We start from the raw sequence: 57,671 nt of genomic DNA on the forward strand, positions 1-57,671 counted from the left end.
ATGCCAGCAACAATAAATTTGAAGTAGTCTTTGAATGTGGAGATGGCTACTCAGTAATTGATAGGTTAAAAGATAGTCAATCCATTCCCGATGTCATGTTGGTGGATATTTCCTTACCAGCCAGACCCGACAAAAAAGAATTTAGCGGTTTGGATGTCACCAATGTCCTGTTAACGACTTTCCCCAATGTACGAATTTTGATACTGTCTGTTCATGAAGATGAAAACTTTATAACAGACCTAATCGAACATGGAGCCCACGGCTATTTGGTAAAAGATAGCGACCCTCAAGAAGTATTCGATGCTATCCAATCAGTTTATAGCAAAGGCTCTTATATTAACGAACGCACTTTGAAGGCAATTCAAAGTAGAATGGGCAAAAAAGTAAAGAGCAAGAAAATGAATATTGCCATCACCAAAAGAGAAGAAGAAATCCTACAACTTGTTTGCCAACAATATACTGCCGAAGAAATTGCAGAAAAACTTTATATCAGCGTAAAAACTGTAAATGGACATAGAAATAATTTACTTCAAAAAACAGGTTCTAGAAATGTTACTGGTTTAGTATTATATGCCATTAAAAACAGTATTTTCTCTTTGATTTGAGATAAATAGCAGGCTCTATCTTGCGACTCTGATGAAATTTTCTTTACGGTTTTTGTCAGTTTTATACGGGAAATTGCGTGGAAAAAACCGCAAAAAAGACAGATTGAGCTATCTCAGAGATAGCTCAATCTATGAAAAAGATAGGCTATCATATCTCTGAGATGGGTTGGTGCTTCTTTTAAATAGATTGGGCTGTGAGAAAGATGAATTGGCTTAGCGGGAAAATTGCTATTGGTTTCTGAGAGCTAATACTAGTCGTAGATTATACTCAATGTCGTCAATTGCCGAAAGCCTACGACCAGTGTTAACCTCCAATATTGACCAATTATTTATTACTTCATAAAGCTCCGTTTTTTACTCTTATCAATTTGCCGTTTAATTCATCAGAAAGTATATATAATTTACCCATAGGACTTTGTATCACTTTCCTTATTCTTAGTCGGTCGTTGACAAATAGTTCTTCTGTACTTTTTATCGTTTCGTTTTCAATAGTTAACCGCCATAAACTACCCTTTGATAATCCGCCAATTAGTAAATTATGGTTCCAAGCAGCAAATTCCTGACCCAAATAAATGTGCAGACCTGTGGGGGCTACTGTTTGTAACCATGACCAAACTGGCTCTGTGTAAGTATTCCCGAGAATGGGTTTTGGTGCAAATTCTGCAAAACGATATTTACCTGTTGTTTTCATAGGCCAACCATAATTGGCTCCTGCCTTTAGCACATTTATTTCATCTCCTTGATGTGTACCATGTTCGCTAAACCATATTTTATTGGTGTTGCTTTCAAGTGTCAAGCCTTGAGCTGCTCTTATACCTATAGCGTATAATCCGTGAATGGCTTTATCTCCAAAATAAGGATTATCCTTTGGTATTGTTCCATCAGAATTTATTCGGTAGATTTTACCTCTTTTATCTTCAATATTTTGAGCGATTGGTATAGCAGGTTCATCTTTTTCGGTAAATAGTCGTTCGCCAATGGTAAAATATAGTTTACCATCATTACCAAAAAGCATCCCACCACCATAATGTACCCGCTCATAGGTATATGGTTCTGCTACAAAAAGTACCTTAATCTGTTGTAATGATTCATTTTCGAGTACTGCCCTTATAATTTTGGCAGTTCTTCCTTTTGTTGCAGCTTTGGCTGCATAAGACAGGTAAATAAATTTATTTGTCTTAAAATCAGGGTCGAGCAACACTTCAAATTTGCCAGTGTTATCTCCAAAACCACCAAGACTATCTTCTAAGTCTGTAGGAAAGCCTTGAATTTTGGTCTTTTCTTTATTTAATAAATTTACTTTTATCAAATCACCTTCTTTCTCTGAAATCAAAACTTCATCTTCTGATATAAAAGCGATGCTCCAAGGTCGTTTAAGTCCTTCTAAAATTGTTTCTTTTTCTAACCGAATGGCATTTACGTCAAAGGTTTTATGGGGTGTTCGGGTAGATACTTTATCGGCAATAAACCATCCCTCATTAGTTTTCATGAGGTTGAAATAGTCGGTGAACAAATCTTTTGCAGTGCTAATTTCAATTTTTGCACTGCCCATATTATTGGTAATATCTATGCTAACTATACGGGTGCTTAGGTTTGCTGGTCTTGCATGAGGTTTGAATAAACCGAGGTATTGATTTTTTGTAAATTCGGTAAATTTTCCATTACTATAATTTTTCAGATGACACGAAGTGTGCATTGCTTTACTCACTTTAGTGGTATCGCCTGTTGCCCATCCATCAAAATATTGTTGTATCGTATTTTCTATCAATTGCCTTTCGGTGGGGCTGTTTTGGGAAAATGCTGAAAAAAAACTGGCAGTTAAACAGATAAATAAGACTACTTTTTCCATCTTTAAAAGGATTTTTTGATTAACAAAATGAAACCATTTCATTTCGGTTCTCAAAAATGCAATAGACTTTTAAGATGATGGTATGATAGTCTAAATTCAGTAGTACGGTTTTATAAATCTGGAGTATTCGACTGTTGATAAGCACTGGGAGTCATCCCTTTAATTTTTTTGAAAGTAGCGAAAAAAGTTGATTTAGCGTTAAATCCTACTTCATCGCCAATAGCATCTATCGTTAAATTTGTATTTTCTGATAATATCTTACAGGCTTCGTTGATTCGATATTCATTCACAAAAAGGGTGAAATTCTTCTCAATATTATCATTTAAAAGTTGAGATAATTGATGACCCGAAATATTGATTTCCTTGGCAAGGTCATTAATTTTTAGATTTGGATTTTTAAAGAGTTCCTTCTCTGTCATCACTTTTCTTAGGTTGCTTATTATTAGCTGAGCATCCTCATTATTTAGTTTTTTATCAGCATATTTTTGTGAAGAGAAAGACGACAGGTCGTTTGTTTTTTTGCGGTAAAGTAATGTAAATACTACAAAATAAATGATAATTGAAAAATACACAGCCCCATTAATATAACTGCCTTTAGTAATGTTTAAAATTGCCCAAACGTAAGATATAAAAAGTATTATTACCGCTGTACAAATGGTCAGTATCCATTTTTCAAAAGGCTTTAAACTTTCTTTTCGAGTGATTTTTTTCAGAAGTGGGATTAATAAAAAGACAGAAAAAGCAATGTAAATACCCCATTGTAGATATATAATAGGAACAATGTAGTGTCCCCATAGCTTAGGAAAACCTTGATATGGGTAAACAGCACCTATTACTATAATTATGCAAAACCAAGAGATTATTTGCCATAGCCAAGATTTTGGTAAATTTTTAATTTGGCTGATTTCTGATTTTATGAAGAAGTATAAAAATGGACCTATGAAAAAACAGGCAGTCAATCCAAACTGTAGATATATTTTAGGTAAACTGTAATCAAAGAAATACGCAACCGATTTTCCTATCCTGATGCTCAATACCATTAACAAAGCACCCAAAAAATAATTAGACAAATATTTTTTGGATGAAAAAAATATATAATAAATACCTATAATGAGCCCATTAAATGCTCCCAAGGTACTAAAAAAGAATAAAACTTTATCACCAAAACTCATTGTTCGTTTTTTGTTTTATAAGGCAAAAATTATCTTTCAGGATGGTTGATTTGCTTTAATAAAAGCTAAAAGCAAAGAGTTATTTTAGACGTTTACCTTCTTAATTGCTAATTCCCAAGCTTTTCAAGAACTCTAATCTGTAATTTCCGCCGATGGGGATTTCTGTTTTACCAATAAATACTCTATTTCCTTCAACATGGCTTATTTTGGACTTGTTTATCACAAATGACCGATGAAGTCTTAGGAAATTTTGATTAGACAATAATGCTAAAAAATCACTAAACGTCATGACTGGGAAAATAGTCTGGTTTTCGGAAACAATTAGTACATTATTTCCTTTGGCCTCAGCATAAAGCAAAGTGCCAAAATCCACTTTGTGTATTTTTCCATCAGCTTTGATAAAAGTAAAATCTTCTACGGTTTCTTCTATCAATTTTACAGAGGGCTGTTTTAATAGCGCTAATTTTTCTTTGACTTTATCAACTGCAATAATAAATCTGTCTAAAGAAAAAGGTTTGAGTAAATAATCTATTGCTGAAAGGTCAAAAGCATCAAGTGCGAATTCCTTATAAGCCGTGGTAAATATTACAGACGGCGGATTTTTGAGTGTTTTTAAAAATGCTATCCCATCCAAAACTGGCATATTAATATCCAAAAAAAGTAAATCTACCGTTTGACTTTCTAATACTTTCTTAGCCACAAAAACATTTTCACAACTCGCCAATAACTCAATTTCAGGCAAATGGGAGCAGTATTTTTCTATAATTTGTCTGGCTATAGGTTCATCATCTACAATGAGACAGGTTATTTTATTTTCCATTTATCCTGAGTTTTACTTCGTAATTAGTTGTAGTCTCATTGATTTCCAAATCATACTCACCTTTATATATTAAATCCAACCTTTTTCTTACATTGTCTAGTCCAAATCCACTATGTTTTTGTTTGTCATTGTACAAATTATTATGAGAGTTTACTACCGAAAATAGTATTGAATTCCCCCATATTTTTAGGCTTATTTCTATATTTATCACATTATCCAGACTGTTTTTGGAGTGTTTGAAAGCATTTTCTACAAAAACAATCAAAAGCATAGGTGCTATTTTGAAAGATTTTTGAGGGTTGATATTTTCAAAATCTGTTTTCAAGTTGAGGCGTTCTCCTAAACGTATTTTTTCAAAATCAATGTAGTTCTTTATATAGTTAATTTCTTCTGGTAGTGGCACCAAAATATCTTTGGCATCGTATACTGAATACCTCAACAAATCGGATAGTTTCAACAACAAATCAGGTATTTTTTGATGGTCAATTAATGATAAACCATACAGGTTATTCAAGGTATTAAACAAAAAATGTGGACTTAGTTGAGACTGAAGAAGCTGTAATTCGGATTGACTATGCAAAACTGTTGAGTTTGCGAGGTATAATGTATATTCAGTACGCATACGTATCAGTTTTATGAGTATGCCAATCAATACACTTATAACAAAATAGATAACCAATGCTATAGCGACAACTAAGAATTCTTGATGAGTGATAAGGGTGTCTATAATGGGCATTAAAGATACTATCAGGGCGAAAGTCAATCCAATCAGTACAATAAACACCAAATTGCTAATATGCTTTCTTTGCCATAAACTAGCCAAAAAACGGCCTACAAATACACCTATCAACAACAAAATAGTTGATATTAAAGCTATCTCGTCGTCATTATTCTTGAAAAAAATATCCGCAAATGCCATAAAGGTCGTAAACAGAAGTATAGCAGCTATACAAGAAAGCCCTAAATAATTACCGATTTTAACGGCTTCTTTGCCAAATACTTTTTCTAAAATGCTCATTTTATTTTTTTCTGCAAAATTGAATAGCCTCAATTATAATAAAAACTATTGATTTCACACCCCATTATTTGACTGACGAAATCGCATTTAAATATGTTAAAACCTTTGTCAGTCCTTTTCCCGTGTTTGTCACTTCAAAATTGATTTCTGTCAGACTTGTTTTCAGGGCTATCTAAGGAAAACAAACTTTGTCAAAAAAACAATTATGAAAAAACTATTTCTGTTACTAATCCTATCAGGTCAAATATTGGCCCAAAATAAAAGTATAGTCGGGAGTGTCAAAGATACTCAAAATGAATCGGTGATTGGTGCTAGTGTCAAACTTATGAACAGTATCGACTCAAGTTTTGTGAAAGGAGAAATTACTGATATAAATGGGAATTTCCTTTTTCAAAATCTATCCAATGGCAGTTATTTTTTAGAAATCACTTCAATGAGTTTTTTAAAATATACAAGTGTAAAGAAAACATTGAACGAACAACAAACCAAAGTCGAGTTGCCCGTTATCATCCTTTTGCCTGCCAAGAGTACCACCTTAAACGAGGTAGTAGTTAGTGCTAAAAAACCGCTAATTGAGCAGGAAATCGACAAAACGATTGTAAATGTAGGAACGATGATATCGGCAGCGTCCAGTAATACCCTTGAAGTTTTGGAAAAAACACCTGGTATATCAGTGGACGCTCAGGGAAATATTAACCTGTATGGGAAAAGTGGAGCTATGGTTTTGATTGATGGCCGCAGTACTTACATGAGCGGGACAGACTTGATAGCTTATCTTAAATCTTTACCAGGCGGTTTATTAGATAAACTCGAACTGATGGATAATCCACCTGCAAAATATGATGCCGGAGGGTCTTCTATCATCAATATTATTTTAAAGAAGAACAAAGCAAGAGGTTTGACTGGTAACCTATCTTCGGGCATGTCGATGGGGCAAAAACTGAGAGTCAACAACAGTGTAAATTTTAATCTTAATCGCCAGAAAATCAATTGGTTTTGGGGAATAGACCAGAGCTTAGACCAAGATTACACACAAGAAACTTCACAAAGGACCATTTTTAATGATGAAAAAATAAGCATTGCCAATATTCAATCGAAAAACTATAGCGATTATAAATCTAATACCCTCAGTGGAAGATTTGGAGCTGATTTTACTTTGAGTGAAAAAACTATTTTGGGCATGCAGTTTTTTTTACAAAATAGACCCCGTTCAGATGATGCAAGCTATATCAATACGACAGCCACTCAAGCATTCAAAGGCAATAATAGTGGTACTAATAATTGGAACTCAAAGTCTGCCAATGTAAACTTTAACCATAAATTCAATAGTAAAGGACATGAGTTATCTGGGGATTTGAACATATTAAACTATCAATCTGGAGGCTTACGAAACTTTAATAGAGTAACTGAAAATGTACTTTTTGACAATAAATTATCCAGCAATATTAATATCTATAATTTCAAAACAGACTATTCACTGCCATTGGGCAAAGGAGCTAATTTGGAAAGTGGACTAAAAGCGAGTTTTGTAAAAAATGATAATGATGCACTTTTTCGGGATGAGTTCTCCGCAATTATTTACAGCAGGAGTAACCACTTTATATATCATGAAAATATAAATGCAGGTTATATAAATATCAGAAAATCAATCAATAAAAAGTTGAGTTTACAGCTTGGCTTTAGAGCAGAAAATACCAATATCTTGGGAGAATTGTTAGCAAATGAAAGCATTCAATATCAGAAATTTAATCAAAATTTCACCAACCTATTTCCCAGTGTATTTTTAAGTTATAGCTTAGACAGTTTAAAAAATCATAACCTTAGTTTTAATTTCACAAGGAGAGTAAATAGGCCTAATTATCAGCAATTTAATCCATTTCTAAACTATGTTGATGCCTACAATTATACTCAAGGTAATCCAGATTTACAGCCCTTTTATTTGAATTTGGTGCGTTTTAAGTATCAATATAAATCTATTTACACACTAGGTTTTGGCTACGATGGTGCGGATGGAATTCTTGGTGAAGTTACTATCAGAGAAGGTGAAACATTTATCCGAAAGCCATTTAATACGGGCATTGGCAACAGAATATTTATTAATCACAATTTAACACTACAACCTACCAAATGGCTAAGTTCAACATTGTATTTTCAAGTGGCTCGATTCGACATTAAAAGCAACATTAACGGAGAAACCAATCATACAGTATTTTTTACTGGAAGAGTATCTACCAACCAACAAATTAGTTTTGGGAAGGGCTGGTCAAGTGAACTTACTGCTCAGTACAAAACCGAAGAAAGAATCTATCCTACGATAGTATTAGATCGGGTATCTGTTTACTATTCGATGCAAAAAAAGATTTTGAAAGACAAAGGAGCGATAAAATTGAATATCAACGATATTTTTCATTCAGATACTTATCGAGAAAGAGTAGAAAACTTTCAGAATATTTATCAAAATAGGGTCAATATAAACGATACTCAGCGAATTGGCTTGGCATTCAGCTATAGATTTGGCAACGAAAAATATGCCCATAAACGCCGAAATAGAGATAATTCTGCAACCGAAGAGACAGAGAGAGTACAATAAGTTGTGAGGAATTCAGTTCCCCACTTTGATACTGATGGTAGGAGAGCCTAAGACCACTATTGGCTTTTTTTTTAATTAAAGAGATTCAATCCATATATATTCTTTATTATCTGTCATATCTATATATTCCTTTATTGCAGGGTATTTTTTTTTAATGTGAAGTCGCCAGTTGTTTTCTCGGATTAATACTTTTTCTTTTAATACTTTCATTACTCTTCCATCAAGCATATCAAAAACAAAATATTTGTCATCCTCAATAATTGAAATAATCAGTTTTGCTAGTTCTCTATTTGTTCGTAAGTCTCCATAAATACTTAAAATAGTCATTATAAAGGGGAATAATATTATTAATATGCTGTTCAAAAGTTCATCATCTTGATATCTCCAAAAAAAGAAAATAATCCAAGCTAAATAAAATAGAGGTCCCAAATAAAACCAGATAATATTTTGTTTCCTTAAATTTTTTAATACTTTAAGTATCTCAATTTGAAGTTCTTTTTTTTGCATCTTTTCGGTATAATATTCTGAATGATCTCGCATTATCTACGCTATTCGATTTGTTCTGTAAGGGCAAATCAAATGACTGATAAAAACGTTCTATGAACGTTTAGTGAATTAAATAAAATCTTTTTATCAAAACTTCCACTTGTCTTTCAGAACAAGTGGAATAGCATTAATAGCAAAAGACACAAGAATAAAGATTTTGTTCTTGTGTCTTTAGTCTTACATCTCTACTACAAATTCTCCTCTAAAACCGCCGTCTTAACATTATCATCCGAATGCCTATCTATCAGCTTATTAATTGGGTCAATTCCAGCTTTTTTAGGTTTTTCTTTTACGATGATTTTGAAGGTATTGTCTTTCTTAGATACTTTGTATTTTTGAATATAAAGCAATTTGTCTTTACCATCCTTGTCTTCACCATATACACCAACGTCAATCCAATCGTTTAGGGTAATAGGTTTTTCGTTACCAGAACTATCAGCTCTGAATTTCTCAGAAATAGCTTTAATACTTACTTCATACGTTTTGTTTGGCAATGCTTTGTATGATACTTTATCTGTTTTGTTTTCATACAAGGTTATTGTTTCAAACATATCATGAATGATGTATTTTAATGAATCTGGTGTTTCAGCTTTGAAAAACTTTAACAAATCCTGACTAGTAGGGTAGCGTTTGTATTTTCCATCCGAACTTGGATATTTCCAATCAGCCAAGAAATCGTGCAAAGCTTTGTTTACTTTATCTTCACCGATATAATCTTGCAAAGCAAACATTGCCAATGAACCTTTGTTGTAATGAATATATCCCTGACTTTCTACCAACGCTAAAGGTTGTTCTTTTTTACTTTCTCTTGCACGACCAGTCAGATATTTATCCAGTTCATACTTTAAGAATTTTTGCATTAATTCGGGTTTAATGGCGTGTTTCATTACCATCAAAGCAGAGTATTGTGCTTGTGTTTCCGAAAGCATGGCATTACCTTTTACTCTGGCTTCTGCTACTTGGTGTCCCCACCATTGATGTCCCAATTCATGAGCCGTAACATAAAATGGCATATCTAAATCTTTCTCTGGGTCGTTGATTTTCTGGATAAACCCTATTCCTTCTGAAAATGGAACGGTATTGGCAAACGACTGCGCAAAAGAAGCATAGCGTGGAAATTCCATGATTCTCATTTGGCGGTATTGATAAGGAGCGAAGTTTTTATCAAAATAATCAAACGACGATTTCATGGAGGAAATCATCTTTTCGAGGTTATACTCATGTCCTTTATTATAGTAAATTTCCAAGTTTACATTCTTCCATTTATCACGTTTAATTTCGTATTTAGCCGAAATGATTGAATAGAAATTGACCATCGGAACATCCATTTTATAATGGAAATATTTACGATTTTGCTTTTCCCAAGTTTTCTGTAAATAACCAGGAGCAATGGCGGTTTGGTCTTTACTCGTACCAATTACCATCTCAAAACGAATATAATCTGAATCATCACCAAACAAACTTTGTGATAGCCCGATTGGATTATTCTGTTCCATCATTCTTTCTTTTTCAGGCAATTTGTACTTTTTACGAGTATCGTCATCACCAATTTCAAAGTCTTCGCTATAACCTAAAGAAGGGAAATAATTATTGTTGAAGAACGTACCGTTATATACTACATTTGTGTTTGAGCCGTTTGCTACAAAACCTTTGGTTTCAAATTTAGTTTTGAAACTCATCTTCACAGAATCGCCGATGGCTAAAGGTTTACTTAATTGATAAATCGTAAAACCGAATTTATCATAAGCTTTTTTTACTTTAGCACCGCCTTCAAATTTCAGATATTCAAGCTTCATATTATGCAAAATGTCATTCTGAATAAGAATGTCATTTAATACCTTTTTCGTTTTATTCTTTAACCAAAAATAACCTTCGGCAGTAAAATCACGTTCTTCTGGATATACTTCTACTTTCAGGTTTACATCTACAATTCTTGGTTGTGGAGCATTATCGAATTGCTTTTTTAAGGTTTTTTCGTAATCGACTTGTAGTTTTTCTTCATCTTCTTTGGTGGTGTATCTATTCAGTTTATTCGTATTATAATACACATAAAAACCAGTAGAAATAAAGACGACTAAAGTACTGATTGCCAAAGTAAGAATCGGTTTACTTAAACGAAGTTGACCGATTTTTAACCTAGTTTTCATTAAAGATTCTGTTCCTCTTACACTCAATAAAACCGATGAAATAAAAAGAATGCCTACAAAAGCCAGCCAATAGAGTTTCATCCAAGAAAACGACGATACGAAATGTCCATATTTGTTCATGTCAGAATAACTGCCCAAGCTACCGCTGTTGAAAGAGAACAATGGATGTTCGATACCAGCGCCACTCATGAACATATTAATGATAAAGAACACGAACATCAAAGCAAAACCCACTAATTTGTTGTTAGCGATGGTCTGAATGAAAAATGAGAGTAATGTAAATGCTACTAAAAAGATAAGTTCATCGGTAAAAAGTGTTTCGAAATAAAGTGGTAATTCAAAGTTGAAATAACCATGCGCTATTTGAACGGATACTCCAAAGAAAATCAAACCTAACAATAAAGCAACATAAATAAAGATTAATCCTATGAATTTGGAGAGTAATCCAACCCAATCAGGTACTGGCAAAGCATCTATGATAAGATTGATATTGACCGTTCTTTCTCGCCAAATTAATTCACCAGAGTAAAATACAACGATGATTAAAAAGAACAAATCAAATTCCGACAAAAAGCCTAAAACATTGGCTGTGATAGGATAGGAGCTTGTTCCATACATTTCTCCGAAATAGAAAGAATTGATGGTTAAATCTGCAAAACCTACAAAAACAATGGCAATAAATGGAATCTCTTTAACAACCATTTTGGCATAAAAAACTGATTGTTGCCAAAGCTGAGTAAGATTTGCCGAGAAATTGGTGAATTGATGTACAAGTGGAATCGCTACATTTTCTGGCTTGATTCCAGAAGATTCTTCTTTCACAATTTTCTTTTTCTTGAACCATGAAGAAGTAACCACGTTGAAACTAAAAGCATAATAAGTAATGGCTAAAATAACAAAGCCGACCCCACACCAAAGTACACGATTCCAGAGCATCATACCTTCAAGTGGAATCAATAGATTATTTTTCTGTGCTGGTGTCCAGTACTGAGTATAGATTTGGAAGGTTCTGATAGCGAAAGGGTCAACTAAGGATGCAAGGTCTTTATTTTCTAAATCTTGCGTAATTGTCCCAGTGATTTCGTACAAAACAAATAAAATAATCCCTTGTGTGTAAATCAATAAAGGTTTTCTACTGAGTGTTCCAGCCGCAAAGTAAATAGTGGCTTGGATAAAAAGATTGGTAATACCATAGAAAATAAATGGCTGAAAATAATGCCAAGCATCAAAAGCGTGCATTGTTTTTTCTTTCCAAGATGGATCCCAAGGGAGGAATTTACCAAGAGAAAATCCAAGCATAAAAGCTATCCAAATAGAAGAGTAAATCAATACCATGACAAAAAAAGAACCCCAGAAACGCCCCATCAAATAATCGAATTTCGACATGGTGGTGGTAAACATCAAGGATTCTGTTTTATGTTCAAAGTCTCGCAAAACGGCTACGCCCATCACTGCTGAACTAATGAAAGTTACGGCAAAAGTCATGATGATAGTCATGAAAGAAAGCGAGTACGGAGAATTAGCTTGTAACTGTCCACCACCCGAACCGCCGATGGTAACGTATTTTGAGGTTGCTGCCGCAAAACAAAGGATAAATAAAATCAGAAAATATAGATAAGTAGCTGCTCTGTTCTTTCGATAGCTAAATTCAAAACGTAAAATTTCTAAAAACATAGTCGTGTTGGTTTAGGCATTAGCGAAAATTTTTGCAAAATAAACATCTTCTAAATCTCCATTGACGGCATTAAAAGTACCATCAGGATTACTGTCTGCCAACACATGAATGACTGGTGAACCGCCGATGAGTTTATCAGAAATCAGCGTGAAGTTTTTCTTATAATCTTCTAATTCTGCTTTATGAATACGTTTTCGCCAGATTTTTCCTTCAATTTCTTGAATAGCATCAAAAGGATTGCCTTTGTAAAGTACTTGTCCTTTATTAAAAACTGCCATATCTTGGCACAACTCTTTTACGTCTTCCACGATATGGGTAGAAAGTATCACAATGGTGTTTTCGCCTAATTCCGACAATAAATTCAAAAAACGATTGCGCTCAGCAGGGTCTAAACCAGCAGTGGGTTCGTCAACGATGATTAATTTAGGACTTGCTAAAAGCGCTTGAGCAATGCCAAAACGTTGTTTCATTCCACCAGAATATCCCCCTAAATTCTTTTTACGAGCATCCCAAAGATTGGTTTTTTGAAGTAACGATTCTACCAATTCTTTACGTTCTTTGGCATTGGTAATTCCTTTCAAAACTGCCAAATGATTCAATAAAGTAACCGCATCAACCTTTGGATACACACCAAATTCTTGTGGTAAATAACCAAGTGTTTTGCGTACTTCTTCTTTTTGAGTAAGCACATTAATATCGCCTAAAGTAATTGTGCCAGTATCAGCTTCTTGGAGTGTTGCGATGGTGCGCATTAAGGAAGATTTCCCTGCGCCGTTTGGTCCTAATAAACCAAACATTCCTTGATTGATAGTTAGATTAACGTTCTGAAGTGCTTGAACGCCATTGGAATAGGTTTTGTTCAGGTTTGTAATAGTAAGTTGCATAAAGTTTGGAGTTTGAATTTTATACAAATTACAATTTAACCTTTATTAATTGTTCTGTTTATGATGAATATGTTGATAATTAGATAAATGGCAAAAAAACAGGCAAAGCACAGAAAATATATTCCGAATACTTTGCCTATTTAACTTATGTTTTATAAAACTATTTTGAGAACTAAACACCAATAACTAATTTCTAATCACTTCTTAGGTTTGAAAAAATACATTCCCAGAAAAAGGATAAAAGCGAAAGTACAAATCCAAAGTCCGCAAGCTTCACGAGCTAATTCTTGATTGATGGTTTTCATGGATAATCCACCACCTTCCGAGAAAAAACCTTCCCAAGAAGTCATCTGTAGCCAAGTATTTAACCCTGCAACAAAAGACATAATGGTAACAACCACTAATAATTCTGGATTACTCTTTTCTTGGTAAGCTTTTATCGAACAATATGCCGCCACCAAATAAATCGGAATCCAAAGTACTGGGTCTGGGTCATTGTATTGCCAACCTGCAAAAAGTAAGAAAATCATGGTAAAAACTATTCCGAGGTATTTCATATTTATGAGTTGTGAGTTAAGAATTGTGAGTGGTGAGTTTTTTGAGTTTCGAGTGATGAGTTTTAAATATCATTACTTAATATAGGTATTCTAAACCTACAAGTAATTAAAGCTTACTGCTCAAAGCTTGTAGCTGACTTATTTACAAAAAGAATCTATCGCCAATTTAGCATCTGTATAACCCAAACGATTTGCCATTTTGAAACTTAAACAACTATCGTCCGACTGTCCTCTTTTTTGTTGAACAATCCCCAAACCGTAATATGCTTTAGCAAATTTGTTATCTGCTTTCACCGCCGCAGTAAAATCGGCTAAAGATTTATCAAAGTCACCAAATTGAAAGTAAATATTGCCACGATTATACAAAGCATTTACTTCTTTGGGATTTAATTGAATTGCTTTGTCGAAATCTACAATTGCTTCCTCAGATTTTTGCAAAGCAGCTAAGATAATTCCTCTTTTTACATACAATTCTGCTGTGTCTGGTTGGATAGTAATTGCTTTGGAGCAATCTTGAAAAGCACCTTCCCAATCCGATTTTTCCATTTTTACCGAAGCCCTGTTGAAGTAAGGTTGGTAATTGTTTGGGTCTAATTTAATGGCTTGTTCATAATCTAATAAGGCCGTTGTGAAATCTTTCAATTCAAAATTGGCTGCGCCACGCATATTGAAAGCTTTGGCATTATTGGGGTCTTTATCGATGGCTTGATTCAAGTATTCGATGGCTTCTCTGGCTTTCCCTTGCTTCAATTGTTCTTTTGCTTTTTCTAAAAAAGCATCAGAAGAACCCGTACAATTCACTAAAAGAATAGAAAAAGATGCTAAATAAAGCGAAAATGAAATTTTTTTTAAAATATTTTTGAATGTCATAATAGTATGTTAATTAACTGTAAATCAAAAGGTCATCGTATAAATCAGCCGAAATAGACTATATTTTATCAGAAAACTTTCCTCAAAGTTGCGGTGAAGGTTTTGAAAAAACAACAAAACCTGCCATCTTTGTGACGGCAAATTACCAGCTCCCTCCGAATCCCCCAGGTCTTGACCGAAGCAAGGGTAGGCAGGTTGTAGCGGTGAATTTGCCTTTTTTTGTTTTATGACCATTCCATTACTTCATCAAGCTTCAAAAAATTAACTTAAATTTATTTTTAGATTAATAGGAAAAATAACTGTTCTATACTGTTATAATTTTTTGAAAAAATGTCTGCTTTCTCAAATGCTTTTCCTAATTTTGTAAACAGTATTTACAAAGAATCAATATCAAGCTTTATTCCTTGAATTTACTTTCGTTTTTAATTAGCGTTTAACTAATATATTTCTCAAAAAACAAATCATCATGAAATTTTTTATTGACACAGCCAATCTCAAAGAAATCCAAGAAGCACAGGATTTAGGTGTATTAGACGGTGTAACAACCAATCCATCGTTAATGGCTAAAGAAGGTATTAGCGGTAAAAACAACGTTCTTAAACATTACAAAGCAATTTGTGATATCGTTGAGGGAGATGTTTCTGCGGAAGTAATTGCTACTGATTTTGAAGGAATGATTCGTGAAGGAGAAGAATTAGCAGAATTAGATGAGAAAATTGTTGTTAAAATTCCGATGATTAAAGACGGAGTGAAAGCATTGAAGTATTTCTCAGAAAAAGGAATTAAAACTAACTGTACGTTGATTTTCTCTGCTGGTCAAGCTTTATTGGCGGCAAAAGCGGGAGCTTCTTACGTTTCTCCATTCATTGGTCGTTTAGATGATATTTCATTCGACGGTATCCAATTAATCGAGCAAATTCGTACTATTTATGATAATTATGGTTTTGATACTGAAATTTTAGCAGCTTCAGTACGTAACCCAATTCATATTATTAGATGTGCTGAAATCGGTGCAGACGTTATGACGGGTCCACTTTCAGCAATGTTGGCATTATTGAACCATCCTTTGACGGATAGCGGTTTGGCTAAATTCTTAGCTGACCACGCTAAAACGAATGCTTAGTTAGCTTTCGGCTTTCGGAAGTCGGATTTCAGCTTTCTGAATCAATAAAAAAGCTCTTCAAACTTTGGTGTTTGAAGAGCTTTTTTATTGACTTTCGGATGTCTGCTTTCGGTCTTCGGACTTGTGAGCAAAATCTTTAAAATCTTAAAAACGAAACCAGAGCTCCAAAAGCCCAAGAACGAAAACAACATCTGAATTCTTTCCGAATGCCGAAATCCGACGACCGAAATCCAAAAGCAGAAATCCGATGACCGACCTCAGAAAGCACATTGCTCGCAGCTAAAAACTAATTAATCGGTACAAGTACCTTCACACTGATATTTCTTCCCATGTTATAAACACCTTGTCTGCCTGTTGTCTGATTCACATCCAAATACTTCAATCTACTTTGGTGGCTTTGATAAGTATTATCTAATAAATTATTGACGTTCAGGTAAATAGAAAATAAAGCTTTCTTTTTTAAATTAGTAATCGTAGCACCAGTTCCAACATTTACTAATGAATAAGCTGGTGTTTTTGTTTCTGTATTATAAGCTAAAAGTGCATTGTTTTGTTGTTGATTATGCTCTAATTCTACAGAGAAATAAGTGTTTCTCAGATGCTTTCCCAAAGTATTTTTTGTCAGTTTTACGTTACTCAACCATCTTGGCGGAGGCATAAATGGCAGGTACTTCGCAGAATCATTTTTAGCAGAAATATTTACCCCATTTACAGAAGAATAACTTTGTGTAAAACTAAACCAACGTGCCGAAGCAGGATTATAAGTAACTACAGCTTCTAATCCCAAAAGTCTGGCATTTCCTTGTTGATAACGAAAAACGGGTACTCCATTGATGATAGAATCTTTTCCAGAAATATTCTGTACACGTTCTGAAAAAGTATAATGATTGATACGATTACTGAACAAATTTAGATCAATGTAGAGCGAACTATTTTCAAAAGTAAGCCCTAAATCATTTTGTAATGACACTTCAGATTGTTGATTAATATTCCCGATTTCGTAACGGAAAGTACCTGCATGTTCACCATTCGATGAAATTTCTGGTACCGATGGCGCTCTAAAACCTCTGGCAACGTTCGTTTTTACAGAAAGTAAATGATTGATTTTATAAACTGCACCAAAACTTCCTGTAGCATTTTGAAATGTTTTGTTGAAACCAGCGAAACGTTCGCTAGTGTTGGCAGATGGTTTGGTTTGAAATTTTCCTTCAGAATCAATGTATAATTTATGAATATCTAATTGACGAATGTCAAATCTTAATCCGCCACTTATGATTAACTTATTGAATTTCTTTTTTGAAAATACAAATACGCCATTATCGAATAAATTGAAATTAGGGTACAAGGTTTCATTACCACGATTGTTCATCGTTTGTGCCATGCCATTTGTTCCGATTGTAACTTCAAAATTATTTTTTTCTGGGAAGTTAAATCTTGCATCATAATAAAGTGTTTGCAAATAGAAGTACAAATCGGCTTCAAAAGGCTTTAAAACATTGCCGTATTCTCTTCTGTGATTTTGTGAATAAGCTACATTCAAACTCAAAGAACTTTTTCCTAACATTAAATAATTGTTCCACGAGACTTTATAATTACTTAAAGATTGTGAATTGGAAGGATTGATTGAAGGATTTTTTAATTCTTCTTCTGATACTCTAACGGTCTTACTTTGCCCATTTATCACTATTTGTTTTGAAAAAAATCCTTCAGCGTCTCTTGTTCCATCTATGATATTAATATCTTGTCCAAATTTTGAAAAATAGATTCTTGAAAAGCCCCATTTTTTGTTTAAACCAATCATTCCAGAATAGTTAAGTTCTTGAAATTTAGAACCATTCACTAAACCATCGAAAGCATTTTGATAATTTCCAGCGTTTTTATTGCTCAATCTACTTGTCCAAACAAAACCATTTTTATTACCACCCAGATTTACCGAAAATCCGTGTAAACCATTGTTGGTCTGATAATTATACAAAACATTTCCATTGATTTTGTCAGATTCTGTCGGTGTTGGTGAAATCACAGAAATTACTCCACCCAAGCCATCAGAACCATACATTAATGAACCCGCACCACGAATAATTTCATAACGTTCTATTGAAAACTCATCAATATGTAAACTATGTTCTTCGCCCCATTGATTATCTTCTTGGCGAACGCCATCATGAACAGTAATTACTCTATTGAAGCCCAATCCACGAATAATCGGTTTTGAAAGTGTTGGTCCAGTCATGATTTGCGAAACACCAGGCAATTTCACAATCGCATCTACTAAATTGGTTGAAGTACTTTGTAACCACTGTGCTCTTGAAAGTGCTGCAATTGGCACTGGACTTTCTTTTACTAACGTTTTAATGCCTGCGCCAGTTATTACTACTTCTTCTAAGGAAGTAGCAGAATTTTCCATTTCAAAATCTTGCTTTGTTGCGTTTTTTACGTTTACTTTTTTTGTGATAGTTTTTAAAGAAACATAGCTTACTTGTAGCGTAAATTCACCTTTTGGCAAGTTTTTGATTTGATAAAAACCATTCACATCTGTACTTGTTCCAGTTCGTAACTCAGGAATATAAACGTTCGCTCCGATAATCACTTCGTTGGTTTCATTCAGCAATACTTTACCTGAAATGATATTTTGCCCAAAGGATTCACTCAAACTAAAGCAACAAATAATGAAATAAAGTATTGGTTTGAAAAAGTTTCTCATTTTGTGATTCTAATTAATAGTTTAGATTAGTCTAAAAATTATTCAAATGTAAGTCATAAAAATTAATTAGCTATCATAAAATATAAGTTTTTTTTATTTTTCCTGATGAATGATAAGATGAATGGCTTTGTAAATCAGATGATTAATGAATTTGGAACTGCCTCAAGAAGAAAGTTGGCGAACATCTTGCTTAGATGAATATTGTCAGTAAAGTATTCTGAAATATTTTTCAAGAAAATTTTCAGCAGGAATTTAGACGATAATCTACCGTGTTCTTTAGGGGAAATTAGCGGACTAAACACAAAAAGTATTTATTGTTATCATTTTGTCAGTATATTTGAAAAAATAACATATCAAGCAAAAAATGTTTACATCAGAACCCGTAGTTGTCATTCAGAGTGCATTTATATATCAAAACGAGCGAATTGTTTTAAACGACGTTAACTTTAGTATTAACAAAGGAGAATTTGTTTTTTTAATAGGAAGAACAGGAAGTGGCAAAAGTTCGTTACTAAAAACATTATATGCTGATCTTTGGCTTCAACAAGGAAAAGCAAAAGTGGCGGGGTTTACTATCGAAACAATGAAAGCAGCCGAACGTCCTTTTCTTCGCCGAAAAATTGGTGTCGTTTTTCAGGACTTTCAGTTGTTTATGGATAGAAATGTTCAAGAAAATTTGATGTGGGTTTTGGAAGCAACAGGTTGGACTGATAGTGCCAGAATGAAAGCTAGAGTTGCAGAAGTACTCATGCAAGTAGGTATGTCAACTTCTCGTGATAAAATGCCCCATCAACTTTCGGGTGGTGAACAACAAAGAGTAGTAATTGCCAGAGCCTTATTAAATGAACCGCAAATACTCTTTGCCGATGAACCAACTGGAAATCTTGACCCTGAAGTATCAGGTCAAATTATTGAGCTTTTCCATGAAATCAACAAAGCTGGAACGGCAATTTTAATGGCTACGCACGATTTTGATATGATTCGTAAATTCCCTGCTCGTATTCTGAAATGTGAAAATGGACATGTGAAAGAACAACCTCAAGTGTAAATTATTTAGAAGTATTTTGTCGGAAAAATATCGCAATTAATAATTTTAAACCTATGAAAAAAGTATTAACATTGATAACGTTTCTTTATTTTACGAGTAATACTTTCGCTCAATTTTCTAAAAACTCAGAGCCTTTTGCACATACATTTTCAATCGTCGCTCGTGATACCAAAACTGGAGAAATGGCTGTTGGAGTACAAAGCCACTGGTTTAGTGTTGGAACGGCGGTTTCATGGGGACAAGCTGGCGTTGGAGTAGTTGCTACACAAAGTTTTGTGAATAAATCATTCGGAATAAGAGGTTTGGCATTAATGAAAAATGGCAAAACTGCTCAAGAAACAATGGATATTTTATTGTCGAATGATGGAGGAAAGGATGTTCGCCAAGTTGGTATAATCGACGCTAAAGGAAACGTTGCAGTGCATACTGGTAAGAATTGTGTAGATTTTGCAGGACATATTAAAGGCACAAATTATTCAGTACAGAGTAATATGATGTTGAATAATAAAGTACCTGCAGCTATGGCTAAGGCTTTTGAAGACAACTGGAAATTACCTTTAGCAGAAAGAGTATTGAAAGCCTTGGAAGCTGGACAAGCCGTGGGAGGCGATATCAGAGGAAAACAATCGGCGGCTTTATTAGTTGTAAAAGGTACTTCAACCAACAAACCTTGGGATGAAGACCATTTGGTAGATTTGCGAGTTGACGACCACCAAACACCTTTGGTTGAATTAGCTAGATTATTGAAAATTAAAAGAGCTTACGACCACATGGATGCTGGTGATTTAGCCACTGAAACCAACAATATGAAAAAAGCCACGGATGAGTACAATGCTGCTATGAAACTATTTCCAAATAATTTAGAAATGCAATATTGGACAGCCATTACAATGGCAAATAACAAAAGTATTATCAAAGCTTCGGAGATACTTCACAAGATTTATTTGAAAGAACCCAATTGGCGAGAAATGACAAAACGCTTGCCGAAAGCAGGATTATTAAAAGTTTCGGACTTGGATTTTAAAGAATTGACGAGATAATATTTAACTAAAATTAACAAAAAATACAGCAATAAAACGCTGTATTTTCCATTTTAAGTGAACAGTACTGAAATCAGTACTTGAAAACAATCCATTTTATTATGCAATATTCAATTCTGTGGGCTGACGATGAAATCGATTTGCTTAAGCCATATATTATGTTTTTGACCCAAAAAGGCTACGATGTTACACCTGTAAATTCTGGTGCGGATGCTTTAGAGGAAGTAGAAAAAAAGAAATTTGATGTAGTTTTTTTGGATGAAAATATGCCCGGAATGACGGGGCTAGAAGTACTTCCTAAAATCAAACAATTGAAGCCCAATTTACCAGTTGTGATGATTACCAAATCGGAAGAAGAGGATATTATGGAGGAGGCAATCGGTTCAAAAATCGCTGATTATTTAATTAAGCCGTTGAATCCCAATCAGATACTTCTTTCTGTAAAGAAAATATTAGATAAGAAAAGATTAGAAGAAGAAAAAACAAATCTTTCATATCAGCAAGAATTCCGTCAATTAGCGATGCGCTATCAAGATAAGATGGATCATGCTGAATGGGCCGATGTCTATAAAAAATTACTTTTCTGGGAATTGGAAATCGATAGAACTGAAAACAAGTCGATGGCAGAAGTAATGAATATGCAGAAGTCTGAAGCGAATGCTAACTTCTCAAGATTTATCACTGAAAATTATGAAAATTGGTTGAACGAACCAAAAGGGAATAATCCAGTTTTATCGCATCAATTGATGAGAAAAAAAGTATTTCCTTTACTCAGAGAAGATTCTCCGCTTTTCTTTGTTTTGATTGATAACTTGCGCTTTGACCAATGGAAAGTTTTAGAAGGTTTGATTCAAGATTATTTTTCAGTTGAAGAAGAATCAACTTATTATTCTATTTTACCAACTACCACAGCTTATGCTAGAAATTCAATTTTCTCAGGTTTGATGCCTTCTGAAATTGAAAAACAATATCCAAAACATTGGGTGCAGGATATTGGAGATAGTGAAGACGAAGAAGGTTTTAACCAACATGAAGAGTTTTTCTTTCAGGAACAAATTCGTAAAAGTAGAATGCCTTTTCCTGTAAAATCTTCTTACCATAAAGTTATTCATAATAATCAAGGGAAAAGTTTGGTAGAGAATTTCTCGAAATTGTCACAAAATCATCTTAATGTGGTGGTGTATAACTTTGTGGATATGCTTTCTCATGCTAGAACAGACATGGCAATGATTAAAGAATTAGCGCCAGATGAATCAGGTTATAGAAGTTTAACCGCAAGTTGGTTTACACACTCACCTTTGTTTGATTTACTGAAAAAGATTTCTGACAAAAAAGGAAGATTAATTATCACGACCGACCACGGAATGATTCGTGTACAGAATCCAGTGAAAATTGTAGGCGACCGTTCAGTGAATACCAATTTACGTTATAAACAAGGAAGAAACTTAAACTGGGACGAGGAAAACCATTTATTAGTTTGTAGAAAACCAGAACGTTTTTTCTTACCTAAAGTAAATGTTTCGACTACTTATGTGTTCACAAAAGAAGATTACTTCTTTGCGTATCCAAACAATTATAATCATTATGTCAGCCATTATAGAAATACTTTTCAGCATGGTGGGATTTCGTTAGAAGAATGTATTATTCCATTTGTGTATTTAACGGCGAAATAATTTATAAATATTGAGTAATTCCTGCATTTAGAAATCACAAAAGCGGTCGAAAAACTAATTTTCGACCGCTTTTGTTGATTTTAAAATGCAGGTAACTCATATTTTGATTAAGAGTTGAGGAAACTACAAATCCGCAATTTTCCAGCCTTCACGATATTCACGACCAACGAATTGGTTTGCATCATCAAAGTTTGTGATTTTCATATCGCCACCATTCCAGATTAATTTATTTCTTCCGTAGAAATCAAAATTACCTCTTTCATTCTTTTTGCGAAGCATATAACTACGAATTGCCAAATTACCCATTAAAACAGTTTCGGTAAGTGGACCAGAATAATCGAAAGATGAAGTCAAGCCTTTATGTGCTTTACTGTCATAACCCGCTTTACAAGCTTCTGTCCAACTAATTTGATGACCGTATTCAGGTAAAGATTTTACCTCGCTTGCTGGTGCTTTTGGCATTTCAATTCTTTCACCTGAATTCAAGTAAATTTTAGGGTCATTTCCATACATACCAATAGTCATGATGCCTTTGGTTCCCGTCAAAATAATACCATTTGCTCCGCCATCGTTACTGATTGCTTCATTGGCTGGAATTAAATCTGGGTGCATTGGTCTGATTCCACCATCCATCCAAATCATTTTCATGGGTGATTTATTCTTTTTAGTAGCAGGGAATTTAATCTCGACGTGTGATGATGGCGGACAACCTTCAGGAATATATTCAGGCGTCCAATCTTTGATAAATACAGCACCAACACTACATTCTACTTCGGTTGGATAACCTAAACCTAAAATTCTAAAAGCAGAGTCAATTGTATGGCAACCAATATCACCCAAAGCACCAGTACCAAAATTCCACCAACCACGCCATTTGAATGGGTGATAAAGCGGATGATAATCTACCCATTGAGCTGGCCCAACCCAAGTATCCCAATCTTTAGGAGCCATCGAATCTACCAAAGGTGGTTTATCTGTAGGAACAGGAATTCCCTGAGGCCAAACTGGGCGATTTGTCCAGATATTTACGGTATGCACATTGCCGATTTTCCCTTCTTCAAACCATTTAATCGCAACGTTTTGTGCAGGGTTTGAAGAACCCTGATTTCCCATTTGAGTAACAACTTTGTATTTTCTAGCCGCATTTGTTAGCAATCTTGCTTCAGCGATATTATGTGTCAATGGTTTTTGTACATATACATGTTTTCCCATTTGCATACATTGCATAGCTGCATAAGCATGGAAATGGTCGGGAGTAGAAATCGTTACGGCATCAATGTCCGAACGCATTTCATCTAACATTACTCTGAAATCACGGTATTTTTTGGCATTAGGGAATTTGTCAAAAGCAGTTTTAGCTCTTGCAAAATCTACATCGCAGAGAGCAACTACATTAGAAGCTCCATTATTATAAGCATTGATAATATCTGAAGTCCCTTTACCACCAGCACCAATGGCTGCGATATTGAGCTTATCGCTTGGAGCAATAAAACCTTTTCCGAGTACATGGCGAGGTACAATAAAAAAACTTCCCAAAGCCAATGAACTCGTTTTGAGGAAATCCCGTCTTGAGTTTTGTTGTTTAGAATCTGACATAATTAAATTGGATTTTGTTTGAGAATAATGCCACAAATTAGCTTTATTATCCCAAATAATTATCCTGATTTAACGATAAAATAGTATTATTTACTCAGTTTTAAATGGTAAGAAATAACAGGAAGCAAATAGGGGGTATTATCAAAATCAGAAAAGCCAGTAGGAAGTATAACACTCAAATCAAAAGCATGTTTTTGCCTATCAAAACGTAATCCCCCGGAAAGTAAAAAACCATCTTCTACGCTTAATCCATTTCCAACAGCGAAGAAATTTTCAGTAAAAAAAGTAAGATTTGAAGATACTTTCTTCATGTAGCCAACTGAAAGCCCGAAGCCACCATTTACACCTTCTGTAAAAAATATAGGACTTACATTGAAAAAGTTTTCCTTTTTACCGAAGCTAAAAGATGGAATAATGATAGAAGTGCTTCCAATGTTTCTTCCGCCAATGTGATTCCCTGTAACAGAGAAGTTAAATTTTTCTTTAGCTATGATATTTAGCTTTGCTTTTAGCGAATAAAATTGTGTCGGGACAATAGTCAAAAAGCCAAATCCTATACTAAATCTATCGCCCATAGCTGCGGCGAACTCACTATAATAGAATAAAGTGTTATGATATTCAATCGCTTCTTTTTCCATTGCAAAACCAGTAGGAGCAACAAGAAGTCGATTAACAAAACGGTTAGGATAATAAGGTTTATCGCTTGTAGGTTTGTTTTTATCGTAGAATTCAACACTTAAAATCTGAGTAACATCAACGGTTACTAAACCCAAATTTTCCGTTTGAATTTTACTTTGAACAGTATTTTGTTCGATAATTCTGCCTAATAATTGTGTGCCATCTTTCAAACGAATGATGTAAATGTTAGTCTTGTTTTTTGTGGAATCAGTTTTGTAATAATCTTGTGCACTTACAGTAAAACAGGCTGAAAGAAGGATCAATAAGAGTAAAAGTTTTTTCATCGTCGGTTGTAGTTAAATAGAAGAGATTTGAATTTTAAGCGTACTAACTATGAAATATCTTGTAGTAAACTTGGAAAGAAAACGTATTTTCCTCGATAACGTTTATCTACAGCATCATTCAAATCGTCTAAATAATCATTTTCAAAAACTTCAAAGCCTTCGATACTGTCGAAAAAATATTGGAATGAATAAGTAACGCCACCGTTATCAATTTCCGTTAATAGCTTCAAAATTTTAAAGCTTTTCGGAAAACCTGTCATCATTACATTTGGAACGTGCGTATTTCGCATCCAATCCAAAAAATCCTGTTCTGAATTGACGTCGATATTATATGTAATATTGTGAAATAACATAAAGTTGAATAATTGTGAATGAGTGATTTAGTGAGTTGTGGTTTTGTCCTCTTAGGATAATTATATCAAATAATTGACTTCTAAAAGCTTATTTCTTACATCTTCAAGTCCTCAAGTCTAAAAATCCTTAAGTCTTGACTCTAAAATCTTTCTTCTTGTGTCCTCAAATCCTAAAGTCTTCAAGTCCTAAAAAGTCCTTATCTAATCGTCGATAATTTCAATTTAGTCCCCCAAAGAGCTAAGAAAATGACCGAGATAAAATAAATAACATTTCTGGAATCAATCAAACCTCTTCCAAGAGCATCGTATTGATAATCTAAACCAAATTGAGCAAAAATATAGGCAAAATCACCTAAGAAAGACAATTGTGCTAATTGCCCGATACCATAGTAAAGAATCAAACAAATGGTAAATGCTAAAATAAAAGCTGTTACTTGGTTGTCTGTCAAAGAAGAAGTAAATATACCAATTGCCGCAAAAACACAAGCCAAAAAGAAAAGTCCTAAATATGAACTCAGCACTGCGGCAGAATCAATATTTCCTTGCGGATTTCCTAGTTGATAAACCGAATAATAATATAAAGCAGTGGGTAAAAGCGCTAGAAAAACCAAATAGCAACTAGCAAAGTATTTTCCTAAAATGATTTGCCAAGTTGAAAGTGGTTTGGTAAAGAGTAATTCAATTGTGCCAGATTTTACTTCTTCTGCAAAAGCCCGCATCGTAGTAGCAGGAATCAAAAACAAGAAAATAAAAGGAGCAATCTGAAAGAATGAAGATAAATCTGCAAAGCCATAATCAAGAATATTATCTTTAAAAAACCATACGAACAATCCTGTTGCGGTAAAAAAAACACCGATAACGATATAACCAACAATTGAACTTAGGAAAGTATTTACTTCTTTTTTGAAGATTTGATACATGGTAATTTAAATTTGATAATGAATTCTGTGCTCTGCTATCAATAACTCTACAGCTTAGGAAAGATTATTCAAAAATTGATTTTTCTTTTTTAAGAATGGCAGAAATCACGAGAGCAATTACTAAACCACCAATAAAGCCTATTAAAACGGTAAAAATAAAAGTAAGGCTTGGGTCGGTTGCATAAGAAATGATTTTTTCGTTCAATTCCATTTGTGCATCCGTAGCACCTTGTTCTTCCATTTTTTGTCTCATCAAATTGGCTTGTTTCACCATTTCAGAATTATCAATGTATTTTACATAAATAATATTGAAACCACCAGAAACAACACCCCAAATAGCACCAGAAAGTAAACCAATTCCTAAACCTTCACTATAGCTCATATAGCCATTATTTTGACTCTTGTAGTCGTTCATGGCTAATACTTGTATCAAACAAGTGAAGGCAAAAGCGATTAAAAATAAAAAGAAACCAATGGATATGTTTTCACTGTTTTTAACGCCTAAAAGTTGTGTAGCGACAGATAAAATAATGGAGATAATTCCTGCAATAAGTCCCCATTTTAAGGCAATTCTTGTAGTTGTAGTTTGGTTTTCCATTGTTTAAGGTTTTTTTATGTATTGATATTGTCTTCTAAAATACAAAGAAATCATAATAGAAACTAAGACACCCAATGGAGTTTTTCCTTTTAAGCCAATTATTTCGTCGATAGCGATGTCTTTCGGGGATAAGATTTTAAAAGCTTCAACAATTGTATTAAAAGATGCAATTCCCATTTCTTTAACGTAGCCGTTTTTTACGGCTGGAACATTTAGCATATCAATTGTCTGCTTGATATAATCTGCCAAAATAGTATTTCCACTAGCACTTAACCAAAAGTATAAACCCAAAGCACTTACACAAGCTCCGAAAATATTGGTCAGATTGGCTACGGCAAATCCTTCCCAAAAATGAAGTGTTTCATCAGGATTACTCTTGCGATAATTTTTTACAGCCAAAACCATCACAATAATGCTGAAAAACATTGAAGGTGCTTTTTTGCCATCCAAAGGAATTTGCCCTAAATTATTAATCAACAGACAGTACGCCAAAGTAAGTAGCCCAGCAATAAAACCGTATATGATAATTGTTTTTGTGAACGATTTGTTAAACATTTTTGTGTTGGTAAAATGATGATTTAGCTTTGAGAAGTGAGCTATCAGCTTTTTTGTATGTCAAGAAAATCATTGCCAAAAAAACTTGTTATAAAAGCCTTTAACTTTTAATTGTATAAAAACTCAAAGCTTACAGCTCAAGGCTCATAGCTAAATAATTACTCTTATCGCTTTTCCTCTTAATGTTTTGCCGATAAAAGGAGAGTTTTTAGAAGCAGAAATGATTTTTTTCTCACGATAAACCCATTCTTCATCTTCAGAGAAAACAGTCAAATTGGCTTTTTCTCCAACTGCAATGCTTGGAATAGGAAGTTGGAGAATTTTGCGAGGATTCACGGTGATTTTTTCAATCAATTCTTCTAGCGAAATTTTTTCGTTATAAGTATTGATAGCTGCGAAAAGGGTTTCTAAACCAATTACGCCAAATTCAGCCATGTCGAATTCTAATTTTTTAGATTCTTGGTCTTGCGGATTATGGTCAGAAGCGATAGCATCAATTGTTCCATCTTCTAAACCTTCCCAAAGTGCATCAAGGTCTTCTTGTGTACGGAAAGGAGGATTTACTTTGAAATTAGTGTTGAAATCTGCCAAATCATTTTCGGTAAAGCAAAGCTGATGCGCATAAACATCACAAGTAATTGGCAAGCCAATATCTTTACCCATTCTGATTAAATTGACAGATTCAGCAGAAGATATTCCAGAGAAATGTAAAATACTTTTATCTACAGGCAATTCTGTAAAAGGCGTATTCAAAACATATTCCAGAAGTTTTAAATCACGCATTAGCATAATTTCTTCTGCCATTTGTGGCATTCCTTTCATGCCTAAAAACGTACTCATAATACCATCGTGCATTTGTCCGAAATGAGTAAGGTTACTGTCTTCGGGACGATTGATAAGTACTCCACCAAATTGTGAAAGGTATTGTAATGTTTTTAAGAAAATATCTGGATTTTGGATTGGATGTTCACCATCTGTAAAAGCTACTGCACCCGCTTGGTGAAGGTCAATCATTTCAGTGAAATCTTTTCCTTCGCATTTTAACGTAACTGCCGCCATTGGGTGAAACTTGATTTTTTCACCAGCTCTTTTCAAATAATTGACACTCTCACGAGATTGAACGACAGGCTTGGTATTAGGTAATAAAGCGATTTCTGAAAAACCACCTGCTAAGGCTGCGGCTTCCATCGATTGAAAACTCTCTTTGTATTCGTTGCCAGGTTCTTTTGGATGAACTCGCAAATCGAACCAACCAATTGATACACAAATATTTTTACCTTCAATGATTTCATCTGCTTCTAAATTGATGTCATTTTCTATGTGAAGAATGTTACCATTTTCGACAAAAATATCTTTCACCTGACCGTTGAGGTCGCTGTTTTTACTAACTATTTTAACGGAACGAATAAGAGTTTTCATATTTATGTTTTACCACAGATTGAAAAAAAGAGATTGTTTTGATCTTGGGCTTTTTGTATCAAAAAAAAGCCCTGATTGTCAGGGCTTTATAAAGTATCTGTTTTGGATTAATGTCCAACGTGTTCTTTGTAAGTATCTGCATCCATCAAAGCTTCAACATCAGCGATGTTAGCAACCTTCATTTTAATCATCCAACCTTCACCAAAAGGGTCAGAATTTACTAATTCAGGCGCATTAACTAAAGCCTCGTTTACTTCTAAAATTTCACCAGCGATTGGTAAAAATAAATCAGAAACAGTTTTAACGGCTTCTACTGAACCAAAAATTTCGTCTTGTGCTAAGGTTTGTCCTGCTGTTTCAATTTCTACATATACAATATCACCTAATTCACTTTGTGCAAAATCTGTGATGCCTACTGTAGCAATATCACCTTCTAATTTTACCCATTCGTGTTCTTTTGTATAACGAAGCTCTGCTGGAAAATTCATCTCTGTCGGTTTTTTGTTGATTTTTGAATTGGGGCGCAAGTTAAATTAAAATTAGTAAAGTTCAAAAAGCTTCCGAATCAATCTTGTTGATGATTTATTCGGATAAACTGAATCTTACTTGGAAACCTGCCGCAATTGTTGAACGATAATAAGAGTTTGAAACAAACGGATTATTAAACATTTTATCAAAGTAAACATTCACACTCAGCCTTTTATTGACATTATAACTTGCTTGTGGACGGAACTGGAAATTCATAAATCCTTGAGTAACTACCGTTTCAGCATCTAGTTTTCTTTGAATGGTTCTTGTATCACGAATGGTTAAATTTGCACTAAATTTCAAATCGTTTGGCAGTCTTACTCTTCGTCCATTTACTCTGAAAGGTACAAGCATATTGGCTCTTGTAAAGCCCATTCCAACTGTTAAATCTTTATTTGAAAGTTCATTTACTTGTGAATTAGCCAAGTTTAAACCTACGTTTCTATCTTGATTATATTCAATTTTTAAAGAAATTTTACTTTTTGTAATGGCATTGAAACCAATGAATGGCGCAAAGCGCTCTTCAAATTTTATTGTACTCATCACAAAAACTGGAATCAAAGTGCCATCCGAATTTACTTTAGAGGAAAGCGGATACATCAAATTATTCAAGTTCAATTGGAATGGGTCGGTATATTCTAAAGACGAAACAAAATTTCCCACACTATAAGTTGATGTATAAGCATGACTGATTGAAATGTTAGAGAACGTTCTTTTAAACCAACCAATATTGGCTAAACCATTGTAATCAACTCGCCAGTTTGGAAGAGGTAAATTCACAAAAGGGGAGAAGCTTACTTTGTTGGGCGAAACGCCACTGTATGCCGCAAAAAATGCAGGAATCAACACATCTTGAGAATTAACATTGTATTCGCCAGAACCTGCTTTTTGTGCATTTAAACGATTTAAAATAATTTGTCGATAACTTCTAAAACGGTTGAAAATTACTGAATTATCATCTGGAGAATTACTGTCGAATGTTGTTAAGAATGATAAAAATGACATGCTATAATTCCCTGAACGAACTGGACTTTGACTTTGATATTCACCACCAACGGTGGCTGGTCTGAAAAACTCCTGATAATTATCCGATCTACTCCATTTTCCTTCCAACTGAATTTTAAAATCTCTGAAAGGTTCTAAAGCACTTCTATAAGTTAAGTTTTGTGTTCTCGTTTGTAAAAAAGGTACATTTTGCACAGTACTTTTGGTAAGCCAACCATTTTCTGCCGCTCTGAAACGAATATCTCCATCTTGGCTACCTGTAATAAAACCAATACCCGGCGCAGAACTTTGATTGTTCATTCCTAATAATCCTGGATTTGGCATAAAGCCAGCCAAAGTAGTTGATTCGTCGATGTTATAATTGATGTTAATACCACGAATCGTCATTAATAAACGAGTAATACTTTTCAGAATATTCGCTTGTGGTTTTACTATATCTTCATCATCACCGGGGCTTCTAGCAATATTTTTACGCTCAATTCTTGGTTGATTGGCAATGCGTAAAGCACGTACTCTGTTATAAAGTGCTACTAAATCTATTTTTCCAGTAATGCCTCGGTTTCTGGTATTTTTAATGATATTTCCAAAAGGTAAATCCAAAGAATCTTTGATGTTGTATGAATTGGCAGCATAAGTATAACCGAATTTATGGTTATAATCGGCAGTCATCCAATCTGTCAACGGCGATTTATTCAAAGGCAAACGCCAAACAGTATTCATCTGCTGGTCATAGTTTTTTGTTCTACCGAAACGTCTTAAATTAGCCGCAACCGAATCTCTGTCTTTCTGTGTTTCCAAACCTCCATAAGGCTCATCAATGATGGCGTTGGCAGTAGCATTGTAATTTACAGTAATATTTTTAGTTAAATTCCAGCCTAAATTATAGTAGCGATTAAACAACCAATATTTTTCAAAAAGTGGTGCAACGCCATCAGTTGTCAATGTCGGAATTCCACTGCTTCCAGATTGTGTTACTTCGGCATTTCGTAATTGTGTTTTTACAAAACTTCTATCCATATCTGCTCTGAAAGTAATAGAATTTGGCAAAGGAGACAGGTTGAAATCTTTCACCCAGCGCAACAAAGGATGATTACTTTTCATGCCTTTGAATGGTTCAATCGACTTTGGATTTCCAGTAAAAGTATAAGTAAGTCCACCACGATGTGAGGTTTGTCTGTACTCATCAATCGTTGTATTACTTCTTTTTAATTCTGCAAAAGCATAAGTGAAAGTTAGATTTTCAACATCCCAAGCATGAGATTTTGCCGTAGGATTTGTCTTGACTTTTCTGATATTGGTTAGGTTCAAGCCTTTTCGTTCAGAATTATCTTGTACCATTCTTTTGTATCTTTCACGTTCTACAGGGTCAGTAATGGTGGCGAGTGTGCTATCCAATAAAATATCTGGGTCGAGCGGATTGAAAGTTGGACTTACATTTCTTCTGTCATAACTCACATACAAAGGAATTTTCAAACCCCATTTTTCAGGCAAAAGTTTATCTACATTGATATTCGCTGCAATGCCATATTCAACGGTTGTTTCTCTGGCACGTTCAGAAATTTTAGATTGTACTCCGCCAAAACCATAGTTTTTGAACGAACCATTCATGGTTACATTGGCGAAATCTGCCAATTTTAAACCTAATTTTCCGATAGCTGCTTGTCCAGAAGTTTGGTCGAAACCAGACGCTCTTAATTCATCTACCCAAATACAAAATGTTTTTGCTTGTTCATCTGCTGATTTTGGATTTCGCACGCCAATCATTGTGGTAAGAATGGCACTTTGATCTGGACGACCTACAACCGTCACAAAATAAGTATGTCCATTATTGCCGATTACTTCTTTACGATATGGGCTATTCAAACTAATTCCTAATCGGTCTCTTTCAGTTTTTACACTTTTAATAATGGCGAATGGAATATCAATTTCGTTTTCTTCTCGCCAAACTTCTTCAGAAGTAACTGAACTTGCATAATGCGTTTGCTTTAAACCTTTGGTTTCAATTTCGTAATAATTGTCTGTTAAATCTGTACCAATTCTGATGAAGGCAGATACTTTATCTTCCACATCATTATTTGGACTGTCCATGTGGACAAACATTCTTAAATTTTTGTAATTGATAAAATCAAACAAAGTGTTTTTGAAACCTGCTCTCGAATCACCATCTCTTAAACCGTCAACGCATAAACTTAAAGACTGTTCATTCAACTGAGAATTGCTAATTGTCGTAATATCTCTGTCACGAACAAAGCCAGGAGGCACTGCGTAAGGAACAGTATTTGCGCCTTTATTCGCTGGCCCGTTTTCTTCAATATTTACCGTTGTAATTCTAAAGTTAGCGTCATAAGGTTCTGGAACATCCTGTAAACCTCTTGGAGTAAGTTCGCCAGTATATTTACGATATTGGAAACCAGAAAGCTGGAAAGCGGCAAAACGGAAAACAACGGGTTGTTCCCAACCTGTTAGGAAAGTACGAATAAATCTCATTGATTTAAAGCCATTTACATTTCCCACTTTTGAAGTATAATCTTTAATTGGAATTCTGAATAAAAACCAATCTACACCATTTTCAGTGATTTTATCGACAATGTAATTCTGCCCAACCACCATTTTTTCTTGCTTAATATCAAGTTCATATTGGTAATAAGCTTGGTTGTCGTTAACGGTATTATCGTTATTCAAATCCTCACGGTCTGGTTGCTGATTACTTGATTCTGTATAACCAGAATTGGTATTGGCAGTTGCCGCAGTGGTAGGAGAGTTGTTTTCAAGACCCATGTAATTTTTGTAACGCAAAATTACACTTGAAGTATTGTTATACTTTTCGTTCAAATAATGCACGAAGTCATCACCAGCAGGGTCAGTTTCAAATTCCAATAAAGCTGTTTGGTCAGTTACTTTTGTACGAACTTCATTTAGATAAGTACTGAAAAAACGTTGTTCGTCAAATTCATCTGTCGATGCAGAGGCTTTATTAGGCAAACCATCTAAACCAATATCTTGTAAACTTCTATCGCTATTATTTGAAAATGCGTTCGTTACGAATTGCTGTTTTGGGGCTAAACCCCAAACGGTTCTTTCCACATTGGCAGAAGTACCAGTAATAATTTTCTCACCTGCTGGAATCCCATTTTCAAAGTTTGAGAAACCATCTGGAATCACATCTTCAGAAATATCTCCTAAGTTGAAAATCAACTTTCCTCCCGTTTGGTTACGTCTTTGACTATTCTGACGGTCAAGTTCTAAATCGCCACTGGCTCTTACAACACCTGTTTCTCCATCCACTAATGGATTCATCATCCAGAATTCAAGCGTTTCGATATTGGCATTATCGAAATCTGTGTCAGAAGTAATGGCACGAGTAATGGCTCCAAAATTTTGAGTTGGATTATTTAGAAAACCTCTGTCAGTCAGACTGGTCGAGAAGTTATAAATACCTCTTTCTGAAGGGAAATAAGCTACATCAAGTACTCCCAAAGGAATACCAGTAATGTTATTGGCTAACTGACGATTTGGAAATAAACTTGTAATTGAAACAGCTCTTTCATAAGCATATTTTCCCGACTCTTCTGCATTTAAGCCCGGTACGTTGATGTTTGAACCATTGTTCCCATACAAACTAAAATCTGCAATGTAAGCTGAAATTTTTGCTCTTTTGAAACCACTTTCTAAACTATTGGGAGAACCTTGCGGGAACATCAAAGGAGTTGCTCCGGGTTTCCAAGCAGTTGCTTGGTTGCTCAAACTAAATACATTTCTAGCTACTTCAAAATCATCAATAAAGGCATTTCCTTGTACGTCGTTGTTAACTGAAGGAATCAGTTGTGCAAATTCACCTTGAAAATCAATACCAGAAGTTTCTTTAGTAGAAATCAAAGGCAAAGCATCAACTAATTTTGTTAAGAATTTTGAAGGACGTTGAATAGCAGCATCAAACCCGAAAATAGTATTGTTAACAGGTTCATTACCGATTTGTACTCTTGTCAAAAAGTTCGGTGGACTTTCCTTCATGTGCTGGATTGTAGCACCCAAATGGAAGTTTTGTCCAACAGTATAATCCAAATGTGTTCCTAAAAGTGTTCTGATTTGATTATTGAATAAATCAGGTTTTTCGTAACAGATTTTAATTTCACGTCCTGAATTTGAAACACCAACATTTAAAATTCTTACTCTTCCAGATTGTGGCTCAACGATATAATCTGTTCCAGCTGCTAAAGGCACGCCACCTGCTGATACTTGTACAGATTTTGCATCAACACCAATTGGCAAAGAAACATCACCACCGCCAGCAGATTGATAACTTCCTTTCAAGAAAAATTTATCTTTACTTGTTAACTGTGCAGCATCGGTTTGTGTACTTCTATAAAGTTTGTCGAAAACATATTTGTCAACTAATTGTACTTCATCAACATCAAATTGTTTTTGCAAGGTTGAACCGAAAGGCTCTAACACAGGGAAAATCACTTTGGCATTTTTGCTATCAATTGTTACTCCTTCTACAAAGTCAAAATTACCATCCACTTGAGCATCTCCATTTTGATTAAGTTTATCAAGTCCTAATACTCTAATTAAAGGAACGTCTTTTAATTTTCTACCTTCTTGTAAATTCGGATTATCAACACCTGTTTGGTCGTCTTTATAAACTACTCTTAATTGAAAAGCTTGTTTTGATAATTGTTGTGTATTAAGCGAATACACGTTTTTCATCATCAAGTCCCACATCGGATGCTCCAAATTATTACGAACTGTTGATGATTTCAACATTTTCAAAATCAGCACTTTATCGTCAGCTTGGTCTTGATAATCTTCTGTCAATTCACCAACTTGATGTCTTTGCCCATTTAAAGTATATTCATAAGAAACCGCCAACACTTCATCATTACGCAATGGCGTAATCAATGAAATATATCCTAATTCTGGACTGAATTTGTACTCTCTATCCGACAAACGTTTTGCTCCACGAAGTAAATCAAAGTCAGTTCCTTTCGATAAGCCAAATTCGTTTTGCAATCTAAATGTGGCTTGGTCGGCTTTTCTTACTTCTGCATCGGCTCTGGTAGCAGCGTATAATCCGTTGTTGGCATTATCAACTGGCGTTTGCGTACTTCCATTAAAAGGCTGAATGTGTTTACTTGTTTTGTTATAAGGATTAGCTTCACCCAAATCAGAAAAAGCCACTAAATTTCTCAGTGTTTCAGGGCTTTGCGTTCTGTTGGTAACATATACTTCTACACGAGTAATCGTGATACCAGAAGTAATAATTGGAAGATTTTTTAAAGAACGTTCGTAATTATTTCTGAAAAAAGTAGAAAGGAAGAAATGTCTGTTTTCATCATAAGCACTTGCTTTGATTTCAAAGTTTTTACCTTGACTTCCACCTCTGAGTGTGATACAATCTTGTTTTGAACGTTGCTGAGCTAAAACAGTAGTTACATCCAAATTTCCAAAACGCATCAAGGTTTTTAAACCAAAAAGATTTTGCACTCCGGGAATAAGTTGACTATTTAATTGCCAAGAAGTATTTCCAACTTCTATATTTTGTAAAATGTCTTCTTCGTTAGTTCTCCAGTTTAATTTAAGTTGATTCTGAAAATTGAAACTTGCTTTGGTATCGAAATTGGTATTGATGTTTAATTTATCGCCAATTTTTCCTTGAAAATTTATCTGAGCCTGTTCTGTAAAATTAAGATTTCCGATATATCGTTGTTGAACTGGAATCGCTGGATTATCAATGAATTGTCCGATGTAACCGATGTCAAGTAAAATATTCCCGTTGGGCTTAAAATCAACTTGTGCGCCTCCGAAAATACGGTCAATGGCAGGAGGTAGTTCTATTTTTGGTAATAAACCTCGCCCTTTGGTATCGTCTTTGCCATCTTGTGCGGCAGCGTATTTCCGCCAATAATCTCGCATAAAACGATTTTCTTGTAGCGTAGAATAATCTTTAATGCTGATTTGTTCGGCTGGGCGATATTGAGTATTGTCTGAAAGTCCTCTGATTTTTTCGTAAACAGAAATTTTTCCAGACGAATCTAACCTAAATTCAGTATTTAAATCCTTAGAATCTTTGGGGCTAAAAGGAGAGTTTGCCGTTTTATTCGTGAAACGGTTAGCGTAACGGTCTTTTAATTTATAACGAGGACGCCTCCCAGATTTTTTTAGAGTATCCGCTAAGTAAGAAGAAAATATAGCTCTTGCGTTTTTATTTGTCAGCTGATAAGCGGTGCCTCGCATCGGTGAAACCCATGCAAGAGAAGCAAAAACAGACAATATTAACCCTCCAGAAAGTAAGTAAAACTTTTTTCGTTGCACAGTTAAGTAGCTTGATGTTCAAATACCTAAGTATTTTAATTGATGTGGTATTTTTTAAGAATAATTTGTCAATGAGTAAACGGAATGTTATTCGTTTAAATTTTTCTTAAAACAACATTAAATTTTTAATAGAGAAGTACAGCAAGGGAATTTATGTTAGAGGAATAAAAGCTGCTTGCTGAACTTCAAACGAGAAATAGCCACTCAATATTTTTAAATAATATTATTTTTTGAAGTATTAAGTGTTTGCACACGTGCTTAAAGTTTATCGTAAAGCCATTTTAATTAATTGTTCTACGGTAATTTCAGTTCCTTCTTTCTTCAAAATTGCATCGATACTTTTCTCTGCCACATTTTTAGGAATACCTAAAGTAACCAAGGCGGCTAATGCTTCGTTTCTTACTTTGTTGTTTTGTGTTGGGAAAATTGAAGGTGAAGAAGAACCTAACATTTGCTCTTTTCTAAGCTTATCTTTCAATTCGATAATCGCTCTTTGTGCTGTTTTTGCACCAATACCTTTGATACTTTGTATGGTTTTTACGTCTTCATTCATTAAAGCATGACGAATTTCTGCCGAAGACATTGATGAAAGCATGACCAAAGCGGTATTCGGACCAATCCCAGAAACACTTACTAAATCTAAGAAAAGTAATTTTTCTTCTTGCTCTTTAAACCCATATAAAATATGAGCATCCTCACGAATATTTAAGTAGGTAAAAAGTTTACAACGCTCGGTTCCGTCTTGTAAAGCAGCGTAAGTTTGCAGCGAAATCTTAATTTCATAACCAACACCATTTACATCAATAATAACGTAAGCAGGGTCTTTATAAGTTAATTTACCGTCAATGTAGGCGATCATTTAATGTGTTGAATTATTGGAAAAAGAGCTACAACAATCAATTTTGTTGTGCTTCAATTGCCTTTATGAATAGAATTGATAGCTTCAAAAATACGCAAAAGTCCGCATAACTCAAATGTCATGCGGACTTTTAAATATCTTGTCTGTTGGAATTATTATGAAACTCTTAGTTTCATCCCTGCTTTTACAACATTGTTTTTAATTCCATTTAATTTTTTCAATTTGTCGATTGAAATTCCTCCGTAACGTTGAGAAATATTCCAAAGCGTATCGCCATTTTGAACATTATGAAAACGTACTTTGCCTTTGCTTACATTTTCTTTTTCTTTCTGGTTTGAACGAGCATATTTTACTGTTGTCGAAACCGCAGATTCTTTGAAAATGATTAGTTTTTGACCCGGTTGGATGGTCGTATTGGCAAGATGATTCCAGTGTTTGATGTCGTACACATCTACATCAAAATGTTCAGCAATTTGATGTAAATTATCTTTCTTTTTAACGATATAAGTCGTTTTCTTAGGCTTTTTGTTAATCACAACGTCTTCCATATCATCTTCCACAATTTCTCTTGTGAAAACAGTTCTGGTTTCGTTAGGAATCGAAGCTAAAGTTTGTTGGAAAGTATTTGTGGTATCTTCGTTTTTGTTACTTGCCAAAACTACACCCGGAGTCTGCATTACTTTCTCAATCAAAGTTGAAGGAATTTTGGTTGCAGAATCAAGAATAGACTGACGGTTTTCTCTGAAAAAAGCCATTTCACTTTTCGGCAATTTTAATTGAAAATTACGAGTACGAGCAGGCAAAATATGCGTTAAAATTTGCGGATTTAATTTTTGAATTTCTTCTAAATTAATGTTACTCAAGGTCGCAAATTTATCTAAATCAATATAAGTATTTAAAACAATTGTATCATGAGGAATTGCTGTTTCAATATTTTCAGCATAAATATCGTGAGAATCAGCATGGTGCATCATATAAAGAATACCGATATATTGAGGAACATAAGCTCTGGTTTCACGAGGCAAGCAATTGTAGATAGACCAAAAAGTTTGTCCGCCATTACATTTACGAATTGCTCTACGCACATTACCCGGTCCGGTATTATAAGCAGCTAACACTAAATGCCAATCACCAAAAATGTTATATAATTGACGCATGTATTTACAAGCGGCTTCTGTTGCTTTTTCTGGGTCAAAACGTTCATCAACGTACTCATCCATTTTCAAACCAAAGTCTAATTTGGCAGTTTTAGGCATAAATTGCCAAAGTCCGCCAGCACCAGCTCTTGAAATTACTTTTGGATTTAATCCTGATTCGATTAATGATAAATATTTTAATTCATCTGGAAGACCGTATTTTTTTAGGTATTTTTCATAAAGGGGGAAAAACACACCTTTGCGTTCAAGCATCGTTTTAGTAAACGAAGGTTTGCGGTAAGCAAAATATTCTACAAATTGATGAGTGACAGTATTATAAGTAAGAGGAATCTCTTTTTGTAAAGCTCCTAAACGTGGTTCAACTGTTTTTGGGTCAATTAGCCAAGTAGGTTCTGGCGCAGTGACTTGTTGAATAGTTACCGTAGCGGTATCAGTGGTAGCAGTTTGCTGTTCCGAACCTGCTGTTATTTGGGCATTTGTAAATGTGCTTACTGAAAGTAAACAACCAATACAGAATGTTCTAAAAGTGGCGAGTGTCATACGGTAAGGATTAGTCTATCTTTAAAAAAGGGTTAACACAAAAAAATACAATTACAAAGCTAAATGTTTTTAACTAAAAAAACGAATGATTTATTGTGTTTATGAAAGAATGTATTGTCTTATTATAAGAAAGGAGCAATGTCCTTTTTTATAAAATAAATATTTATATCATCGACACAATCTATAACTCGTTCAAGATTATTCAAAAAAAATGTATCGCTTATCCTTATTTATAAAGGTTTATAAGCGATACATTTTTATAATGATAAATAAATCAGCGTGTTAAGTTTTGAAAACAGATTTGCGCTAAGCAATTAATTTAGCAAAAGTTAATAATTCGGCTTCCTCAAAAGCCCCCGCCATGATTTGAAAACCGATTGGCATTCCATCATTATCTACGCCATTAGGAATAGAAATAGCAGGTAAACCCACCACATTTGCTTGAACAGTGAACAAATCGCCCAAGTACATTTGAATAGGGTCAGCTGTTTTTTCTCCTAATTTATAGGCAGTTGTTGGCGTGGTTGGACAAACCAAAAAATCGTATTCAGTTAATAAATTATCTGTAAATTCTTTGATTAATCTTCTGATTTTTTGTGCTTTCGTATAATACGCATCGTAATAACTTGCACTTAAAACGAATGTTCCAAGCATAATTCTTTTACGAGTTTCTTTCCCAAAACCTTCAAACCTAGATTTTTTATAAAGAGAAATTAAATCTGTCGCTTCAGCACTTCTATGCCCGTAACGAACGCCATCAAATCTTGATAAATTTGAACTTGCTTCGGCTGTAGTAAGCGTATAATAAGTTGGTAAGAAGTACTTAATCAATGGAAAGTCCACCGCTTCAACTTCATGTCCTTGTGCTTTTAAATACGCTAATTTGGCTAAAGTTGCAGCTTTTACTTCTGGTTGTAAACCTTCGCTTTCTACAGCCTCTTTTAAATAACCAATTTTATATGTTTTCTTTTCTGTTTGAAAAGCTGTGTATGAAGGTACATTTTCGTTGGAAACCGTACTGTCTTGTTCATCTTTTCCAGCAATTATTTCTAATAAAATAGCAGCATCTTCAACTGATTTTGTGATTGGTCCAATGCAGTCGAACGAAGAAGCGTAAGCAATCAAACCCCAACGAGAAACTCTTGTATAAGTAGGTTTTACACCAACCAAACCACAAAAACCCGCAGGCATTCTTACTGAACCACCAGTATCAGTACCAAGTGAAGCCAAACACATATCTGCTTGAACAGCTACGGCAGAACCTCCAGAAGAACCACCAGCTACACGGTTTTCACCTACAGCATTTAAACATGGTCCAAAAGCTGAGTTCTCATTAGTAGAACCCATTCCAAATTCATCACAATTTTGTCTGCCAATAATAATGGCATCTTCATCTATTACTCTTTGAACAGCGGTTGCTGTAAATTGAGATTCAAAACCATCTAAAATTCTACTTCCAGCTTGTGAAGTATGGTCTTTATAGCAAAGTAAATCTTTGATGCCCAAAACCATTCCTGCTAATTTCTTGGCTGTTCCTGCTTTGATTTTGGTATCAATTTCATCGGCTTTTTCCAAGGCTTCTTGGTCAAAAACAGATAAAAAGGCGTTTAATGTGTTGTTCTTCTCCTCAATATTTTTCAAATAGAACTCTACTAACTGGCGACAGGTAATGTTACCAGCATAAAGGTCTGCTTGGATATCTTTTAAGGTTGAATATACTTTCATGAATGATTTTAAATTTAGTGTAATTGCAATAGCTTATCTGAAAAGAACACTATCGAACTGTAATTTTTTGAGAAGTATTCAAAAAACTAATCTATTAACAAAACAAAAGCATAGTTGAGAGAAGAAAATTATCTCAACTATGCTTTTGCTAAAATACTTTAATACTATTTTGTATTTGTATCGTCTTCTAAGCCCTTAGTAATCTGTTCCGTAACGTCCTTTTGTGCTTCTTTGAATTCTTTGATGCCTTTGCCCAAACCTTTCATTAATTCTGGTAATTTTTTACCACCGAAAAATAACAACACAGCTAAACCAACCAAAATTAATTCTGGACCGCCCATGTTGAAAATTAGATAAATTGAAGTCAGTATCATGTCCTTAGTTATTAAATATTTGCGTAAAGATAAGCAATGATTTTAGATTTTAGATTTTACGATTTAGTTTTTCTTTCTATATAAAAGCATACAGAGCCTTGTAAAGCTTTATTCAGGAATTAATTCTCCTTTTTCCCAAGCAATAAAATTATCAATGTCAGTTTTTAAAGAAGTAAATAGCCACATTACTAAAGCCAAATCATCAGACAAACCCACTAAAGGTAAAAAATCAGGAATTAAATCAATTGGTGAAATAAAATAAATCAGTCCAGCAATTACTTTTAAGATGGTTGCCCAAGGGATAATTCTATATTGACCCGTTGCATAAGCTTTCACCATTCTACTTAACGTTGTAATTCTTTCTGCCAGTACTTGACCAATACCTTTATTTTCGTTTTTAGCAATATCTTTAGCTTTGATGAGTGCCTCTCTTAATAATTCAAGGACAGCCAAGCCAGTACCAGCATATTTTCCAGCCTTTTTGGTAGCAGTTTTAAAAAAAACAGATTTTAGAATTCTGCCAACTAAGTCTTCATTATTCATAATTTATGGGATTAATTTTAAAACTTCGATGAATGAACATATCCTTAAAACGTAGCAAATATACAATTTACCAAACTTTTACTAAGAATTCTACAAAAAATACTTGTAATAAACCGTTAGTGAATAAGCAAATGGTTTACATTTGCGTAAGATTTTGAACGTATTTACTAAAACAATTAATTTACAATCGATTATGTCAAAAATAACTGTAGTAGGTGCAGGAGCAGTGGGTGCAACCACAGCTGATAACATTGCCCGAAAAGAATTAGCCTCTGAAGTAGTATTACTTGACATCAAGGAAGGCTTTGCAGAAGGTAAAGCACTAGATATGTTTCAAACAGCTGCTATTTTAGGCTGGGATACTAAATTAACGGGTGTTACAAACGATTATTCAAAAACGGCTAATTCAGATGTCGTTGTAATTACTTCTGGGCTTCCACGTAAACCGGGAATGACTCGTGAAGAACTAATAGGAGTAAATGCAGGAATTGTAAAATCGGTAGTTGATAATATTCTAAAGTATTCTCCAGATGCCATTTTTGTAATTGTTTCGAATCCGATGGATACGATGACTTACTTGGCATTGAAAGCTTCTGGCTTACCTAAAAATCGTATTATCGGTATGGGTGGTGCTTTAGATTCAGCTCGTTTCAAATGCTATTTATCTTTAGCGATGAATGTATCTCCAAATGATTTACACGGTTCAGTAATTGGTGGTCACGGTGATACAACGATGATTCCTTTAACTCGTTTAGCTACTTGGAATGGTACACCTGTTACAGATTATTTAGACGAAGCTACTTTAACGAAAGTTGCTGCTGATACAATGGTTGGTGGTGCTACATTAACGGGCTTATTAGGTACTTCTGCTTGGTATGCGCCAGGTGCAGCAAGTTTATCAGTTGTTGAGTCAATCATTCGTGATGAAAAACGTGTAATTCCTTGTTCAGTTTTCCTAGAAGGAGAGTATGGACAATCAGATATTTGTTTGGGAGTACCAGTAGTGTTAGGAAAAACAGGATGGGAAAAAATCATAGATTATAAATTGAATGATGCAGAACAAGCTTTATTTGCTAAATCAGCAGATGCTGTTCGTAATATGAATAATGTATTATCAACATTGAATCTGTAATCAATAATTATCACTCTCTAAAATAGAGAATAGCTTCAAAACTATTCTCTATTTTATTTTAAAGGGGCCTCTTCTACTTCAGTGACAAAATACTCAGTATCACCCATCCAAGAAAATTTCATATAACGTTGTTCATAATGCACTTTAATACGTCGTCCTGTTAGCATAGCATCTTCTAATTTTTGAATCACAGCTGGGTCGTCAGAATCTACCGTGAAAGCCCAAAGTCGATTCACCATATTGCCCATTTGCCCTTGAGCGCCCTCGTTCAATTCTCCTTCATAAGTTTTAAAAAGTACTCCTTTTTTAGAGAATTTAGAAATTACTCCAGCTCTATCCCCAACCGAATAAGCCACTTTGGTCATTAAAAAACTAAACATTAGCACAAGCACCCCAAGTGTTATCACACCAATGAATAATCGTCTAATAAAAATCATAGCTACTTGTTTTGCCGAATTTATTTGGTCGTTGAATGCCATAATGAAGTGTTTTAATTTTGTGCTAAAAGACTATTTTTATATCTGTCTTAAAAATACATTTTCTAATTTTCGTTTGATAGGCTTTTCTATCCATTCGTAAGCAAGTAAGCTTAATAAACATAAGGCAATGTAAAAGGCCAAGAAATCCTTAAATGAACTCAAATGAATATTATATTCATAAAGTACTTTCCTGAACCACATTCTTAGTGGAAACTGAATAATGTAGATTGAATAACTTATTTCACCTAATTTTACGAATATTGGTAAGCTGAAGAATTTACTAATATTAGATTGTAAGCTTGATACTAAAAATATAAAAAAACCTACTCCAAAACAAAAAATAGCAATGTTATTCCAAAAGTTTACAATGCCAAAACTTACTGACAGGATTAATGATAATCCAACAAATGTTAAAAGCAATGAAGAATTATACTGTTTTTTAAGATATATTAAGCCCCAAATTATACCAATTGAAAAAGTAAAAACCCAGGATAAAGCATAAGGAATAGTATAAATAAGTTCACTGACACATAGCATTTGCCAAATACCAGTGATAAATGCTAAAATGATAAGATTTGCTTTTAGAACTCTATTTTTCCTAAAAAAGAAAATCAATAATGGGAAAATCAAGTAAAGAAAAAATTCTATTGATAAGCTCCAAGATGGATGATTGATGATTGGATCAAAAGAACTTGTTAGCCATGACTGAACTAAAATGACGTTAATGAATATTTTATAGAAATTACTTGATTGATGGTTTAATACTTCAAAGTATAAAGTAAAAAAAACTGAAATAAAATAAATTGGATAGATTCTGAATAATCTTTTAGCGATATATTTCTCAATATCTTTCCAATTATTTAGTTTATCTACATAGTTTATAGCTAAGACAAATCCCGATAAAGTAAAGAAAAATGGCACAGCTACATTGCCATTTCCTAAAAAGACATCAATTGGCGAGTCTGGATTTACATATTTTCGAAGTGATTGCCAATCGTGAAAAATAACAACCCAAGTAGCGACAATAAATCTTAAAAAAGTAAGGTGTTTTAAATCCATTATTATTTTTGCTGGCTTTAGAAGATTGTGTAAAATATACATTTACCAGCAAAAATAGTTCATTTTAGTTGTTATGTAAAATAGATTCTTTAATCTACTTTGAACGAATAGCTGTTACAGGATCTAATCTTGCAGCTACCCAAGCTGGAACAATACCTGATAATACACCAATAAATGTAGCGGTAAGTAAACCAAACATCACATTGCCAAAAGTAAGTACCAATTTGAGCGAACCAAAATTAATGTAAGACATCATCCAGACTAAAAATATTCCAACTGCACCGCCAATTAAACTTAGAAATACAGCTTCAAATAAAAACTGAAATAAAATGAAGTAATTTTTTGCCCCTAATGATTTTTGAATACCAATAATATTTGTTCGTTCTTTTACAGAAACAAACATGATATTTGCAATCCCAAAACCACCAACCAACAAAGAAAAGAGTGCGATAATTCCGCCACCAACGTTCATACTTGCGAAGATTGATTCAAAGAATTTTACAGCGCCATCAAGTCTATTGATTGAAAAATTATTGTCTTGTGTAGGTTTTAAACCTCTTCTACTTCTCATCAAACCTGTTACTTCACCTTCCAAAGTTTCTTGTCCTTTATCCCAATCATAAGCTTTCACAGCAATATCAGGTTCGGGTTGGTCTTTTTGGAATAAACTGGCATAAGTAGTGTAAGGAATAAATGCTTGATCATCTGGCGAGCCACCCAAACTAATCAAATCTTCTCCTTTTTTCTTCATCATGGCAATTACTTTGAATTTGATGCCATTTATTTTAATAGTTTCACCAATGACATCGCCTCGGTTTGGGAAAAGAGCTTCCTTGACAGAAGCTCCTAAAATTACCACGAAGGCCGAATTGTCGGTTTCATTACTTAAAAAATATCTTCCACTTTCTACGAGTACATCTGAAATTTTGTTATAATCTTGACTTACTCCCATAAGCCTAGTTTCCATACTGTTATTCTCATTTTTCAGAGTCGTTTGTCTGCCATCAATGATAGAAATTGCTTGAGAATTTTCAAGATTATCAGATAAATACTTGAATTCATTGTACTTCATAGTTGGGCGATTGATGTATTTCCACCAAGGATAATTATTGCTCATTACCCAAGGCCATTTGCCCACATAAACAACTCCTTTACCAAATGAGTCGATTTGTTCACGAATTCCCATGTTCATCGAATCAACAAAAGTAAAAACAGCAACAATCGAAAAAATACCAATCGTTACGCCCAAAAGCGATAGAACGGTACGTAATAAATTAGTTCGAAGGGCTTGCCATGCGAAACGAATGCTTTCAAGTAGTTGTCTGAGGAATTTCATACAATGAGATTAATATTTAACAAGATAAATTTAAAACCACAAATTTTGACAAACAACTACGATATGACAAGTGGAGTTTATTAATGGGTTGAATGGTAAAATGTGGGTAAGACTGGAAAAAAGTTTTACTCATATCACTTTATGGAAGGCGAATACCTTAATTTTACAGGCAAATTACTCTCAACGATATGTCTTCTAAAATTACCATTTCTGATTTTAAGTATTTACAAGAAAGCTTTTCTGGGGAATTATATTATGATAATTCTGCCCTTCATAATGCTCAAAAAATTCTTTATTCTACGGATGCTTCGGTTTATCAAGAGAAACCTTTGGCAGTGGCAATCCCGAAAACTGTTGCTGATATCAAAGCACTAATTAAGCTTGCGAATGAGTATAAAATCACTTTGATTCCTCGCTCCGCAGGTACTTCTTTGGCTGGACAAGTGGTTGGGAAAGGCATTGTAGTTGATATTTCAAAATACTTTACCAATGTATTAGAAATCAATCAAGAGGAACGTTGGGTGAGAGTACAACCGGGTGTTATCAGAGATGATTTGAATGTGATTCTCAAACCTTTTGGTTTACTTTTCGGGCCAGAAACTTCTACTTCAAACAGAGCGATGATTGGTGGAATGATTGGCAATAACTCTTGCGGTTTGCATTCAATCGTTTGGGGAACTACTCGTGACCATCTAATTTCAGCCAAAGTATTATTAAGTGATGGTTCGGAAGTAGAATTTGGAGAATTGACAAAAGCAGAATACTTCAAAAAAGTAAATGCCAAAACTTTAGAAGGAAGATTATACGGAGATATTTTTAGAACGCTCAACAATCCATTCAACCAAGAAGCGATTGAAAAAGCTTATCCAAAGAAAACGTTAAAACGCAGAAATACAGGTTACTCCTTAGATATGTTGGTGGACAGTGAAATGTTTTTGCCCGACAGCGAAAAGCCTTTTAATTTCTGTAAACTATTGGCAGGTTCGGAAGGAACATTGGCTTTTGTGACCGAAGCGAAACTATATTTATTGCCTTTACCTCCGAAAGAAACCGCTTTGGTATGTATTCACTGCAATTCAATTCAAGATTCTTTACAAGCAAATTTGGTTGCACTGAAACATCAACCGATGGCTTCTGAATTGGTGGATAAGTACATTTTAGATTTCACAAAAGGACATCCCGTTTACGAAAAAAATCGCTTTTTCATACAAGGTGACCCAGCGGCGATATTGATGGTGGAATTTATGGAAGAAAGCAACGAAGTGTTGAATCAAAAAACTTCTGCCTTGATTGCCGACCTTCAAAAAGCTAATGTCGGTTACGCATATCCTGTGGTGAAAGGAGCAGAAACCACACCCGCTTGGGATGTGCGCAAAGCAGGTTTAGGGTTAATACGTAATTTAAAAGGCGATATTCAACCTGTAAATTTGATTGAAGACTGTGCAGTTGCTCCAGAAGATTTACCTGCTTATATCGGTGATTTGCAAGCACTTTTGAAGAAACATCAAATCAATGCTTCGTATTATGCTCATGCTGGAGCAGGCGAATTGCACGTTGAGCCGATGATAAATCTCAAAACGCAAGAAGGAAAAACATTATTCAGAACAGTTTTGAAAGAAACGGCTGAATTGGTAAAAAAATACAATGGTTCATTGAGTGGCGAGCATGGCGATGGACGATTGAGAGGTGAATTTATCGAAAGCGTTTTGGGCAAAGAAGTTTTTACCTTATTGAAAGAAGTAAAAACACTTTTCGACCCCAAAAGTATTTTTAATGCCAATAAAATTGTGAATACGCCGCCGATGAATGAATTTTTGCGTTATGAAGCAGGCAAAAAAAATCCTACAATTGATACTTATTTTGATTTTAGTAATCAAGAAGGCATTTTGCGTTTGGCAGAAAAATGTTCGGGTTCTGGCGATTGTCGCAAGACAGAAGTAACAGGCGGAACGATGTGTCCGAGTTATATGGCAACTAAAAACGAAAAAGACACGACTCGTGCCAGAGCGAATATTTTGCGTCAGTTTTTAACCAATTCTGAACAAGAAAATCGTTTCGACCATCAGGAAATTAAGGAAGTGATGGATTTATGTTTGTCGTGCAAAGGCTGTAAATCTGAATGTCCTTCAAAAGTAGATGTTGGCAAAATGAAAGCAGAGTTTTTACAACATTATTACGATGTTCATGGCGTGCCTTTCCGTACAAAAATGATTGGTAATTTCACTAAATCACAGGCATTTGCGTCGAATTTTCCTGCCTTATATAATTTTATTGTAAAAACACCACTTACAGCCAGTATTACCAAAAAAGTACTGGGTTTTGCACAAGAAAGGTCGATACCAACTTTAGGGAAAACGACTTTAAGAGCTTGGGATAAAAAACGAGTTTCGACAAAAACTGACAAAAAAGTATATTTATTCTGTGATGAGTTTACCAATTATAACGATGTAGAAATTGGTAAAACTGCCATTTCTTTACTCACAGCTTTGGGTTATGAAGTAATTCTTCCCGAACATTTAGAAAGTGGCAGAACATATTTATCAAAAGGTTTGGTGAAAGAAGCCAAGCAAATTGCGATTGAAAACGTAAAAAGTTTATCAAAAATAGTTGATGATAATACGCCAATTTTGGGCATTGAACCTTCTGCTATTTTGACTTTAAGAGACGAGTACTTGGAATTAGTACCAACAGAATTATTGGCAGATGCCGAAAAAGTAGCCAAAAGTGCCTTTTTAATTGATGAATTTATTGCAAAGGAAATAGATAAAAAAGTACTGAGTAAATCATTGTTTACGCAAGAAAAGAAACTGATAAAACTACACGGGCATTGTCATCAAAAAGCCTTATCGTCTTTAGTAGCCACAAAAAAAATGCTTTCATTGCCAGCCAATTATGAAGTACAACTAATTCCTTCAGGCTGTTGCGGAATGGCGGGTTCATTTGGTTATGAAGAAGAACATTATGAAGTTTCGATGAAAGTAGGCGAATTAGTACTTTTCCCAACCATCAGGAAACAATCAGCAGAAGTAATTATTGCTGCACCCGGCACAAGTTGTCGTCATCAAATCAAAGACGGCACAGGCAGAATTGCTCAGCATCCCGTAGAGATTTTGTGGGAAGCGTTGGTGAAGAATTAATTAATCATTTGAAAAAAGAAGCCTTCAAAACATCAATTGATTTTTTTGAAGGCTTCTTCATTTTAAGGACTAAATTCTTTCTTTTATTTTCGAAATGTTTCTTTTTTATTCTCCTGTCAATATTACTCTTTGGTAACGAATTAAAGCAGGTTGTCCTCTGTCTTTTCCTTCTACAATAATATGAATCGTTTCTCCAGTTTTTAATCCAGAAGGAATGTTAATATTAGCTGCATTCGGTAAGGTTTGGTCAATATTTGCTTTTTCAGAAGAAGTTCCTGCTTCTTGATATTGCCAGAATTTAAAATCTACCGCATTTCCATCTGGGTCAATTGCCGAAGCCTCTAAAGTAATATTTGTACCCGCTTTTACTTTTCTGATGGTATTACCTTTAACTATAATTTTTGGTGCATGATTCGCTTCTTTAAATGGCTTGATACACCAATTTGCCCTTGCAGCAAAGTCTAATTGCAAGGCTTCAATCCAACGGGTTTGAGGAAAAGAGGCGTCTTGTTTATTCGTAAATGGATTAAAATCAGTTACATGTTTGCCATCCTCCCAACGATGAGGATTATCTTTTGATTGTACCATTCTGCCTCCCCAACCTCCATATTCTGGATGGTCTTTACTCATCAAACCAACATCCAATAACTGAAAATAGGCAGGAGAATCGCCTTCAGAAATAAAATCATATTGGGTCATTTTATATTTCTGAGCATCAGCCATGTTGCCATGAGTATGTTCTTCATCGCCAGCTTGTTTTTGTCCATCGCCCCAAGCATAATATTTTTCAAGCAAAGGTCCATGATTTTGAATGATATTTTTTGCCATAAATTCACCACGTAAAAACGCTTGTAATTCATTTGGGACTACTCTTGGCCAAGGATAAGCAAAGCACCAAAATTGGTCTGAATTATAGAAAACCTTTATTTTTGACCAATTCGGAGCGATATATTTTTTATAAGTAGCGTCTTGGTCGAGTACGGCATAAATAATGGCTTTTTTAGAAACCTTTTCGTAAATCTCTGCCCATTTACTGGTGTTTTTATAAGTATCTTCGATTGACTTTAAAGCACGGGCTACTGTATTGGTTCCACCCCAAATTTGTAAATATATTGGTTGAGGATTATTATCAAGTAAGATTTTCTTAATCCATTCAGAGCCTTCTGTTTCCTTATCCATTTCACCTTCAAAGTCGATATTGCCCACTTTTACCAATTTTCGTAAAGCGTTTGCGCTTGGAAAAGTTTTGTCATGTTGCAATAAATTTGGATACACTTTTTCATATTCTGCTAATAATTCTTGTATCCAAGTAGTACCGGGCCAACGTAAAGCTGTGCGTTTTCCATATCTTTTAGCAGTATTTTCCATTTCAGAAGTAAACATTGTGCCTTTGTCGTCGCCTTTATAATGCCATTGCGAGCTACTATAAACTAAACCTTCAATCTTAAATTCATTGGCATACAATAACATTCTGATGAAAGAATCAACGTCATCTATTTCTCCATCGGTCGTAATGATGGTACGGCTTTTTGTGTTTATATTGCTTTTTTGTGCCTGAATGGGCGAGTGACTCTGAAGTACTAAAGAGAAACTAATCAAAAAGAATAGAATTGCTTTTGTTTTCATTTGTTTATTGTATTTTTGTAAATATATGAATAATAGAAGATTGAATTGGTATTAATTTATTTAACAAAGGTAAAAGTAAAATAAATATTTTCGATATTTTTCTTTTGTTTTTGTTTTTGTTTCGTTTAACTTTGTTTCAATATCAAGAATATGTTGCCAAATCAGCGCAGAGAAAAGATTTTAGACCTCTTGAAAGAAGATGGTTTAGCCAAAGTAACTGATCTTGCCAGATTGTTTAAAGTCACAGAGGTGACCATTCGTCAGGATTTAGAAAAGTTGGAAAAAGATGATTTAGTTATTAGAGAACACGGTGGAGCGTATTTGAAAAATATTGAAGACCATGTGCGTGAATTTACTGTTGCTCATAATGATTTGAATGTTCAGCAAAAAGAGAAAATTGCTTTGAAATGTTTGGAGTTTATTTCGAGTGGCGATACCATTATTTTAGATTCTGGTTCAACTGTTACTGAAATTGCCAAGAAATTGAAAGGCTTTAGAAACCTGACTGTAATTACGAATGCTTTGAATATTGCCATGATGTTGGGAACTGAGCCAGGCATAGAAGTAATTATGACGGGAGGTGAATTTAAGCCGCCAACTTTATCATTAACAGGACAAAAAGCAGCAGATTTTTTTAAAGGAATCAATGTTCAAAAATTGTTTTTGGCTACGGCTGGAATTTCATTGAAAGCAGGGTTGACGTATCCAAGTATCAGTGACATTGTGGTGAAAAAAGCCATGATTGATGCCGCAGAAACTACTTATTTGGTAGCAGATTCTACCAAATTTGGAAAAAGTGCTTTTGCAAGTTTGGGCGCTTTGTCGCTGATTGATTATATCATTACCGACAACGAAATCAATCAGGATGATAAATTGCATTTCGAGAAAAATGAAATAGAAATTATTATTGCCGAATAGTGAAGTTTGTGAAAGTAAATTGTGAGTTAGTGTTTTTGAGTATTTCTAGCACTAACTCGCAATGATTATCCAATACAAAAACTCAATTTTATTTAAAATTTCAATCAAAAACATAAAAAACTTCGGACGAATTACGGATACTGTCTTTGTCTTACACCACATTAAATACTCAAAATACTTGCTTTCAATTGTTCAATAGCTTAAAAAAGGAGAAAGTATTTCTTAGATTTTAGCAATAAAAAACAACGGAACGCCAACATTTACTCGTTATCAGAGGATTATTGCCACATTAGTAAAATCGAAAACCCTTTGTGGATTTCAGAAAATAATAAACATTTTTTATAGAAAAAGATATGTCAAAAGCTGCATTAAGTTTGGGGATTATCATTGGGAATAGAGATTTTTTTCCTGATAGTTTGGTTGAAAAGGCTAGGGTAGAAGTAATTGACCTTTGCCATTCGCTTGGAATAAATCCAATTGTTTTAGACAGTAATACTTCTAAGTTGGGTGGAGTAGAAACTTTTCAAGAAGCCCAAAAATGTGCAAATTTATTCAAACAGCATTCAGAGGAGATTATTGGCGTATGGGTGGTACTTCCCAATTTTGGTGATGAAAAAGGCGTAGCGGATAGTTTGAAATTAGCAAACCTAAACGTTCCTGTTTTGGTACAAGCATATCCAGACGATTTAGATAAATTGGATGTTGCTCGCAGAAGAGATGCTTGGTGTGGCAAAATTTCGGTTTGTAATAATTTGTATCAATACGGTATCAAATATACACTTACGACAAAACACGTAATGCGTCCGAAAGATGCAGAATTTATTAAGGATTTACAAGATTTCTTATCAGTTTGTAAAGTAGTTCGTGGTTTGAGAAATGTACGTATAGGGGCTATCGGTGCAAGACCGGGAGCATTCAATACTGTACGTTATAGCGAGAAAATCTTACAAAGAAATGGCATTTCAGTAGTTACTTGTGACCTTTCTGAAATTCTCGGCAATGCCAATAAATTGACGAAAGACGATGCCATCGTTAAAGACCGTTTAGAGAAAATTTTGGCTTATACTCCTATCGGCAAAACGCCAAATGAAGCCATGATTCAGATTGCCAAATTAGATGCAGTATTGAATAATTTCATGCTAGAGCACTCTTTGGATGCTACAGCTATTCAATGTTGGACTTCCCTACAGAAAAATTACGGCTGTAATGTTTGTACAAGTATGAGTATCATGAGTGAAAATATGCTACCTAGTGCTTGCGAAGTAGATGTAACAGGAACGCTCAGTATGTATGCCATGCAATTGGCTTCTGGCTCGCCAAGTGCATTGGTTGACTGGAATAACAATTATGCAGATGATGACGAAAAATGCGTTTTATTTCACTGTGGCAATTGGGCGAAATCATTCTTGCCTGATATTCAAATCAGCAATGCCCCAATATTAGGAACTTCGGTAGGTGTTGAAAATACTTATGGTGCTTTAGACGGACGCACGCCAGCAATGCCTTTGACTTTCGGAAGAATTAGTACAGATGACCCTAAAGGAATTATCAAAGCCTATATCGGTGAAGGCGAATTGACGGACGATGCTTTGAAAACTTTTGGTAACAGAGCCGTAGCGCAAATCAATGATTTACAGGGTTTAATGCAATACGTTTGTAGAAATGGTTTTGAACATCACGTAGTAATGAATGCTTCAAAAACGGCTGGCGTGTTGAAAGAAGCTTTAAGTAATTATATGGGTTGGGAAGTGTATGTGCATTAGTGAAGATTTGAGTCTAAAACTAAGGATTTGAAATATTATCATTCGAACAATTTTCCACATGAGAACAATCGCTTTTTATTTTAAAAAATCAACGCTTTTCAGTTTAGTCGTACTAATGATTGTAATCGTTCTTCATAAAGAAGGATTTGCACAGACTTTAAGCAAAGAAAAAAAACCAAGAATTGTTATCACCGCAGATCCTGAATTAGATGATAACAACTCGTTGATTCGCTTTTTGCTTTACAGTACTGACCTCGAAATAGAAGGCCTGATTTATGCAAGTAGCGGTTTTCACTGGACGGGTGATGGAAAAGGAACAAAATGGTCGGTGCCAAGAAGAGAATACAGTCGTTTTGGTTTAAACCTTTGTCCTTGTGAATCTTGGCGTTGGGCAAAAGACGAACACTTTATTCACGACATTGTGGGAGCTTATGAAAAATCATATCCGAATCTAAAAATTCACAATGCCAATTATCCAACACCCGAATATTTAAAATCAAAAATTCGATTTGGAAATATTGAATTTGATGGAGATATTTCAAAGGATTCTCCGGGTTCAGAACTTATCAAATCGCTTATTTTAGATGATAAACCGGGTCAGTTATTTATCACTGCTTGGGGTGGACAAAGTACTATTGCTAGAGCATTAAAATCTATTCAGGAGCAATATCAATATACTGTTCAGTGGGAAGCCATTCAAAAGAAAATAGCCAGAAAAGTGGTATTACTTCCTTCTGGTGACCAAGACGATACTTATGCAACTTATATAAAGCCCAATTGGCCCAACATCGAATATCGCCAGTTCAAAAATAGTCCGAATTATGGATATGGTGCTCAATTGAATGCCAAAAAGGAAGACGCTACTTTTCTGACTGCTACTTGGATGAAGGAAAATATTAGTAGTCGTGGTTCATTGGGGAACTTATACAGAGTTTGGGGCGATGGAAAGCAAATGGTAAAAGGTGATATTTTAGATTACTTTGGCTTATCAGGTTATACAAACGAGGAACTAAAAAAGATGGGTTATGCCGTATGGATGCCTGTCCAAGAAAAAGGTTCATGGTTGGGCGAAGGCGACAATCATACTTTTATGAATATGCTTGGAAATGGCTTACGAGCTTATGAAAATGGTGTTTATGGTGGTTGGGGTGGACGTTCAATTGCACAAAATGACGCTTCAATTTCTTTCTTCTCATTGACAGACACCAGTGCAAATGCGATGGCGAATGTGCTTACTAATGCAAATAATTCGTCTAAAGAAAAGGCATTTTATCCCAACTTTTTCCCACAAGCACAAAAAGATTTTGCTACAAGAATGCAATGGACTGTCACCTCGAAATTTTCAGGTGCAAATCATCAACCGATTGTTAGAGTAGAAGGTCCACTTAGTATCATGGCAGCACCGGGTGAAAAAATTCGATTGAATGGATTTGTTTCAGACCCTGATGGCAATAAAGTAGCAGTAAAATGGTGGCAATTTGAAGGAGGAGCATCGCAGCCTGCGGTGAATATCTTGAATACTAATGCAATTCAAACTGAAGTTCAAATACCTAAAGAAGCTTTGGTAGGACAAACCATTCATTTGATTCTTGAAGCAGTTGACAATGGAACACCAGAATTGACCAGTTATCAAAGAGTAATCATTACCATTAGAAAATAGTATGTGAAAAGGTTTGGATATTGGAAGAATCAAGCTTGATGATAACACATTCGAGCCAGCCAAACTATGCTAAGGTAATATTTTTCATTAAAAAGATTTCTTATGACAACCAAAGAGTTACAACTTAAATCAGTTGAATATCGCAAGAAAATACTGCAATACATTTACCAAGCAAAAGCTGGGCATACAGGTGGTTCACTTTCTTGTATTGATATTTTGAATGTATTGTATAATGATGTACTGAACGTAAATCCAGAGAATTTTAAATCTGGACTTCGTGACAGATACATTCAAAGTAAAGGACATTGTGTAGAAGCTTTGTATGTCGTTTTAGCCGACAAAGGTTTCTTTCCAGAATCAGCCTTAGAAACACTTTGTCAGTACAAATCTTATTATATAGGTCATCCAACCAAAAAAGTAAATGGCGTTGAGCAAAATACTGGTGCTTTAGGTCACGGACTTTCGATGAGCTGTGGAAATGCCCTAGCTGCTAAATTAGATAATGTTGATTATAAAGTATTTACCCTTTTAGGCGATGGCGAATTGCCCGAAGGAAGTAATTGGGAAGCCGCACTTTCAGCAGCGCATTATAAATTAGATAATTTATGTGCCATTGTTGATTTGAATGGCTTACAAATTACTGCACCAACGCACGAAGTATGCAATACCGAACCACTAGATAAAAAGTTTGAGAGCTTCGGCTGGGCAGTTAGAATTATTGATGGTAATAATATTGAAGCCCTTCAAGAAGCTTTCAATGCTTTGCCTTTTGAAGTAGGAAAACCAAGTGTAATTATTGCCAAAACCGTAAAAGGGAAAGGTGTTAGTTACATGGAAAATACCTTGAAATGGCATCATGGAGTACCTTCTCCAGAACAATATCAGCAAGCTATTGAAGAATTGACAAGCGTTCAAGAAAGTCTTTCTTTAGCTTAAACCCTTAAATCGCTTAAGAAATTGGGAGCAACAATTGATAATATCGCTACAAAAGATAAAGCCAATTTGGATATTTTTTCAGAAGTACTCCAAACATTGGCAGAAACCGACAAGAATTTATTGGTAGTAACCAGTGACTCAAGAGGTTCAGGAAAGTTAGTCCCATTTGGACAAAAATATCCAAAACAAATCGTAGAAGTAGGCATCGCCGAACAACATTTAGTAGGAATGGCAGCTGGTTTGGCTTCTTCTGGCAAAAAAGTATTTGCCGTTTCGCCAGCTTGTTTTTTAGCGGCAAGAGCTTTAGAGCAAATCAAAAACGATGTGGCTTACTCCGACAATCCTGTAAAATTAATTGGTATTAGTGCTGGCGTAAGTTATGGCGCTTTAGGAAGTACACACCACAGTTTGCACGATTATGCGGTGATGCGTGCCATCAATAATCTTACGGTTGTCGCACCAGCCGATAATTTTGAAACTGCTGAAGCTATCCGCCAAGCTGCTGTAACTGATTCGCCTTTTTACATTCGTTTTGGTAAAAAAGTAATGCCATTGTTGAGCGAAACCAATACCAAATTTGAGTTTGGAAAAGGAAGAGTCATCAAAGAAGGAAAAGATATTGTACTTATAGCCACTGGCGAAGCCGTATATCCTGCTTTGCAAGCCGCAGAGCAATTGGCAACTGAAAATATTGATGCCGCCGTGATAAGTATGCACACTATCAAACCACTTGATACTGAGCTGATTGCTCAATATGCAAAACAATGTAAAGCAATTATTACGGTAGAAGAACACAGTGTTTATGGTGGTTTGGGCGAAGCTTGTGCTTCTTTTTTACTTCAAAATCAGTTAACTAAGCCTTTTAAAATTATTGGATTACCTGATGAATATACCGTAAGTGGTTCACAAAATGAGATTTTTAATCATTATGGCATTTCGGGAATCGGAATCAAAAATGAGGCTTTAAAATTATTGGGTAATCAGTAGCATTTAAATCATTATCGATTCAAGCGATGAAAGTTCTTTTGAAATATCTTTTAGCTTACTCTCTGTTTTTCTTTATTTTTCATTCAACCAATGCTCAATCAACAATTGAACAATGGGATAGATTTGAACTTACTTTAAAATATCAGTCGAAAGTAAATGCTTTCACGAATGTAAATTTGAAAGCAACATTTACAAGTAAAGATACTTCTTACACAATTGCTGGTTTTTATGATGGCAACGACAACTTTATCATTCGTTTTATGCCACAAAAAACGGGAACATGGAATTACGTTACCCAAAGTAATATTGCAACTTTGAACAACAAAAAGGGAACGTTCGAGTGCGTAAAAGCGACAGGGAGTAATCACGGAATGGTGAAAGTAAGTGATATTTATGCTTTTAAATATGCCGATGGGAAACAGTATTTTCCGCTAGGAACTACGTCTTATGCTTGGACGCACATGACAAACGAAGTGCAAGAACTGACTCTTAGAACCTTGAAAAATACAGGTTTCAATAAAATCAGGATGGGGGTTTTTCCTAAAAATTATGATTTAGTGAAAGAAGAACCTACACTTTTTCCTTATGAATTGAAAGAAGTTAAAAAGGATGTGAATGGAAAAGAAGTAAAGGTTTGGGATTTTACAAAATTCAATCCAGCGTTTTTTCAACATTTAGAAAAGAGAATTGATAATCTGCGTGATTTAGGCATCGAAACGGATTTAATTATTTTTCATCCTTACGACAAAGGAAGATGGGGATTTGATGAAATGCCAATGGAAGCGAATCTCAATTATATTCAATATTTAACCGCTCGTTTGGCTTCCTTTCGAAATATTTGGTGGTCTTTAGCCAATGAATATGATTATGT

The 57,671-nt window shown here is 34.6% G+C and carries 42 protein-coding genes (2 of these 42 running past the window's edge); 14 read left to right on the forward strand and 28 right to left on the reverse strand.

From position 1 onward, the window contains the following. Nucleotides 1-605: the 3' portion of a response regulator transcription factor gene (locus ABID42_RS07250; protein WP_323688909.1), read on the forward strand. It extends 76 nt beyond the left edge of the window; 605 of the gene's 681 nt are visible here — the last part of the coding sequence; the start codon falls outside the window, past its left edge; its stop codon occupies nucleotides 603-605. A gap of 337 nt (nucleotides 606-942) precedes the next feature. Here ABID42_RS07250 and ABID42_RS07255 read toward each other — a convergent pair whose 3' ends face one another. The 4 genes from ABID42_RS07255 to ABID42_RS07270 form a co-directional block, all read right to left on the reverse strand. Beyond that, nucleotides 943-2,454, reverse strand: coding sequence for a PQQ-dependent sugar dehydrogenase (locus ABID42_RS07255; RefSeq protein WP_367283063.1), 1,512 nt, complete (start codon nucleotides 2,452-2,454; stop codon nucleotides 943-945). 110 nt (nucleotides 2,455-2,564) lie between these two features. Continuing rightward, a complete protein-coding gene (locus ABID42_RS07260) occupies nucleotides 2,565-3,626 on the reverse strand; it encodes a helix-turn-helix domain-containing protein (RefSeq protein WP_367283064.1) in 1,062 nt (353 codons plus the stop codon). 100 nt (nucleotides 3,627-3,726) lie between these two features. After that, complete coding sequence (locus ABID42_RS07265; protein ID WP_367283065.1) at nucleotides 3,727-4,446, reverse strand: LytR/AlgR family response regulator transcription factor; 720 nt, start codon at nucleotides 4,444-4,446, stop codon at nucleotides 3,727-3,729. After that, nucleotides 4,436-5,464, reverse strand: a complete 1,029-nt coding sequence (locus ABID42_RS07270) for a sensor histidine kinase (protein ID WP_367283066.1) — start codon at nucleotides 5,462-5,464, stop codon at nucleotides 4,436-4,438. Before ABID42_RS07270 ends, ABID42_RS07265 begins: the two co-directional genes overlap by 11 nt. Nucleotides 5,465-5,669: 205 nt before the next feature. On the opposite strand from ABID42_RS07270, the gene ABID42_RS07275 reads away from it, so the two are divergent. Beyond that, nucleotides 5,670-8,054 carry an outer membrane beta-barrel protein gene (locus ABID42_RS07275; RefSeq protein ID WP_367283067.1) on the forward strand — a complete coding sequence of 795 codons (2,385 nt, stop codon included), beginning with the start codon at nucleotides 5,670-5,672 and terminating at the stop codon, nucleotides 8,052-8,054. Nucleotides 8,055-8,129: 75 nt separating this feature from the next. Here the strand turns inward: ABID42_RS07275 and ABID42_RS07280 are convergent, their stop codons facing one another. From ABID42_RS07280 to ABID42_RS07300, 5 genes are all read right to left on the reverse strand, one after another. Then, entirely contained in the window at nucleotides 8,130-8,561 is a 432-nt protein-coding gene (locus ABID42_RS07280; RefSeq protein WP_367283068.1) for a hypothetical protein, read from the reverse strand. A gap of 227 nt (nucleotides 8,562-8,788) precedes the next feature. Further along, the gene (locus ABID42_RS07285) at nucleotides 8,789-12,421 is read right to left on the reverse strand and encodes a M1 family aminopeptidase (protein WP_367283069.1); all 3,633 of its coding nucleotides are present in this window, start codon (nucleotides 12,419-12,421) and stop codon (nucleotides 8,789-8,791) included. A gap of 12 nt (nucleotides 12,422-12,433) precedes the next feature. Continuing rightward, entirely contained in the window at nucleotides 12,434-13,306 is an 873-nt protein-coding gene (locus ABID42_RS07290; protein WP_367283070.1) for an ABC transporter ATP-binding protein, read from the reverse strand. Nucleotides 13,307-13,503: 197 nt separating this feature from the next. Then, nucleotides 13,504-13,863, reverse strand: a complete 360-nt coding sequence (locus ABID42_RS07295; protein WP_367283071.1) for a transmembrane 220 family protein — start codon at nucleotides 13,861-13,863, stop codon at nucleotides 13,504-13,506. 138 nt (nucleotides 13,864-14,001) lie between these two features. Then, nucleotides 14,002-14,733 carry a tetratricopeptide repeat protein gene (locus ABID42_RS07300; protein WP_367283072.1) on the reverse strand — a complete coding sequence of 244 codons (732 nt, stop codon included), beginning with the start codon at nucleotides 14,731-14,733 and terminating at the stop codon, nucleotides 14,002-14,004. Between the two features lie 466 nt (nucleotides 14,734-15,199). On the opposite strand from ABID42_RS07300, the gene fsa reads away from it, so the two are divergent. Further along, nucleotides 15,200-15,856 carry a fructose-6-phosphate aldolase gene (fsa, locus tag ABID42_RS07305; RefSeq protein WP_323295119.1) on the forward strand — a complete coding sequence of 219 codons (657 nt, stop codon included), beginning with the start codon at nucleotides 15,200-15,202 and terminating at the stop codon, nucleotides 15,854-15,856. 286 nt (nucleotides 15,857-16,142) lie between these two features. Here the strand turns inward: fsa and ABID42_RS07310 are convergent, their stop codons facing one another. After that, nucleotides 16,143-18,560: a TonB-dependent receptor gene (locus ABID42_RS07310; RefSeq protein WP_367283073.1), complete on the reverse strand. Its 2,418-nt coding sequence runs from the start codon at nucleotides 18,558-18,560 to the stop codon at nucleotides 16,143-16,145. Nucleotides 18,561-18,924: 364 nt separating this feature from the next. Here ABID42_RS07310 and ABID42_RS07315 point away from each other — a divergent pair, with 364 nt between their 5' ends. The 3 genes from ABID42_RS07315 (at nucleotide 18,925) to porX (ending at nucleotide 22,321) form a co-directional block, all read left to right on the forward strand. Beyond that, nucleotides 18,925-19,608, forward strand: coding sequence for a cell division ATP-binding protein FtsE (locus ABID42_RS07315; RefSeq protein ID WP_323688898.1), 684 nt, complete (start codon nucleotides 18,925-18,927; stop codon nucleotides 19,606-19,608). Nucleotides 19,609-19,661: 53 nt separating this feature from the next. Continuing rightward, nucleotides 19,662-20,648 carry a DUF1028 domain-containing protein gene (locus ABID42_RS07320; RefSeq protein WP_367283074.1) on the forward strand — a complete coding sequence of 329 codons (987 nt, stop codon included), beginning with the start codon at nucleotides 19,662-19,664 and terminating at the stop codon, nucleotides 20,646-20,648. Nucleotides 20,649-20,749: 101 nt separating this feature from the next. After that, complete coding sequence (gene porX, locus ABID42_RS07325; protein WP_323688896.1) at nucleotides 20,750-22,321, forward strand: T9SS response regulator signal transducer PorX; 1,572 nt, start codon at nucleotides 20,750-20,752, stop codon at nucleotides 22,319-22,321. Nucleotides 22,322-22,444: 123 nt separating this feature from the next. Here the strand turns inward: porX and ABID42_RS07330 are convergent, their stop codons facing one another. The 14 genes from ABID42_RS07330 to ABID42_RS07395 all read right to left on the reverse strand — a co-directional run bounded on the left by ABID42_RS07330 (nucleotide 22,445) and on the right by ABID42_RS07395 (nucleotide 41,767). Further along, entirely contained in the window at nucleotides 22,445-23,917 is a 1,473-nt protein-coding gene (locus tag ABID42_RS07330; protein WP_367283075.1) for a Gfo/Idh/MocA family protein, read from the reverse strand. Between the two features lie 86 nt (nucleotides 23,918-24,003). Beyond that, nucleotides 24,004-24,879, reverse strand: a complete 876-nt coding sequence (locus ABID42_RS07335; RefSeq protein WP_367283076.1) for a hypothetical protein — start codon at nucleotides 24,877-24,879, stop codon at nucleotides 24,004-24,006. 47 nt (nucleotides 24,880-24,926) lie between these two features. Beyond that, on the reverse strand, nucleotides 24,927-25,232 hold the full coding sequence (locus ABID42_RS07340) for a DUF4286 family protein (protein ID WP_367283077.1): 306 nt from the start codon (nucleotides 25,230-25,232) through the stop codon (nucleotides 24,927-24,929). 197 nt (nucleotides 25,233-25,429) lie between these two features. Continuing rightward, a complete protein-coding gene (gene gldF / locus ABID42_RS07345) occupies nucleotides 25,430-26,152 on the reverse strand; it encodes a gliding motility-associated ABC transporter permease subunit GldF (RefSeq protein ID WP_367283078.1) in 723 nt (240 codons plus the stop codon). A gap of 64 nt (nucleotides 26,153-26,216) precedes the next feature. Then, a complete protein-coding gene (locus ABID42_RS07350) occupies nucleotides 26,217-26,750 on the reverse strand; it encodes a DUF4199 domain-containing protein (RefSeq protein WP_367283079.1) in 534 nt (177 codons plus the stop codon). A 3-nt stretch (nucleotides 26,751-26,753) separates the two neighbouring features. Then, nucleotides 26,754-27,305, reverse strand: coding sequence for a DUF4199 domain-containing protein (locus ABID42_RS07355; RefSeq protein WP_367283080.1), 552 nt, complete (start codon nucleotides 27,303-27,305; stop codon nucleotides 26,754-26,756). Nucleotides 27,306-27,455: 150 nt separating this feature from the next. Continuing rightward, complete coding sequence (locus ABID42_RS07360) at nucleotides 27,456-28,724, reverse strand: dihydroorotase (RefSeq protein ID WP_367283081.1); 1,269 nt, start codon at nucleotides 28,722-28,724, stop codon at nucleotides 27,456-27,458. A 107-nt stretch (nucleotides 28,725-28,831) separates the two neighbouring features. Then, complete coding sequence (gene gcvH / locus ABID42_RS07365; RefSeq protein ID WP_323688888.1) at nucleotides 28,832-29,212, reverse strand: glycine cleavage system protein GcvH; 381 nt, start codon at nucleotides 29,210-29,212, stop codon at nucleotides 28,832-28,834. A gap of 94 nt (nucleotides 29,213-29,306) precedes the next feature. After that, nucleotides 29,307-36,569 (reverse strand): T9SS outer membrane translocon Sov/SprA, encoded by a 7,263-nt coding sequence (gene sov / locus ABID42_RS07370; protein ID WP_367283082.1) that lies wholly within the window; start codon nucleotides 36,567-36,569, stop codon nucleotides 29,307-29,309. A 265-nt stretch (nucleotides 36,570-36,834) separates the two neighbouring features. Beyond that, nucleotides 36,835-37,428, reverse strand: a complete 594-nt coding sequence (gene ruvA / locus ABID42_RS07375) for a Holliday junction branch migration protein RuvA (RefSeq protein WP_323688886.1) — start codon at nucleotides 37,426-37,428, stop codon at nucleotides 36,835-36,837. A gap of 155 nt (nucleotides 37,429-37,583) precedes the next feature. Further along, on the reverse strand, nucleotides 37,584-39,125 hold the full coding sequence (locus ABID42_RS07380; protein WP_367283083.1) for a lytic transglycosylase domain-containing protein: 1,542 nt from the start codon (nucleotides 39,123-39,125) through the stop codon (nucleotides 37,584-37,586). A gap of 306 nt (nucleotides 39,126-39,431) precedes the next feature. Next, the gene (gene gatA / locus ABID42_RS07385) at nucleotides 39,432-40,850 is read right to left on the reverse strand and encodes an Asp-tRNA(Asn)/Glu-tRNA(Gln) amidotransferase subunit GatA (protein WP_367283084.1); all 1,419 of its coding nucleotides are present in this window, start codon (nucleotides 40,848-40,850) and stop codon (nucleotides 39,432-39,434) included. A 164-nt stretch (nucleotides 40,851-41,014) separates the two neighbouring features. Then, entirely contained in the window at nucleotides 41,015-41,224 is a 210-nt protein-coding gene (locus tag ABID42_RS07390) for a Sec-independent protein translocase subunit TatA/TatB (RefSeq protein ID WP_323688883.1), read from the reverse strand. A gap of 108 nt (nucleotides 41,225-41,332) precedes the next feature. Then, entirely contained in the window at nucleotides 41,333-41,767 is a 435-nt protein-coding gene (locus ABID42_RS07395) for a YkvA family protein (RefSeq protein WP_367283085.1), read from the reverse strand. Between the two features lie 193 nt (nucleotides 41,768-41,960). On the opposite strand from ABID42_RS07395, the gene mdh reads away from it, so the two are divergent. Then, a complete protein-coding gene (gene mdh / locus ABID42_RS07400) occupies nucleotides 41,961-42,899 on the forward strand; it encodes a malate dehydrogenase (protein ID WP_323688881.1) in 939 nt (312 codons plus the stop codon). Nucleotides 42,900-42,952: 53 nt separating this feature from the next. Here the strand turns inward: mdh and ABID42_RS07405 are convergent, their stop codons facing one another. The 3 genes from ABID42_RS07405 to ABID42_RS07415 all read right to left on the reverse strand — a co-directional run bounded on the left by ABID42_RS07405 (nucleotide 42,953) and on the right by ABID42_RS07415 (nucleotide 45,773). Beyond that, complete coding sequence (locus ABID42_RS07405; protein ID WP_367283086.1) at nucleotides 42,953-43,378, reverse strand: DUF8785 domain-containing protein; 426 nt, start codon at nucleotides 43,376-43,378, stop codon at nucleotides 42,953-42,955. A gap of 36 nt (nucleotides 43,379-43,414) precedes the next feature. Then, nucleotides 43,415-44,437 carry an acyltransferase family protein gene (locus ABID42_RS07410; protein ID WP_367283087.1) on the reverse strand — a complete coding sequence of 341 codons (1,023 nt, stop codon included), beginning with the start codon at nucleotides 44,435-44,437 and terminating at the stop codon, nucleotides 43,415-43,417. Nucleotides 44,438-44,531: 94 nt separating this feature from the next. Next, a complete protein-coding gene (locus ABID42_RS07415; protein WP_367283088.1) occupies nucleotides 44,532-45,773 on the reverse strand; it encodes an ABC transporter permease in 1,242 nt (413 codons plus the stop codon). A gap of 188 nt (nucleotides 45,774-45,961) precedes the next feature. Between ABID42_RS07415 and ABID42_RS07420 the strand changes: the two genes are divergently transcribed. Next, on the forward strand, nucleotides 45,962-48,910 hold the full coding sequence (locus tag ABID42_RS07420; protein ID WP_367283089.1) for an FAD-binding and (Fe-S)-binding domain-containing protein: 2,949 nt from the start codon (nucleotides 45,962-45,964) through the stop codon (nucleotides 48,908-48,910). Between the two features lie 105 nt (nucleotides 48,911-49,015). Here ABID42_RS07420 and ABID42_RS07425 read toward each other — a convergent pair whose 3' ends face one another. Beyond that, nucleotides 49,016-50,536, reverse strand: coding sequence for a DUF1593 domain-containing protein (locus ABID42_RS07425; RefSeq protein ID WP_367283090.1), 1,521 nt, complete (start codon nucleotides 50,534-50,536; stop codon nucleotides 49,016-49,018). Nucleotides 50,537-50,686: 150 nt separating this feature from the next. On the opposite strand from ABID42_RS07425, the gene ABID42_RS07430 reads away from it, so the two are divergent. The 6 genes from ABID42_RS07430 to ABID42_RS07455 all read left to right on the forward strand — a co-directional run. After that, a complete protein-coding gene (locus ABID42_RS07430) occupies nucleotides 50,687-51,454 on the forward strand; it encodes a DeoR/GlpR family DNA-binding transcription regulator (RefSeq protein ID WP_323688876.1) in 768 nt (255 codons plus the stop codon). A gap of 353 nt (nucleotides 51,455-51,807) precedes the next feature. Continuing rightward, nucleotides 51,808-53,217, forward strand: a complete 1,410-nt coding sequence (locus ABID42_RS07435) for an L-fucose/L-arabinose isomerase family protein (RefSeq protein WP_367283091.1) — start codon at nucleotides 51,808-51,810, stop codon at nucleotides 53,215-53,217. 58 nt (nucleotides 53,218-53,275) lie between these two features. Further along, nucleotides 53,276-54,877, forward strand: a complete 1,602-nt coding sequence (locus tag ABID42_RS07440) for a DUF1593 domain-containing protein (protein WP_367283092.1) — start codon at nucleotides 53,276-53,278, stop codon at nucleotides 54,875-54,877. Nucleotides 54,878-54,979: 102 nt separating this feature from the next. Then, nucleotides 54,980-55,813: a transketolase gene (locus ABID42_RS07445; protein ID WP_367283093.1), complete on the forward strand. Its 834-nt coding sequence runs from the start codon at nucleotides 54,980-54,982 to the stop codon at nucleotides 55,811-55,813. A 21-nt stretch (nucleotides 55,814-55,834) separates the two neighbouring features. After that, nucleotides 55,835-56,800, forward strand: coding sequence for a transketolase family protein (locus ABID42_RS07450; RefSeq protein ID WP_367283094.1), 966 nt, complete (start codon nucleotides 55,835-55,837; stop codon nucleotides 56,798-56,800). Between the two features lie 26 nt (nucleotides 56,801-56,826). Continuing rightward, nucleotides 56,827-57,671, forward strand: partial view of a DUF5060 domain-containing protein gene (locus tag ABID42_RS07455; RefSeq protein WP_367283095.1) — the 5' portion only. The gene runs 775 nt beyond the window's last position; 845 of the gene's 1,620 nt are visible here — the first part of the coding sequence; its start codon is at nucleotides 56,827-56,829; its stop codon lies beyond the right edge, outside the window.

Origin of the sequence: Arcicella rosea (assembly GCF_040543805.1) — a bacterium.
GTDB lineage: Bacteria > Bacteroidota > Bacteroidia > Cytophagales > Spirosomataceae > Arcicella > Arcicella rosea.

What these genes read in the sequence shown, in the direction of transcription:
- ABID42_RS07255 (WP_367283063.1), bottom strand. Translation starts at nt 2,454, where the DNA reads ATGGAAAAAGTAGTCTTATTTATCTGTTTAACTGCCAGTTTTTTTTCA.
- ABID42_RS07260 (WP_367283064.1), bottom strand. Translation starts at nt 3,626, where the DNA reads ATGAGTTTTGGTGATAAAGTTTTATTCTTTTTTAGTACCTTGGGAGCA.
- ABID42_RS07265 (WP_367283065.1), bottom strand. Translation starts at nt 4,446, where the DNA reads ATGGAAAATAAAATAACCTGTCTCATTGTAGATGATGAACCTATAGCC.
- ABID42_RS07270 (WP_367283066.1), bottom strand. Translation starts at nt 5,464, where the DNA reads ATGAGCATTTTAGAAAAAGTATTTGGCAAAGAAGCCGTTAAAATCGGT.
- ABID42_RS07275 (WP_367283067.1), top strand. Translation starts at nt 5,670, where the DNA reads ATGAAAAAACTATTTCTGTTACTAATCCTATCAGGTCAAATATTGGCC.
- ABID42_RS07280 (WP_367283068.1), bottom strand. Translation starts at nt 8,561, where the DNA reads ATGCAAAAAAAAGAACTTCAAATTGAGATACTTAAAGTATTAAAAAAT.
- ABID42_RS07285 (WP_367283069.1), bottom strand. Translation starts at nt 12,421, where the DNA reads ATGTTTTTAGAAATTTTACGTTTTGAATTTAGCTATCGAAAGAACAGA.
- ABID42_RS07290 (WP_367283070.1), bottom strand. Translation starts at nt 13,306, where the DNA reads ATGCAACTTACTATTACAAACCTGAACAAAACCTATTCCAATGGCGTT.
- ABID42_RS07295 (WP_367283071.1), bottom strand. Translation starts at nt 13,863, where the DNA reads ATGAAATACCTCGGAATAGTTTTTACCATGATTTTCTTACTTTTTGCA.
- ABID42_RS07300 (WP_367283072.1), bottom strand. Translation starts at nt 14,733, where the DNA reads ATGACATTCAAAAATATTTTAAAAAAAATTTCATTTTCGCTTTATTTA.
- fsa (WP_323295119.1), top strand. Translation starts at nt 15,200, where the DNA reads ATGAAATTTTTTATTGACACAGCCAATCTCAAAGAAATCCAAGAAGCA.
- ABID42_RS07310 (WP_367283073.1), bottom strand. Translation starts at nt 18,560, where the DNA reads ATGAGAAACTTTTTCAAACCAATACTTTATTTCATTATTTGTTGCTTT.
- ABID42_RS07315 (WP_323688898.1), top strand. Translation starts at nt 18,925, where the DNA reads ATGTTTACATCAGAACCCGTAGTTGTCATTCAGAGTGCATTTATATAT.
- ABID42_RS07320 (WP_367283074.1), top strand. Translation starts at nt 19,662, where the DNA reads ATGAAAAAAGTATTAACATTGATAACGTTTCTTTATTTTACGAGTAAT.
- porX (WP_323688896.1), top strand. Translation starts at nt 20,750, where the DNA reads ATGCAATATTCAATTCTGTGGGCTGACGATGAAATCGATTTGCTTAAG.
- ABID42_RS07330 (WP_367283075.1), bottom strand. Translation starts at nt 23,917, where the DNA reads ATGTCAGATTCTAAACAACAAAACTCAAGACGGGATTTCCTCAAAACG.
- ABID42_RS07335 (WP_367283076.1), bottom strand. Translation starts at nt 24,879, where the DNA reads ATGAAAAAACTTTTACTCTTATTGATCCTTCTTTCAGCCTGTTTTACT.
- ABID42_RS07340 (WP_367283077.1), bottom strand. Translation starts at nt 25,232, where the DNA reads ATGTTATTTCACAATATTACATATAATATCGACGTCAATTCAGAACAG.
- gldF (WP_367283078.1), bottom strand. Translation starts at nt 26,152, where the DNA reads ATGTATCAAATCTTCAAAAAAGAAGTAAATACTTTCCTAAGTTCAATT.
- ABID42_RS07350 (WP_367283079.1), bottom strand. Translation starts at nt 26,750, where the DNA reads ATGGAAAACCAAACTACAACTACAAGAATTGCCTTAAAATGGGGACTT.
- ABID42_RS07355 (WP_367283080.1), bottom strand. Translation starts at nt 27,305, where the DNA reads ATGTTTAACAAATCGTTCACAAAAACAATTATCATATACGGTTTTATT.
- ABID42_RS07360 (WP_367283081.1), bottom strand. Translation starts at nt 28,724, where the DNA reads ATGAAAACTCTTATTCGTTCCGTTAAAATAGTTAGTAAAAACAGCGAC.
- gcvH (WP_323688888.1), bottom strand. Translation starts at nt 29,212, where the DNA reads ATGAATTTTCCAGCAGAGCTTCGTTATACAAAAGAACACGAATGGGTA.
- ruvA (WP_323688886.1), bottom strand. Translation starts at nt 37,428, where the DNA reads ATGATCGCCTACATTGACGGTAAATTAACTTATAAAGACCCTGCTTAC.
- ABID42_RS07380 (WP_367283083.1), bottom strand. Translation starts at nt 39,125, where the DNA reads ATGACACTCGCCACTTTTAGAACATTCTGTATTGGTTGTTTACTTTCA.
- gatA (WP_367283084.1), bottom strand. Translation starts at nt 40,850, where the DNA reads ATGAAAGTATATTCAACCTTAAAAGATATCCAAGCAGACCTTTATGCT.
- ABID42_RS07390 (WP_323688883.1), bottom strand. Translation starts at nt 41,224, where the DNA reads ATGATACTGACTTCAATTTATCTAATTTTCAACATGGGCGGTCCAGAA.
- ABID42_RS07395 (WP_367283085.1), bottom strand. Translation starts at nt 41,767, where the DNA reads ATGAATAATGAAGACTTAGTTGGCAGAATTCTAAAATCTGTTTTTTTT.
- mdh (WP_323688881.1), top strand. Translation starts at nt 41,961, where the DNA reads ATGTCAAAAATAACTGTAGTAGGTGCAGGAGCAGTGGGTGCAACCACA.
- ABID42_RS07405 (WP_367283086.1), bottom strand. Translation starts at nt 43,378, where the DNA reads ATGGCATTCAACGACCAAATAAATTCGGCAAAACAAGTAGCTATGATT.
- ABID42_RS07410 (WP_367283087.1), bottom strand. Translation starts at nt 44,437, where the DNA reads ATGGATTTAAAACACCTTACTTTTTTAAGATTTATTGTCGCTACTTGG.
- ABID42_RS07415 (WP_367283088.1), bottom strand. Translation starts at nt 45,773, where the DNA reads ATGAAATTCCTCAGACAACTACTTGAAAGCATTCGTTTCGCATGGCAA.
- ABID42_RS07420 (WP_367283089.1), top strand. Translation starts at nt 45,962, where the DNA reads ATGTCTTCTAAAATTACCATTTCTGATTTTAAGTATTTACAAGAAAGC.
- ABID42_RS07425 (WP_367283090.1), bottom strand. Translation starts at nt 50,536, where the DNA reads ATGAAAACAAAAGCAATTCTATTCTTTTTGATTAGTTTCTCTTTAGTA.
- ABID42_RS07430 (WP_323688876.1), top strand. Translation starts at nt 50,687, where the DNA reads ATGTTGCCAAATCAGCGCAGAGAAAAGATTTTAGACCTCTTGAAAGAA.
- ABID42_RS07435 (WP_367283091.1), top strand. Translation starts at nt 51,808, where the DNA reads ATGTCAAAAGCTGCATTAAGTTTGGGGATTATCATTGGGAATAGAGAT.
- ABID42_RS07440 (WP_367283092.1), top strand. Translation starts at nt 53,276, where the DNA reads ATGAGAACAATCGCTTTTTATTTTAAAAAATCAACGCTTTTCAGTTTA.
- ABID42_RS07445 (WP_367283093.1), top strand. Translation starts at nt 54,980, where the DNA reads ATGACAACCAAAGAGTTACAACTTAAATCAGTTGAATATCGCAAGAAA.